At 60.6% G+C, this 57,671-nt stretch carries 45 protein-coding genes and 1 pseudogene (2 of these 46 cut by a window edge); 20 read left to right on the top strand and 26 right to left on the bottom strand.

Annotation, left to right across the window (positions count from 1 at the left end; translation table 11 throughout):
• The 6 genes from LRS56_12380 to LRS56_12355 all read right to left on the bottom strand — a co-directional run.
• A protein-coding gene (locus tag LRS56_12380; GenBank protein ID WDU65173.1) for a nucleoside hydrolase crosses the window boundary here: on the bottom strand, nt 1-1,022 show its 5' portion. The gene continues 55 nt to the left of window position 1, outside the view; only the first 1,022 of its 1,077 coding nucleotides appear in the window; it begins with the start codon at nt 1,020-1,022; its stop codon lies off the left edge, out of view.
• Between the two features lie 28 nt (nt 1,023-1,050).
• On the bottom strand, nt 1,051-2,361 hold the full coding sequence (locus tag LRS56_12375; protein WDU65172.1) for an MFS transporter: 1,311 nt from the start codon (nt 2,359-2,361) through the stop codon (nt 1,051-1,053).
• Nucleotides 2,362-2,654: 293 nt separating this feature from the next.
• Complete coding sequence (locus LRS56_12370; protein ID WDU65171.1) at nt 2,655-3,287, bottom strand: N-carbamoylsarcosine amidohydrolase; 633 nt, start codon at nt 3,285-3,287, stop codon at nt 2,655-2,657.
• A gap of 180 nt (nt 3,288-3,467) precedes the next feature.
• On the bottom strand, nt 3,468-4,220 hold the full coding sequence (locus LRS56_12365; GenBank protein WDU65170.1) for an Asp/Glu racemase: 753 nt from the start codon (nt 4,218-4,220) through the stop codon (nt 3,468-3,470).
• A 10-nt stretch (nt 4,221-4,230) separates the two neighbouring features.
• Entirely contained in the window at nt 4,231-5,031 is an 801-nt protein-coding gene (locus LRS56_12360) for an alpha/beta hydrolase (GenBank protein WDU65169.1), read from the bottom strand.
• Nucleotides 5,028-6,161: an FAD-dependent monooxygenase gene (locus tag LRS56_12355; protein WDU65168.1), complete on the bottom strand. Its 1,134-nt coding sequence runs from the start codon at nt 6,159-6,161 to the stop codon at nt 5,028-5,030. The genes LRS56_12360 and LRS56_12355 overlap by 4 nt, the downstream gene beginning before the upstream one ends.
• A 305-nt stretch (nt 6,162-6,466) precedes the next feature.
• On the opposite strand from LRS56_12355, the gene LRS56_12350 reads away from it, so the two are divergent.
• The 4 genes from LRS56_12350 to LRS56_12335 all read left to right on the top strand — a co-directional run bounded on the left by LRS56_12350 (nt 6,467) and on the right by LRS56_12335 (nt 12,341).
• Complete coding sequence (locus LRS56_12350; GenBank protein WDU65167.1) at nt 6,467-7,519, top strand: 2,5-dihydroxypyridine 5,6-dioxygenase; 1,053 nt, start codon at nt 6,467-6,469, stop codon at nt 7,517-7,519.
• A 155-nt stretch (nt 7,520-7,674) separates the two neighbouring features.
• On the top strand, nt 7,675-8,145 hold the full coding sequence (locus LRS56_12345) for a MarR family winged helix-turn-helix transcriptional regulator (GenBank protein WDU65735.1): 471 nt from the start codon (nt 7,675-7,677) through the stop codon (nt 8,143-8,145).
• A gap of 186 nt (nt 8,146-8,331) precedes the next feature.
• The gene (locus tag LRS56_12340) at nt 8,332-8,823 is read left to right on the top strand and encodes a (2Fe-2S)-binding protein (GenBank protein WDU65166.1); all 492 of its coding nucleotides are present in this window, start codon (nt 8,332-8,334) and stop codon (nt 8,821-8,823) included.
• Nucleotides 8,820-12,341, top strand: coding sequence for a molybdopterin-dependent oxidoreductase (locus LRS56_12335; GenBank protein WDU65165.1), 3,522 nt, complete (start codon nt 8,820-8,822; stop codon nt 12,339-12,341). Before LRS56_12340 ends, LRS56_12335 begins: the two co-directional genes overlap by 4 nt.
• Nucleotides 12,342-12,459: 118 nt before the next feature.
• Here LRS56_12335 and LRS56_12330 read toward each other — a convergent pair whose 3' ends face one another.
• Entirely contained in the window at nt 12,460-13,095 is a 636-nt protein-coding gene (locus tag LRS56_12330) for a TetR/AcrR family transcriptional regulator (GenBank protein ID WDU65164.1), read from the bottom strand.
• A gap of 159 nt (nt 13,096-13,254) precedes the next feature.
• Here LRS56_12330 and ggt point away from each other — a divergent pair, with 159 nt between their 5' ends.
• On the top strand, nt 13,255-14,979 hold the full coding sequence (ggt, locus tag LRS56_12325) for a gamma-glutamyltransferase (GenBank protein ID WDU65163.1): 1,725 nt from the start codon (nt 13,255-13,257) through the stop codon (nt 14,977-14,979).
• A 122-nt stretch (nt 14,980-15,101) separates the two neighbouring features.
• On the opposite strand, the gene LRS56_12320 is transcribed toward ggt, so the two are convergent.
• The 3 genes from LRS56_12320 to LRS56_12310 form a co-directional block, all read right to left on the bottom strand.
• On the bottom strand, nt 15,102-15,626 hold the full coding sequence (locus LRS56_12320) for an AAA family ATPase (GenBank protein ID WDU65734.1): 525 nt from the start codon (nt 15,624-15,626) through the stop codon (nt 15,102-15,104).
• Nucleotides 15,623-16,186: a nicotinamide riboside transporter PnuC gene (gene pnuC, locus LRS56_12315; protein WDU65162.1), complete on the bottom strand. Its 564-nt coding sequence runs from the start codon at nt 16,184-16,186 to the stop codon at nt 15,623-15,625. Before pnuC ends, LRS56_12320 begins: the two co-directional genes overlap by 4 nt.
• Before the next feature lie 127 nt (nt 16,187-16,313).
• On the bottom strand, nt 16,314-17,948 hold the full coding sequence (locus LRS56_12310; protein ID WDU65161.1) for a methyl-accepting chemotaxis protein: 1,635 nt from the start codon (nt 17,946-17,948) through the stop codon (nt 16,314-16,316).
• A 224-nt stretch (nt 17,949-18,172) separates the two neighbouring features.
• Between LRS56_12310 and LRS56_12305 the strand changes: the two genes are divergently transcribed.
• Both LRS56_12305 and LRS56_12300 read left to right on the top strand, forming a co-directional pair.
• The gene (locus tag LRS56_12305; protein ID WDU65160.1) at nt 18,173-19,003 is read left to right on the top strand and encodes an undecaprenyl-diphosphate phosphatase; all 831 of its coding nucleotides are present in this window, start codon (nt 18,173-18,175) and stop codon (nt 19,001-19,003) included.
• Nucleotides 19,000-19,383, top strand: a complete 384-nt coding sequence (locus LRS56_12300; GenBank protein WDU65159.1) for a DUF1294 domain-containing protein — start codon at nt 19,000-19,002, stop codon at nt 19,381-19,383. The genes LRS56_12305 and LRS56_12300 overlap by 4 nt, the downstream gene beginning before the upstream one ends.
• On the opposite strand, the gene LRS56_12295 is transcribed toward LRS56_12300, so the two are convergent.
• Nucleotides 19,372-19,728 (bottom strand): MmcQ/YjbR family DNA-binding protein, encoded by a 357-nt coding sequence (locus LRS56_12295; GenBank protein ID WDU65158.1) that lies wholly within the window; start codon nt 19,726-19,728, stop codon nt 19,372-19,374. The two genes, LRS56_12300 and LRS56_12295, sit on opposite strands and share 12 nt — an antisense overlap.
• Nucleotides 19,725-20,633: a LysR substrate-binding domain-containing protein gene (locus tag LRS56_12290; protein ID WDU65157.1), complete on the bottom strand. Its 909-nt coding sequence runs from the start codon at nt 20,631-20,633 to the stop codon at nt 19,725-19,727. The genes LRS56_12295 and LRS56_12290 overlap by 4 nt, the downstream gene beginning before the upstream one ends.
• A gap of 124 nt (nt 20,634-20,757) precedes the next feature.
• On the opposite strand from LRS56_12290, the gene LRS56_12285 reads away from it, so the two are divergent.
• On the top strand, nt 20,758-21,369 hold the full coding sequence (locus tag LRS56_12285; protein WDU65156.1) for an FMN-dependent NADH-azoreductase: 612 nt from the start codon (nt 20,758-20,760) through the stop codon (nt 21,367-21,369).
• Nucleotides 21,370-21,610: 241 nt separating this feature from the next.
• Nucleotides 21,611-22,648 (top strand): dienelactone hydrolase, encoded by a 1,038-nt coding sequence (locus tag LRS56_12280; GenBank protein ID WDU65155.1) that lies wholly within the window; start codon nt 21,611-21,613, stop codon nt 22,646-22,648.
• Here the strand turns inward: LRS56_12280 and LRS56_12275 are convergent.
• The 3 genes from LRS56_12275 to LRS56_12265 form a co-directional block, all read right to left on the bottom strand.
• Nucleotides 22,642-23,817, bottom strand: a complete 1,176-nt coding sequence (locus LRS56_12275; protein ID WDU65154.1) for an MFS transporter — start codon at nt 23,815-23,817, stop codon at nt 22,642-22,644. The genes LRS56_12280 and LRS56_12275 overlap by 7 nt on opposite strands.
• Nucleotides 23,818-24,096: 279 nt before the next feature.
• Entirely contained in the window at nt 24,097-25,683 is a 1,587-nt protein-coding gene (locus tag LRS56_12270) for an ABC-F family ATPase (protein WDU65153.1), read from the bottom strand.
• Nucleotides 25,684-25,825: 142 nt separating this feature from the next.
• Complete coding sequence (locus tag LRS56_12265; protein WDU65152.1) at nt 25,826-27,064, bottom strand: MFS transporter; 1,239 nt, start codon at nt 27,062-27,064, stop codon at nt 25,826-25,828.
• A 154-nt stretch (nt 27,065-27,218) separates the two neighbouring features.
• Between LRS56_12265 and LRS56_12260 the strand changes: the two genes are divergently transcribed.
• Entirely contained in the window at nt 27,219-28,031 is an 813-nt protein-coding gene (locus LRS56_12260; protein WDU65151.1) for a class I SAM-dependent methyltransferase, read from the top strand.
• Between the two features lie 140 nt (nt 28,032-28,171).
• On the opposite strand, the gene LRS56_12255 is transcribed toward LRS56_12260, so the two are convergent.
• Entirely contained in the window at nt 28,172-28,558 is a 387-nt protein-coding gene (locus tag LRS56_12255; GenBank protein WDU65150.1) for a TIGR03067 domain-containing protein, read from the bottom strand.
• Nucleotides 28,559-28,860: 302 nt separating this feature from the next.
• On the opposite strand from LRS56_12255, the gene lpxO reads away from it, so the two are divergent.
• Nucleotides 28,861-29,760, top strand: a complete 900-nt coding sequence (lpxO, locus tag LRS56_12250; GenBank protein WDU65149.1) for a lipid A hydroxylase LpxO — start codon at nt 28,861-28,863, stop codon at nt 29,758-29,760.
• 19 nt (nt 29,761-29,779) lie between these two features.
• Here the strand turns inward: lpxO and ligD are convergent, their stop codons facing one another.
• Together ligD and LRS56_12240 are read right to left on the bottom strand one after the other, a co-directional pair.
• The gene (ligD, locus tag LRS56_12245) at nt 29,780-32,248 is read right to left on the bottom strand and encodes a DNA ligase D (protein WDU65148.1); all 2,469 of its coding nucleotides are present in this window, start codon (nt 32,246-32,248) and stop codon (nt 29,780-29,782) included.
• A 13-nt stretch (nt 32,249-32,261) separates the two neighbouring features.
• Nucleotides 32,262-33,113: a Ku protein gene (locus LRS56_12240; protein ID WDU65147.1), complete on the bottom strand. Its 852-nt coding sequence runs from the start codon at nt 33,111-33,113 to the stop codon at nt 32,262-32,264.
• A gap of 183 nt (nt 33,114-33,296) precedes the next feature.
• Between LRS56_12240 and LRS56_12235 the strand changes: the two genes are divergently transcribed.
• Entirely contained in the window at nt 33,297-33,611 is a 315-nt protein-coding gene (locus LRS56_12235) for a hypothetical protein (protein ID WDU65146.1), read from the top strand.
• A gap of 12 nt (nt 33,612-33,623) precedes the next feature.
• The gene (locus tag LRS56_12230) at nt 33,624-34,772 is read left to right on the top strand and encodes a PQQ-dependent sugar dehydrogenase (GenBank protein WDU65145.1); all 1,149 of its coding nucleotides are present in this window, start codon (nt 33,624-33,626) and stop codon (nt 34,770-34,772) included.
• A 57-nt stretch (nt 34,773-34,829) separates the two neighbouring features.
• Here LRS56_12230 and LRS56_12225 read toward each other — a convergent pair whose 3' ends face one another.
• Together LRS56_12225 and LRS56_12220 are read right to left on the bottom strand one after the other, a co-directional pair.
• Nucleotides 34,830-35,309: a nuclear transport factor 2 family protein gene (locus LRS56_12225; protein WDU65144.1), complete on the bottom strand. Its 480-nt coding sequence runs from the start codon at nt 35,307-35,309 to the stop codon at nt 34,830-34,832.
• Nucleotides 35,310-35,337: 28 nt separating this feature from the next.
• Nucleotides 35,338-35,901: a TetR/AcrR family transcriptional regulator gene (locus LRS56_12220; protein WDU65733.1), complete on the bottom strand. Its 564-nt coding sequence runs from the start codon at nt 35,899-35,901 to the stop codon at nt 35,338-35,340.
• Between the two features lie 125 nt (nt 35,902-36,026).
• Here LRS56_12220 and pssA point away from each other — a divergent pair, with 125 nt between their 5' ends.
• The 5 genes from pssA to LRS56_12195 all read left to right on the top strand — a co-directional run bounded on the left by pssA (nt 36,027) and on the right by LRS56_12195 (nt 44,677).
• Nucleotides 36,027-37,370 (top strand): CDP-diacylglycerol--serine O-phosphatidyltransferase, encoded by a 1,344-nt coding sequence (pssA, locus tag LRS56_12215; protein ID WDU65143.1) that lies wholly within the window; start codon nt 36,027-36,029, stop codon nt 37,368-37,370.
• A gap of 150 nt (nt 37,371-37,520) precedes the next feature.
• Complete coding sequence (locus LRS56_12210; GenBank protein ID WDU65142.1) at nt 37,521-39,887, top strand: hypothetical protein; 2,367 nt, start codon at nt 37,521-37,523, stop codon at nt 39,885-39,887.
• Between the two features lie 1,253 nt (nt 39,888-41,140).
• On the top strand, nt 41,141-41,734 hold the full coding sequence (locus LRS56_12205) for a hypothetical protein (protein WDU65141.1): 594 nt from the start codon (nt 41,141-41,143) through the stop codon (nt 41,732-41,734).
• Between the two features lie 46 nt (nt 41,735-41,780).
• Complete coding sequence (locus tag LRS56_12200) at nt 41,781-43,154, top strand: hypothetical protein (protein WDU65140.1); 1,374 nt, start codon at nt 41,781-41,783, stop codon at nt 43,152-43,154.
• A gap of 41 nt (nt 43,155-43,195) precedes the next feature.
• Nucleotides 43,196-44,677 (top strand): hypothetical protein, encoded by a 1,482-nt coding sequence (locus LRS56_12195; protein ID WDU65139.1) that lies wholly within the window; start codon nt 43,196-43,198, stop codon nt 44,675-44,677.
• A 296-nt stretch (nt 44,678-44,973) separates the two neighbouring features.
• Here the strand turns inward: LRS56_12195 and efeO (LRS56_12190) are convergent, their stop codons facing one another.
• From efeO (LRS56_12190) to LRS56_12175, 4 genes are read right to left on the bottom strand one after another with little or no spacing between them, the layout of a single operon-like run.
• Nucleotides 44,974-45,792 (bottom strand): iron uptake system protein EfeO, encoded by an 819-nt coding sequence (gene efeO / locus LRS56_12190; protein WDU65138.1) that lies wholly within the window; start codon nt 45,790-45,792, stop codon nt 44,974-44,976.
• Nucleotides 45,793-45,819: 27 nt separating this feature from the next.
• Nucleotides 45,820-47,139 carry an iron uptake transporter deferrochelatase/peroxidase subunit gene (efeB, locus tag LRS56_12185; protein WDU65137.1) on the bottom strand — a complete coding sequence of 440 codons (1,320 nt, stop codon included), beginning with the start codon at nt 47,137-47,139 and terminating at the stop codon, nt 45,820-45,822.
• Nucleotides 47,140-47,153: 14 nt separating this feature from the next.
• Nucleotides 47,154-48,356 carry an iron uptake system protein EfeO gene (gene efeO / locus LRS56_12180; protein WDU65136.1) on the bottom strand — a complete coding sequence of 401 codons (1,203 nt, stop codon included), beginning with the start codon at nt 48,354-48,356 and terminating at the stop codon, nt 47,154-47,156.
• Nucleotides 48,357-48,366: 10 nt separating this feature from the next.
• On the bottom strand, nt 48,367-49,212 hold the full coding sequence (locus tag LRS56_12175) for an FTR1 family protein (GenBank protein WDU65135.1): 846 nt from the start codon (nt 49,210-49,212) through the stop codon (nt 48,367-48,369).
• 168 nt (nt 49,213-49,380) lie between these two features.
• Between LRS56_12175 and LRS56_12170 the strand changes: the two genes are divergently transcribed.
• Together LRS56_12170 and LRS56_12165 are read left to right on the top strand one after the other, a co-directional pair.
• Nucleotides 49,381-50,406, top strand: a complete 1,026-nt coding sequence (locus tag LRS56_12170) for an AraC family transcriptional regulator (protein ID WDU65732.1) — start codon at nt 49,381-49,383, stop codon at nt 50,404-50,406.
• Nucleotides 50,407-50,535: 129 nt separating this feature from the next.
• A complete protein-coding gene (locus LRS56_12165) occupies nt 50,536-53,916 on the top strand; it encodes a hypothetical protein (GenBank protein ID WDU65134.1) in 3,381 nt (1,126 codons plus the stop codon).
• Nucleotides 53,917-54,476: 560 nt separating this feature from the next.
• Here the strand turns inward: LRS56_12165 and LRS56_12160 are convergent.
• Both LRS56_12160 and LRS56_12155 read right to left on the bottom strand, forming a co-directional pair.
• Nucleotides 54,477-55,892 (bottom strand): TolC family protein, encoded by a 1,416-nt coding sequence (locus LRS56_12160; GenBank protein WDU65133.1) that lies wholly within the window; start codon nt 55,890-55,892, stop codon nt 54,477-54,479.
• Nucleotides 55,889-57,671 (bottom strand): annotated as a pseudogene (locus LRS56_12155) (efflux RND transporter permease subunit) (it continues 1,398 nt past the right edge of the window). Before LRS56_12155 ends, LRS56_12160 begins: the two are co-directional and overlap by 4 nt.

Raw genomic sequence — 57,671 nt, 5'->3', positions numbered from 1 at the left:
TTCTGCTGGTCGACGCCGAACACCACCGTGGCCTTTTGCGTACCCACTGGTGCGTCTTGCTTGTAACCCAGTGCGCGGCCGTAGTCGGCGCCGAAGGTCGCGTCCACATCCACCCACAATTCGCGGGATTCGGTGACGATCTCTGGGCGGACCAGGTACAGCGCCGGCAGGCTGTCCCAGGTGAAGCTGTGGTAGCTCGGGTCTTTGTCGAACCGCGGCCCGAACTCATGTTTGTACAAATCGGCAATCGCGCCTTTTTGTGCAATCACCCGCTGGTACACCGCTTTGTCGAAGGTGACTTTCTCGCACACGTCATTCGGGAAAATCACGTGTTCGATCGGCGAGCGCAATACGATCTTCGCGGCCTCCGGGTCGAACCACCAGTTGAATTCCGCCGCCGGCGTGGTGTTGCCCGGGATCTCCAGGGCGCCGCCCATGTACACGATGCGCTTGATCAGCGGCACGATATCCGGTGCGGAGCGGATCGCCAGGGCGACGTTGGTGAGCGGGCCGACGGCAAGAATGGTCACCTGGTGCGGGTTGGCGCGTACGCTGTCGACGATAAATTGCGCGGCGGTCTCCTTGCGCAGTTGGGTGTGAGTGGCCAGGCCATCCGGTGGCGCGACCAACTGCGCCGCCGACGTCGGGCGCGGGTGCTTGAATGCCCCCGGCCAGCCCGAGCCGAACAGGGCTTTTTCTGCCTCATAGGTGGCGTAGTCATGCAGCAGCGGGTAGGCGGCGCCCGAGTAGACGCCGATTTCTTTCTCTACGCCCATGCGTTCCACTGCCTTGAGGGCGTCGACCTGTTCCTGGTCGACCCTGGCGTTACCGCTGACCAGGGTCATGCCCAGCAGGTCGATGCGTTTTTGCGCGTGCAACTGGGCGAGCATGATAAAGGCTTGGCCGTCATCGTTGAGCACGTTGAAATCGGTGTCGAAAATGACCTTGTCCGCCGCCTGCGCGGTGCCGGCACACAGGCCGACCGCGACCAGCAGCGCGCAGCTTTTGAAAAAAACGTGCATGGTGATTCATCCGCAGAAATTGTTGTTGTTAACGGTTCACCAGTTTCGCCGGCAAGGCGATGACCAGGAAGCTGCTGAGGATCAGGCAGCCGGCGAAAAACCACAAGGCACCCGCGCTGCTGCCGGTGACGTCGATCGCAACCCCCATCAACGAGTTACTGACCAGCCCCGCGATATTCGCCAGCGAACAGGCCAGGGCGAACCCGGTGGCTGCTGCAGTGCCCTTGAGAAAGGTCGCCGGCAGGCTGAAAAACACCGGCACCGCGCCGATGATCGCGGCCGAGGCTATCGCAAACAGCGCCACGGTAGCCGCCACGTTATGGGTAAAGAAGGTGCTGGTAGCCATTGCCGCTGCGCCGATAAAAAACGGCACGATGATGTGCCAGCGGCGTTCACGGCGTTTGTCGGAACTGGCGCCGATCAACAGCATGCCGAGCAGCGCGGCGACACTCGGCAGTGCGGTGAGCACGCCGATATGGAAGGTGTCGGTGACCCCGGCGTTGCGGATAAAGGTCGGCATCCAGAAACCCATGGCATAGGCGCTGAGCAGGATCGAGAAATCGATACCGCCGAGCATCCATACTTTGAGGTTGAAGAAACCATCGCGAAAGCTGTGTTTGCTGGCGGTGGCGCCGGCTTCGTCCTTGCGCAGTTCGCTTTCCAGCAGGGCCTTTTCGTCGTCCGACAGCCATTTGGCCTGCTGGAAGGTATTGGGCAGCGCCCAGAAGGTCAGCACGCCGAGCAACACGCTGGGCACCGCTTCGATCAGGAACAGCCACTGCCAGCCGCGCAGGCCGCCCATATGGTCGAAGTGGCCCATGATCCAGCCGGACAACGGGCCGCCGATCACACTGGACAGCGGCAGGCCGATCATGAACAGCGCAATGATGCGCCCGCGCCGATGGGTCGGGAACCAGGTGGTCAGGTAATACAGCACGCCCGGCAAAAAGCCCGCCTCGGCGGCGCCAAGCAAAAAGCGCAGGATGTAGAACTGAGTGGTGGAGGTGACCAGCATGGTGCAGGCCGAGAGCAGGCCCCAGGTGATCATGATGCGGGCGATCCAGATCTTCGCGCCGACCCGTTCCAGCACCAGGTTGCTGGGTACTTCAAAGAGGATATAACCGACAAAGAACAAGCCGGCGCCGAGGCCGAACGCGGTCTCGCTGAAATGCAGCTGGTCGAGCATCTGCAGCTTGGCGAAGCCGATGTTGATGCGGTCGAGGTAGGCGGCCAGGTAGCAGAAACACAGGAACGGAATCAGCTTCCAGGTGATCTTGTGGTAGAGCGTGTTGACGGGGTCGGCGACCGTGGTCGCGGGCGCTGCATTCGCAATGGGCATCGGGGTGTCTCCTGGCGGTGACTTATGGTTTTTATACAGCCGCTTTTGTTCCAGCACTTCGGAGTGCTGTAGAAGCGACTTCCAAAGGCAGTGTCAGAAGAATGAGACTTCCCTGTTGGAGGTGATCTAGTGTGGGAGCGGGCTTGCTCGCGAAAGCGATGTGTCAGTCATATAGATGACACCTGATACACCGCTTTCGCGAGCAAGCCCGCTCCCACATTCGATTGCATTCCAAAGGGGAGGCGCTCAGCTTTTTCCGGACCAGGCTCTTTGGCGTGGTTCCTGGTGAATCCTTATTGCTCCCTGAATTTGCTCATTGCCTCCTGCTTGCTCACCACGTCGCCATATTTGCTGTCGATATCGAACAGGTTGGCTTCATGGGGCGCGGGGTGTCGGTCGCCGACGCACTCACGCACGACGATGGTGCGAAACCCGTGTTGCACCGCATCCACCGCCGTGGCACGAATGCAGCCGCTGGTGGAGCAGCCGGCCAGTACCACGGTGTCGATTCCTTGCGCGTGCAGCATCGGGGCCAGGCTGCTGCCGAAAAATGCGCTGGCGTACTGTTTGGTAATCACCACCTCATCGGCCCGGGGCAGCACGTCGGCGCAGAACGCCGCGAGTGGGTTGCCCTCGACCATGTCCTTCATCACCGGGGCTTTCTTGACCCAGATCCCGCCATCCACGAAATGGCCGGGATGGTAGCGGATATTGGTGTGCACCACCGCAATCCCATGTTCGCGGGCACTGGCCAGCAGCTCGACACTCTCGCTTACGGCGCTGACTACGCCAGGCGCAAACAGCGGCGCGCCTTCGGTGGTGTAGCCCTGCATAAAGTCGATCATCAACAGCGCGGCTTTTTTGCCAAAGCCGATACGATTGCCCCATACACCCTGGTAGTTGGCGTCGGCGGATTGTTCGCTCATTCTTCAAGTCCTCTTTTATGCATTACACCTACCCCGTGGCGAGCGCTTCTGTGGCGAGCGAGCTTGCTCGCGTTGGGCTGCGTAGCGGCCCCAAAAAAAGCGGGAGCGCTACGCACTCCAACGCGAGCAAGCTCGCTCGCCACAGAAGCCTGTTCGCCACAGAGGCCCATTCTGCCGGCCTTAGTAAGCGCCAGAGAGCAGGGCGCCGGCGCCGGGAACGATAGGCTCCAGGTCCAGGGCCTTGAGCATCGCGTAAGTGGTGGCGATGGCGGCGGTGAGTACCGGCTTGCCGGTTTGTGCCTCGACCTTGGCCACCACCGGCAGCGACTGCATCTGCACGCAGGCCGAGAGCACGATCACATCGACACCTTCCAGGTTCATCCCGGCGACGATGGCCGGCAGGTTGGCCGGGTCGTGGCGGGCGACTTCAAGGTTGTCGGGGATCTCCAGGGCGCGCCAGTCCACCACCTCAAAACCTTCTTCGCGGATGTAGTTCACCACCAGTTCGGTCAACGGTTTCATGTACGGCGCGACGATCGCGATGCGCTTGGCGCCCATCACTTTCAGGCCCTCGATCAGCGCACCGGCGCTGGTGATCACCGGGGCGTTGGCATCGTTGTCGGCGGTGGCCTTGCGCAGGCGTTGTTCGGAGTTGCGGTGATAGCCCAGCCCCATGGCCATGATCGCCACCAGGCATGCATAACCCAGCACGTCGACCTTGGCATCGGACAACTCGACGGCGCAGCGGTCGGACTCGCCGTCCATGGCTGCCAGTTCTTCCTTGCGCACTTGCTTCATACGCATGCGGCTGGAGTGGAAAGTGAAGCGCTCGGGGCGAATCGCCTGGCGCGCGGTGAGCATCGCCGGAATCTCGGTTTCCATGGTGGTGTTGGAGCTCGGCACGATCTGGCCGATGCGGTAGAGCTGCTGCATGGGGGTCTCCTTATTGTTGTATGAGGAAGTCGCCGAGGGCGTGGAAGAAACCGTCGAGGTCGTCCCACGGAATCATGTGCCCGGCATTCGGCACGTGAACCACCTGGATGGCCGGTTGCAGGTCCTGGATCTCGGCAATGTCTTCATCGAGGATCACCCCGCCACGCCCGGCCACCATCAGCAGGGCCGGGGCCTTGAGCTGGGGCAGGTGCTGGTGGAAGTCCACCGTGTGGAAGTCGTTGAAGGCGCGCACGATGGCGGGCTCAAAGCAGCTGTGCAGCCATTCGGCGCGCAGCTGCAGTTGCTCTTCGGTCCAGGTGGCGCAGAAGGCGCGCATCGCCTCGGCGTCCATACCCACCAGGGATTGGCGGATCGAGTCGACATACCACGGCAGTTTGCTCGGGTATTCACGGCGACCCGGGCCGGACACCGGCGGGTCGATCAGCACCACGCGATTCACGCCCCGGGGATGCTTGACCGCGCTGTGCACGGCAAAGCGTGCGCCCATCGAGTGACCGACCAGGTGGTAGCTGTGCAGGTCCAGTGCATCGGCAAACGCGCCAATGTCATCGCTGCAGGTGTCTGCGCTGTAATCCAGCTCGGGGCCGGTGGAGGACAAGCCGCGCCCGCGCACATCCAGCACATACGTGTCGAACTGCGCGCCCAGGCGCTCAGCCACAAAACCCCAGGTAATTGCCGGGCTGGTGATGCCCGGGATCAGGATCAGCGCCGGGCCCTTGCCGCCGTAGCGCAGGTAGTGCTGGCGAATCCCGTTGGCCTGCACGTTGGCCCCATACAAGAAGGTGCTCACGCGGCCACCCCCGATTTCAGTTCCTGGGCGTACAGGTCATAGCCATAGACCCAGGCCGGATCTTCCTGGGTGCGCAGCCAGGTATTGGCGTTGGACACTGCCTGTACGCGGGAGGCGCGTTCCTTGCGGTTGGCTTCGTAGAGCTGGAACGCGGTGCGGTAGTCGCTGATCCCGGTTTCCTGCAGGCAGCGGGTGAGCATGGCGGCGTCTTCGATGGCCATGCCGGCGCCCTGGGCCATGTGCGGTTTCATCGGGTGGCAGGCGTCGCCGAGCAACACCAGGCGGCCGCGGCTCCACAGCGGTAGCGGGTTGCGGTTGCGCAGCGGCCATTTGGTCACGCTTTCGGTGGACTCGATCAGCGCCTGTACGGTGGGGTGGTAACCCTTGAAGGCGTCGAACATCTCTTCGCGGCTGCTGTCGACGAACGCGCCCTGGAAGTCCCATTCCGCATGGGGCACACCGGTCACGTAGTAGTACTCGTCGCGCTTGCCGGTGGTGTAGTAGACCATCATGTGGCGGTCCTCGGTCCACCACTTGATGCAGTCTTCGAACTTGAGGTCGTACTTGGCCAGTTGATCGCCACGGATCAGTGCGCGGTGCGCGACCCAGCCGCTGTACAGCGGTTTTTCCACACCCAGCAGTTCTTCGCGGATCTTCGAGTTGATGCCGTCGGCGCCGATCACGATATCGGCGTAGGTCACTTCGCCGTCGGCGAAGGTCAGGCGCACCTGGGTGTCGGTTTCTTCCAGGGTTTCCAGGCGCTTGTTGAAGTGCAGGGTGCCGGGCTTGAGGGTCGACATCTGCAGGGCGTGCAGGTCGCCGCGGTGCACGGTGATGTAGGAGGCGCCGTAGCCGGTGAGCGGGATGCGCGAGAGGTAATCACCGGTTTCGCCGCAACGGCTGAACCAGTGCTCGGGGTGCGAGCCCATCAGGTCCAGCTGCTTTTCGATGCCCATGCGGCGGAAGATTTTCATGATGTTGGGCCCCATGTGAATCCCTGCGCCCAGCCGGGAGAACTCCGGCGCTTGCTCATAGATATCCACGTCAAACCCGGCTTGCTGCAACAGGGCGGCCGCGGCGGCACCGCCAAGGCCGGCACCGACAATGGCGATTTTTTGTGTGCTTCCCATGGGGCGTTATCCTCTGTGTTGATTTTTCGGCGGCATCTGTCCGTAAGGTTTTTAAAGTGTATACGCTCATTTTTTAAAATGGGAAGCCTGCTTTTATAAATTTATTTTTTGGCCGTATTTATCCTGTGTAACGTTAAATTCCCAACAAAAGCTGGCTATGTTTCGATAGGTAACGTTTTGGTGCGATGCTTGCAGTCCGCCTGCAAATAAGGTCTTATCGTTATTAATTGGCGTATACGCTATAAAAATGCACTAGAGTGAAGCGCGTTGCCTGAACTTGGTGCAGCCCCACAGGAGACAGGAAAATGCCGGTAAGCGATTGCGAACTGACCCAGATGTTTGAACACGTGCTGAAGCTCTCGAAGGTCGACCCGACCCAGAGCGTCGCCGTGCTCAAGAGCCATTACTCCGACCCACGCACCGTGCGCGCCGCGATGGATGCGGCGCAGCGCTTGGGGGCCAAGGTGTATGCGGTGGAGTTGCCGTCGTTCAACCATCCACGGGCGATGGGCAATGACATGACCGCTTACTGCGGCGACACCGCGCTCACCGGCAATCTTGCGGCCCAGCGCGCCTTGGAGGCGGCTGACCTGATCGTCGATACCATGATGCTGCTGCATTCGCCGGAGCAGGAGCAGATCCTCAAGACCGGCACGCGCATCCTGCTGGCCGTGGAACCGCCGGAAGTGCTGGCGCGCATGCTGCCCACCGAAGCAGACAAAGTGCGCGTGCTGGCCGCCGAACAGCTGCTGAAGAAGGCGCGTTCGATCCATGTGAAGTCCCGTGCCGGCAGCGATTTTCGCGCTGCATTGGGGCAGTACCCGTCGGTGACCGAGTATGGGTTTGCCGATGAGCCGGGGCGTTGGGACCACTGGCCGAGCGGGTTCCTGTTCTCCTGGCCGAATGAAGAAACCGCCGAGGGCGTGCTGGTACTGGACATCGGCGACATCCTGTTGCCGTTCAAGACCTACACCCGCGAGAAGATCACCCTGGAGATCGAGAAGGGCTTTATCACCAGGATCCACGGGGGGTTCGAGGCCGAATACCTGCGCGACTACATGAAGTATTTCAACGACCCTGAGGTGTACGGCATCTCCCATATCGGCTGGGGCTTGCAGCCCAGAGCGCAGTGGACGGCCATGGGTTTGCACGACAAGAACGACGGGATGTGCATGGATGCGCGGGCGTTCTACGGCAATTTCCTGTTCTCCACCGGGCCCAATACCGAGGTGGGCGGCACGCGCAAGACCCCGTGCCATATGGATATTCCGCTGCGCAATTGTGATGTGTACCTGGATGATGAGGCGGTGGTGATCGCCGGTGATGTGGTTGCGCCAGCAGCCTCCCTGGCTCGCTGAAGATCCAAGTGTGGGAGCGGGCTTGCTCGCGAATGCGGTGTATCAGTCACTGAAGATGTCGACTGAACCGCTGCATTCGCGAGCGAGCCCGCTCCCACATTTTGAGCGGTGTTTCTTCAGCAATATCCTTGAGTCATTCGCCTATCCCCGCCATCATGCCACCCCATCGCACATCACCCACTGAGCCCGCCGTGCCTGATTCCTATGTCTTTTCTGAACAAGTTGGCCACCTGTTGCGCAAGGCCTACCAGCGCCATCTGGCGATCTTTCAGCAGAATGTCGGCGACTCGCAGCTTACTGCCGTGCAGTTCGTCACCCTGTGCGCCCTGCGCGATCACGGTGCAAGTTCGCTCACCGAACTGGTCAAGGCCACGGCGGTGGACCAGGCGACCATTCGCGGTATCGTCGAGCGGCTCAAGGCCAAGGAACTGATCACGCTGGAGCCGGACCCGCAGGACAAGCGCAAGGTGGTGGTGGACTTGTCTGCTTGCGGCGCCGAACTGGTCGCCCAGACGGCGCCCCGTGCAGCGCAGATCAGTGAGCTGACCATGAGCAACCTCAACCCCGCCGAGCGCGTGGCGGTGCTGTTTCTGTTGCGCAAGATGATCGACGATCCGCAAGACTGACCCCTGTGGCGAGGGAGCAAGCTCCCTCGCCACGGAGTTTCTGTGCGGCTTCTGGCATCGTTTTTGCTCTGAGTTGATGTAGTAGTCACTTCATCAGTCAAGTGTGTCGCGAGACCCCAGGTCCGCGATGCTTTTTTTGGCTGTTTCATGTAGTGCCTGCTTCACCAACTGTTACAGGCGAAGCGAATGATCAGCCAGAACATCACGGTAACGCTTGAGGTCAATGGCAACACCTGCGAAGTCAGCGCCATGGCGGATACCCCGCTGTTGCTGGTGTTGCGCAATGACCTGGCGCTCAACGGCCCCAAATACGGCTGCGGCTTGGGGGAGTGTGGCGCCTGCACGGTCATCATCGATGGCGTCGCCGCACGCTCCTGCGTGTTCCCGTTGGCGGGCGCTGCGGGGCGCGCGATCGCCACCCTCGAAGGCTTGGGCACACGCCAGGCGCCGCACCCGGTACAGCAAGCCTTTATCGATGAGCAGGCCGCGCAATGCGGCTATTGCCTCAACGGCATGATCATGACCGCCAAGGCGTTGCTCGACCGCAACCCCAACCCCAGCGAAGCCGAGGTGCGCGCCGAACTGTCAGGCAACCTTTGCCGTTGCGGCACCCATATCGAAATCCTGCGTGCAGTGCTGCGCGCCGCTCAACTCCTGACCGTGGATGGCCGACCATGACCGATATTTCCCGTGACCAGTGGCTGGCCAAGGCCGGCGTGTTGTTGATCGTCGATGATGTGCTGCCGCCTTCCGGCCCGGTGGCCAAGGGCGGTACGCCGACGGTGAAGCCCAAGGAGCTGGGGCTGTTTATCGCGGTGAACGATGATGGGTTGGTCTACGCGTTCAACGGGCATGTGGACCTGGGCACCGGCATTCGCACCTCGCTGGCGCAGATTGTGGCCGAAGAGCTGGACCTGACGATGGACCAGATCAAGATGGTCCTGGGCGACACCGAGCGCGTGCCGAACCAGGGCGCGACCATTGCCAGCGCGACCTTGCAGATTTCGGCGATCCCCCTGCGCAATGCGGCCGCCGAAGCGCGGCGCTTTCTGCTGGCGCGGGCGGCGGGACGCTGGGGCGTGAGTACTGCCGGGCTTAAGGTTGAAGCCGGCGTTGTGCAGGCGCCGGACGGGCGCACCACAACCTACGGCGAGCTGGTCAGCGGGCAGCACGACCAGTTGCGCATCAGCGGCGATGCGCCGTTAAAAGCCATCGAGGATTACCGCCTGGTGGGCAAGGGCGCCGCACGCGTGGATATCCCCGGCAAGGCCACCGGCGAGTTGACCTACGTGCACGATATGCGCGTGCCCGACATGCTTCATGGCCGGGTGGTGCGCCCACCGTATGCGGGGCTGGATTGCGGGGATTTTGTCGGCAATAGCCTGCTGAGTGTGGATGAGGCGTCCATCGCGCATATCCCGGGGGTTGTCGCGGTGGTGGTGATTCGCGATTTTGTCGGCGTGGTGGCGCTGCGCGAAGAGCAGGCGATCAAGGCCGCCCACGCGTTGCAGGTGCACTGGAAACCCTGGAACAACGCCTTGCCGGACCTGAGCGATGTGGCGCAGGCGATCCGCGACAACCCACGGGTACGCCGCACCGTGCTCGACCAGGGCACGGTCGACGAAGCCCTGGCCGGTGCCAGCCAGCGCATGCCGCGCAGTTATTTGTGGCCGTATCAGATGCATGGTTCGATCGGCCCGTCCTGTGGCGTGGCGGATTACCAGGAAGCGGGTAGCCGCGTATGGTCCGGCAGCCAGAACCCGCATCTGCTGCGCGCCGACCTTGCCTGGTTGCTGGAATGTGATGAAGCGCTGATCGATGTGATCCGCATGGAAGCCTCCGGCTGTTACGGGCGCAATTGCGCCGACGATGTGTGTGCCGACGCGTTGCTGCTGTCGCGCGCCGTGGGCAAGCCGGTGCGGGTGCAACTGAGCCGCGAACAGGAGCACCTGTGGGAGCCCAAGGGCACCGCGCAATTGATGGAGGTCGACGGCGGCCTCAACGCCGACGGCAGTATTGCCGCCTACGATTTTGCAACCAGCTACCCGTCCAATGGCGCGCCGACCCTGGCGCTGTTGCTCACCGGCCGTGTCGAGCCGGTGGCGGCGATGTTCGAGATGGGCGACCGCACCTCGATCCCGCCTTATGCCATCGACAACCTGCGCGTGACCATCAACGACATGGCGCCCATCGTGCGCGCCTCATGGATGCGTGGCGTCTCGGCGTTGCCCAACACCTTTGCGCATGAGTCCTATATCGACGAGCTGGCGTTTGCCGCCGGGGTCGATCCGGTGGAATACCGCCTGCGTTATTTGAAGGATGAGCGCGCCATCGACCTGGTGAAATCCACTGCCGAACGTGCCAACTGGGTACCGCGCACCGCGCCGATGCAAACCGCCAACGAAGACCACCTGCTGCGCGGCCGCGGCTTTGCCTATGCGCGTTACATCCACAGCAAGTTCCCCGGTTTCGGCGCGGCGTGGGCGGCCTGGGTGGCGGACGTGGCCATCGACAAACAGACCGGCGATGTGTCGGTGACGCGGGTGGTGATCGGCCATGATTCGGGGATGATGATCAACCCGGCGGGGGTGCAGCATCAGATCCACGGCAACGTGATCCAGTCCACCAGCCGCGTGCTCAAGGAGCGCGTGACCTTTGAAGAGTCGACGGTGGCGAGCAAGGAGTGGGGCGGTTACCCGATCCTGACCTTTCCCGAAGTGCCCAAGATCGACGTAATGATGATGCCGCGCCAGGATCAGCCGCCCATGGGCGCCGGTGAGTCGGCGTCGGTGCCGAGCGCGGCGGCGATTGCCAATGCGATCTATGACGCCACCGGGATTCGCTTTCGCGAGTTGCCGATCACCCCGGAGCGCGTGCTGGCGGCGCTGAACGCCAGCACCTTGCGCGAGCCAGCCAAGTCGCCGCAAAAGCGCCGCACAGGGTGGTTCGGTGCGCTGTTTGCCACCTTGGGCGCGCTGTTGGCCACGGCCTGGCCATTTCACGCTGAAATCGCACCGATCGCGCCGCCCAGCGCGGGCACCTGGTCCAAGGCCACCCTGGAACGCGGGCGCTTGCTGGCGGCCGTGGGTGACTGCGCGGTGTGCCATACCGCGCCCGGTGGCGCAGCCAATGCCGGCGGGTTGGCGATGCAGACGCCGTTCGGCACGCTGTACAGCAGCAATATCACCCCGGATGTGCAGACCGGCATCGGCGCCTGGTCGTACCCCGCGTTTGAACGAGCAATGCGCGACGGGATTGGCCGCGATGGGCGCAACCTGTACCCGGCGTTTCCCTACACGGCGTTTCGCAATATCAACGATGCGGATATGCAGGCGCTGTATGCCTACCTGATGTCCCAGGCGCCGGTCAGCCAGGCGCCGACACCGAATGCCATGCGGTTCCCGTTCAATATCCGGCCATTGATGGCAGGGTGGAATGCCCTGAATTTAAGGCGCGGCGAAATCACGCTGCAGCCTGAGCGCAGTGCGCAGTGGAATCGCGGGAATTATCTGGTGAACGGTTTGGGCCACTGCGCCGCGTGCCATTCGCCACGTAACTGGATGGGCGCTGAGAAGGGCGGTAAATCCTTCCTGGCCGGTGGCAAGGTCGATGGCTGGGAGGCGCCGCCACTGACGGGCTTGTCCAAGGCGCCGACGCCATGGACCGAAGATCAGCTGTTCACCTATTTGAGCACCGGTTATTCGGATGCGCATGGCGTGGCGGCGGGCCCCATGGGGCCGGTGGTGAGTGAATTGTCGAAACTGCCCACGGCGGATATCCGTGCCATGGCGGTGTACCTGGCATCGCTCAATGGCGAGGCTGCGGCTGAGGCTCAGGTGGCAGCGGCGATCACGGTGCCGAACCCCAACGGCCGACGCGTATTCGAAGGCTCGTGCAGGGCCTGCCATGCCGATGGGCAGGGGCCGACACTGTTTGGCGTCAGCCCGTCACTGGCCACCAATACCAATGTGCACAGCGATCAGCCGGACAACTTGATCAAGGTGATTTTGCAGGGTATCAACACCCCGGCGACCAAGGACCTGGGCTATATGCCGGGGTTCAAGGACAGCCTCTCCAACACTCAAGTGGCGGATCTGGTGGCGTACCTGCGCGGGCAATTCGCGCCGAATGCGTCGGCTTGGAAGGGGTTGGAGCAGAAGGTCGCACACTTGCGCGCCAACCCCGGCACCCATTGATGCAACGCGGTCAAAGTGGGAGCGGGCTTGCTCGCGAATGCGGTGTGTCATTCACCCAATATGCCAACTGAACCCGCGCATTCGCGAGCAAGCCCGCTCCCACATTTGGATCGCATTTTTACCGGACGCCGCGCAACACCAGATCGCTGATAAACCCCAGCCAATCCTGCTGCAGCCCTTTATCCGCGAGGTTTTCCCCCAGGAACGAGCTGAGGGTATGGCGGTTGGAGTTATAGAAGTAGCACAGCGAGGCGATCATCAAGTACACGTGCTTGAGGTCCAGATCCTGGCGGAACACGCCCTGGGCTTGACCCGCTTCGATGATCGGCCGCAGCACGCCGACCGCTTCCCCCGACAGCCTGCGCAGTTCGCCGGACTGCTGGGCGTGTTTGCCCTGGTGCAGGTTCTCGATGCTCAGGATCGCCACGAATTCGGGGTGCTTGACGTAGTAGTTCCAGATAAACGCCACCAGCTCGTGCAGGGCCTGCACGGGTGAGTTCAGGTCCAGCTTGAGCTTGCTTTCGGCCTTGTTGAATTGCTCGTAAATGTGTTCCAGCACGCAGACGAACAGGTGTTCCTTGCTGCCGAAATAGTAATAAAGCATGCGGTCGTTGGAGTCGGCTTCCTTGGAGATGGTGTCGACCCGCCCACCGGAATACCCGTCGCGGGTAAACACCTTGACCGCCGCCTGCAAGATGCGCGCACGCGTCTGGTCGGCCTGTTGGGCCCGAATACCGGTCTTCTTGATCACCATCTCAACGCGCCTTGCAGCCAGTCTGGGCGCGAAATATAGCATGGGCTTTTTTGCGGCCGTTCTGTGACCGACAAGTTCTGTAATAAAAACGCCATTGCGCTGGGGATTAAATCCGAGTCGGGCTATTTTGGTGCGTCTCAATAACTAGAGTAGCCATGGATGAAATACCAACCCTTCAGCCGTACCTTGATTGCCACTGCCTTGGTGTTGACAGTCAGCGGTGTACACGCCGCGTCACAGGCCCCGGTGGCCGGTGAAAATGGCATGGTGGTGACGGCCCAGCATTTGGCAACTCATGTGGGCGTGGATGTACTCAAGGCCGGCGGCAACGCGGTGGATGCGGCCGTGGCCGTGGGCTACGCGCTGGCAGTGGTGTACCCGGCGGCGGGCAACCTCGGCGGCGGCGGGTTCATGACCGTGCAACTGGCCGATGGGCGCAAGACCTTCCTCGACTTCCGCGAAAAAGCCCCGTTGGCGGCCACCGCCGACATGTACCTGGACAAGGCCGGCAATGTGGTCGAGGGCCTGAGTGCCAAGGGCCACCTGGCCGTTGGTGTACCCGGCACCGTGTCCGGCATGGAGCTGGCCCTGAGCAAGTACGGCACCCTCAAGCGTGCCCAGGTGATTGCCCCGGCGATCAAGCTGGCGGAAAACGGCTTCGCCCTGGAGCAGGGTGATATCGACCTGCTGCACACCGCCACCGGCGAGTTCGAAAAAGACCAGGACATGCGCGGGATCTTCCTGCACAACGGCCAACCGCTGCAGGTCGGCCAGAAACTGGTACAGAAAGACCTGGCCAAGACCCTCAAGGAAATCTCCGCCAAGGGCCGCGACGGCTTCTATAAAGGGTGGGTGGCCAAGGCCCTGGTGGATTCCAGCCAGGCCGGCAAGGGCATCATCACCCAGGCCGACCTCGACACCTACAAGACCCGCGAACTGGCGCCCATCGAGTGCGACTACCGTGGCTACCACGTAGTCTCGGCACCGCCGCCAAGCTCGGGCGGTGTGGTGATCTGCCAGATCATGAACATCCTCGAAGGCTACCCGATGGCCGACCTGGGCTATCATTCGGCCCAGGGCCTGCACTATCAGATCGAAGCAATGCGCCACGCCTACGTGGACCGTAACAGCTACCTCGGCGACCCGGATTTCGTGAAGAACCCGATCGCCCATCTGCTGGACAAGGACTACGCGGCCAAGCTGCGCGCTGCCATCGACCCGCAAAAAGCCGGGGACTCCCAGGCGATCAAACCGGGTGTGTCGCCCCATGAAGGCAACAACACCACCCACTATTCCATCGTCGACAAGTGGGGTAACGCGGTGTCGGTCACCTACACCCTCAACGACTGGTTCGGTGCCGGCGTGATGGCGAGCAAGACCGGGGTGATCCTCAACGATGAAATGGACGACTTCACCGTCAAGGTCGGCGTGCCGAACATGTACGGGCTGGTCCAGGGCGAAGCCAACGCCATCGCACCGGGCAAGGCGCCGCTGTCGTCGATGAGCCCGACCATCGTGACCAAGGATGGCAAGGCGGTGATGGTGGTCGGTACGCCGGGCGGTAGCCGTATCATTACTGCCACCTTGCTGACGATCCTGAATGTGATCGACTACAAGATGAACATCCAGGAAGCCGTGGACGCGCCGCGCTTCCATCAGCAGTGGATGCCTGAGACCACTAACCTGGAGACCTTCGCGGTCAGCCCGGATACGCAGAAGATCCTCGAAAGCTGGGGCCATAAGTTTGCCGGGCCACAGGACGCCAACCACTTGGCGGCCATCCTGGTCGGGGCGCCGTCTCTGGGTGGGAAGCCGGTGGGTAACAACCGGTTTTATGGCGCGAACGACCCACGCCGCAATACCGGGCTGTCGCTGGGCTACTAACGCCTGACGCGGTGTAAAACGGTGGGAGCGGGCTTGCTCGCGAATACGGTGTGTCAGTCAATCAATGTGTTGCTGACACACCGTATTCGCGAGCAAGCCCGCTCCCACATTTAAGGGCAGTGTTAGGGCTTAAGCAGTTGTTCCACCGCTGAAAACGCCGCCTTGCGGCGCGTCTCCCAATCCCCGCGAATCACCACCATCGGCTGTCGATGCTGGTGCAGCCACGCCAGGCTGTCCTGGAAAAACGCTTGGCGGTCCGCCAGTTGCGGCTGGCAACGCTGACCGTCGGCAGTCCATTCCACGTCATCCGGGGACAGCAGCAGGTGCAGGTCGTAATGCCGTGCCTGCAGTTCCTCGTCGAGCCACGCCGGGCAGTCGCCGAACAGGGTCTGGCTCCACAGCTGGTTGGCCAGCAGGTGGGTGTCGAGGATCAGCAACGCTGGCTGTTCGGCGCGGGCGGCGTCTTCCCAGGCCAGTTGGCCACGGGCAATCGCCGGGATATCCGCCAGGCTGGTTTCAGGCTGGTGATGGTCGATGAAGTAGCGCACGTACTCACCCACCATCAGGCCACCGAAGTGCGCGTGCAGCTCAGACGCCAGCCAGCTTTTGCCGCTGGACTCGGGCCCGGCCAGAACCACCACCTTCATGCGTGCAACGCCGGGTCGGTGCGCCATTCGCGCCAGCCTTGTACGGCGATCACGGTGAACAGCGCGTAAAGCGCAGCGGTCAGGTACAGCCCTTTGTAGAGGAACAGACCGACGAAAATCACATCCACGGCAATCCACAACGGCCAGCACTGCACGCGTTTCTGCGCCATCCACATTTGCGCCACCAGGCTGAAGCCGGTGAGGGCGGCGTCAAGCCAGGGCTGGGCCGCGTCGGTCCAGTGGGCCATGGCGGCGCCGAGCAACAGGCTGCCGGCGGCACCTACGGCCAGGCTGGCCATGATCGCCGGAACGCCCAGGCTGGTGACCTGGCGCCCCTGCTTGACCGCGCCGGCGCGGGTCCACTGCCACCAGCCATAGAGTTGCAGCGCGGCGTAGACCACTTGCAGCAGCATGTCGGAATAGAGCTTCACGTCGAAGAACACCCAGGTGTAGAGCAGCACCATCACCAGGCCGATGGGCCAGCACCAGGGGTTCTGCTTGACCGTCAGCCACACGGCGATCACCCCCAGGGCAGCGGCGAACAGTTCAAGCCCGGACATGGCAGTTCCTTGGGAAAGTGGGAGAGGGCGGGGATTGTAACCAAAGATCATCCTTTGTAGGAGCCGGCTTGCCGGCGATGGCGGCCTCAAGGGCTTCATCGCCGGCAAGCCGGCTCCTGCGGGGGCGTCAGACTTTGAACTGGCGCAACAGCCCATCGAGTTGCTCGCTGAGCCCGCGTAAATGCACGCTGGCCAGGCTGGACTGTTCCGCCGCCAATGCAGTGCTGTGGGACAACCCGGCGGCTTGGGTGACGTTCTGGTTGATGTCTTCCACCACGTGGGCCTGTTGCAGGGTGGCGCTGGCAATCGAGGCATTCAGGCCATTGAGGTTGCGCAGAGCCTGGCCGATGGCGGTCAGGCTGGCGCCGGCCTGACCGGCTTGCTCGATGGTCAGTTGCGAGGCGCTGTGGCTGTCGCTGATCACCTTCACCGCTGCTTCGGAATGGCCTTGCAGGCGTTCGATCATCACTTGGATTTCAGCGGTGGATTTTTGCGTGCGCTGGGCCAGCAGGCGCACCTCGTCGGCCACCACGGCAAAGCCGCGACCCTGTTCGCCGGCGCGTGCGGCTTCAATCGCCGCGTTCAGTGCCAGCAGGTTGGTCTGGTCGGCAATCGAGCGGATCACCTCCAGCACGCCACCGATCTGCGTGCTTTCGCTGGACAGGGTGCGGATCACTTCCACCGCCTGGCTGATGGTGCTGGAAAGCTGATCGATCTGTTGCAGGCTGCCGTCGATATTGACCTGCCCCTGCTGCGCCTGGGCCTGGGCGTCGCGCATTTCACTGGCGGCGTGTTCGGCGTTCTTGGCCACGTCCTGCACGCCGTAGGTGACCTCATTGATCGCGGTGGCCACCAGCTCCATTTGCTGGGACTGCTGCTGGCTGCGGTCATGGGCCTGGGTGGCGTTGCTGCCCAGCTCCGTGGAGGACTGGCCCAGCGCATCGGCGCACACCTGCAATTGGCCGACAACCTGGCGCAGCTTGGCGGTGAAGGTGTTGAAGTGCTGCGACAGCTGGGTGATTTCGTCGCGGCCATGGGTGTCGAGTGTTCGGGTCAGGTCGCTTTCGCCGCTGGCGATATTGCCCATGGCGTTCACGGCCGCCTGCAGCGGGTGCACGATGCTGCGGGCGATCAACGTGACCAGCAGGGCCATCGCCAGTGCAATCCCCAGGCCGATCAGCGAGGCTTTCCACACCTGGCCTTTGAATTCGGCCTGCACGTCATCCACGTACACCCCGGAACCGAGGATCCAGCCCCAGGGCTCGAACAGCTGGATATACGAGGTTTTCGCCACCGGCGCGTCGGCACCCGGCTTCGGCCAGCGGTAGTTGACGATGCCGGCGCCCTTGGCCTTGGCCAGGGCCACGAACTCATTGAAGACGGCAAACCCGTCAGGGTCGCGGATGGCCGAGAGGTTCTGGCCGTCCAGCTTGGGGTTGGCCGGATGCATGATCATCACGGGCGTGAGGTCGTTGATCCAGAAATAGTCGTCATGGTCGTAGCGCAAACCACGCACTGCGCTGAGGGCCTGTTTCTGGGCCGCTTCACGGGTCATCACGCCGGTGGTTTCGAGGCTGTGATAAAACGTCAGAATCCCGCTGGCGGTCTGTACTACGTGTTGGGTCTGCTGGCGCTTGGCCTGGTAAAGGTCGTCGTTAATCTGCTTGAGCATCAGTAAACCCAAGGCCAGCAGCATTAACACGGCGACTATCAGGATCAGCCAGAGACGTCGGCTGATCGACATATTGCGCAAACTGTTCATCGTCCTGTCACTCCTGGCTTTTTATAATTGTGGGCGTCGCATCGACTTTTACGCCTTGTCTGATAGGCTTTCGGCCTGTAATCGCAAAACCTGAGTACTGTCTGATTTTTCACGGAATTTTTGCAGGCCGGCGTTGAAAATCAACATCGGGCCTTGAGTGTGCTCGTCAGTGAACATCAAAAGATAAACAAGGCATGCCGTTGAGCATGACCTTTGGGGGAAGTATGGATTTGTGGACCGCCATTCAGGCAGTGATTCTGGGCGTCGTGGAAGGGCTGACGGAGTTTTTGCCGATCTCCAGCACCGGCCACCAGATCATTGTCGCCGACTTGCTGGACTTCAGCGGCGACCGCTTCAACGCGTTCAATATCATCATCCAGCTGGGCGCCATCCTGGCGGTGGTCTGGGAGTTTCGCGGCAAGATCCTCGAGGTGGTCACCGGCCTGCCGACGCAGCGCAAGGCCCAGCGCTTTACCGTCAACCTGTTGATTGCCTTCCTGCCGGCCGTGGTGCTGGGCGTGATTTTCGCCGACCTGATTCACCATTACCTGTTCAACCCGATCACCGTGGCCACGGCCTTGGTGGTGGGCGGCGTCATTATGTTGTGGGCCGAGCGCCGCGAACACGAAGTGCATGCCGAAACCGTGGATGACATCACCTGGAAGGACGCGCTCAAGGTCGGCTTCGCCCAGTGCCTGGCGATGATTCCGGGCACTTCGCGCTCGGGTTCGACCATCATCGGTGGCCTGCTGTTCGGCCTGTCGCGCAAGACCGCTACCGAGTTCTCGTTCTTCCTGGCGATGCCGACCATGGTCGGTGCCGCGGTGTACTCGGGCTACAAGTACCGCGACCTGTTCCAGCCGGCGGACCTGCCGGTGTTTGCCATCGGGTTTGTCACCTCGTTCATCTTTGCGATGATTGCGGTCAAGGGCCTGTTGAAGTTTATTGCCAGCCACAGTTATGCGGCGTTTGCCTGGTACCGCATTGCGTTCGGCTTGCTGATCCTGGCGACCTGGCAGTTCGGCTGGATCGACTGGGCAGCGGCCAAGGCATGATGATCCAGCACCCGCGCCTCAAGGCGGCGCTCTTTGTACTGCTGTGCGCGGCGCCGCTGTTGGGCGCGGGGTTGCTGTGGTATCGCGGCGAAACGGTGATCCCGCTGGTGGCGTATGGCGTGGTCAGCGTGATCGCGTTTTTCCTGTACTGGAGCGACAAGCGCAAGGCCCGCACCGACAGCTGGCGCACCCCGGAAAATATCCTGCACGCCGTGGAACTGGCGGGCGGCTGGCCGGGGGCGCTGATCGCCCAGCAGGTGTTTCGCCACAAGACGCGCAAGGTGTCTTATCAGGTGTTGTTCTGGGTGATTGTGCTGCTGCACCAGGTGTTCTGGCTGGACCAGCTGTTCCTCGGCGGCACGCTGCTTTCAATCCTCTAGCAACAGCCCGATCTGCGTGCGCTTGGGCAGTTTGCTCACCACCAACTGGTGGGAGCGCCGCAACAAGCCACGCAGTTCCTCGGCGCCCAGCGGGTAGGGCGTATTCATGATCACCCACTGGGCCCGCGCCAGGTACGGCGCCGGGTGGATGCCCGGGCGGTCGACGTGGCCGAGGAACAGTTCCTTGTCGACCTTGAACGCCAGCGAATCACCGCGCAGGTTTTGCAGGGCGAACATCTTGTTGCCGGCAATCGAAAATACCCGCACGCCACCCCACTTGTAGTCCTCCCGTGCGCCGGGCAGGCTCAGGCAGAAGCTCGCGACTTGTGCTTCGGTCATGTTCATAGCAAGCGATCTCCGCAGCTTTTGAAGCCTTCTTCCAGGTAATCGATCCAGGCGCGAATCGCCGGCAGCACGCCACGCCGATGCGGGTACACGGCCTGCAGCCAGCCGCCCGGCAAGGACCACTGCGGCAACAGCTGCACCAAGTGGCCGCTGGCCAGCTCCTCTTCGCAGTACATCATCGGCAGCACCGTAAAGCCCAGCCCCATGATCGCGCTGGCCTTGCGCACGATGAAATCATCGATGCCCAGCCGGGCTTCCATCACCAAGTCATGGGGGTTGCCCTGTGGGTCGAGAATCCGCTGATGCACCATGCGATCGGCCTCGAGCGCGCCCAATATGGGTAATTGTTTAAGGTCGTCGAGGGAATTGACCTGATGCTCGCGCATCAATGCCGGGCTGGCGACCAGCACGGTCTGCGCCTGGCGCAGGCGCTTGGTCACCAGCAACGGGTCTTCATCACCCGATTCGCGTACGCGCAGGGCCACGTCGATGCCTTCGGCCACCAGGTCGACACGGCGGTTGACCAGGGTCATTTCCAGCTGCACCTGGGGATGGGCGGCGAGAAAGCCTGCGACTACCTCGGGCAGAATGTGCTGGGCCATGCCGATCGGGCAGCTGACGCGCAGCCGCCCACGCGGCTCGCTGGACATACTGGCCACGGCCTCGTCGGCCATTTCCGCTTCCAGCAGCATGGCCTGGCAATGGCGCAGGTAGCGTTCGCCGACGGCGGTGAGGGTCAATTGGCGTGTGGTGCGTTGCAGCAGGCGTGCGCCCAGGCGTTCTTCCAATTCGGCAATGCGCCGCGACAGCCGCGATTTGGGAATCCCCAGCAGCCGTCCGGCCGCCGCAAAGCCGCCGGCTTCGACGACTTTGGCGAAGTAGTAGAGGTCGTTGAGGTCTTGCATGGTCGGCCCATTGTCCCGTTGATGGGACAAACTATCGCATTTCAGGTGTCTTATCGCCTATTGGTTTCATGCGTAGCCTTACCAGCATCTTATCGACACCGCTGATTCTAATTGGAGCTTCCCCATGAAACTGTTGCATATCGATTCCAGCATCCTCGGCGACAACTCGGCTTCGCGTCAGCTCAGCGCTGGTGTGGTCAAGGCTTGGCAAGCGGCTGAGCCAGGTGTGGAAGTGACCTACCGTGATCTCGCCAGCGAAGGCATCAACCACTTCTCCGGTGCCACCCTGGGGGCCTTGGGCACCGCCGCTGAACTGCGCGATGCTGCGCAAAAGCATGAGGCCGACCTCAGCGCATCCTCGCTGGCTGAATTCCTCGCCGCCGATGCCGTAGTGATCGGCGCGCCAATGTACAACTTCACCATCCCAACCCAGCTCAAAGCCTGGATCGACCGCATCGCTGTTGCTGGCCAGACTTTCCGTTACACCGAAGCCGGCCCTGAGGGCCTGTGCGGTAACAAGAAAGTTATCATCGTGTCGACGGCCGGTGGCCTGCACGCTGGGCAAGCATCCGGCGCCGCGCATGAAGGCTACCTGAAACTGCTGTTCGGCTTCCTTGGTATCACCGACATTGAAATCGTGCGTGCCGAAGGCCTGGCCTACGGTGATGAAGTGCGCAGCAAGTCCCTGAGCGACGCCAACGTGCTGATCAGCGAACAATTGTTCGCCGCCGCGTAAGGCTTGTGTAAAGTTCGCCTTCTCTCGGTTTCAATCTGAAACCGAGCGCCTAAACTCTGTATTCTGGCCGCCTGAAAACGACTGGAGTACGGAGTTTTTTCGTTTTCCCGCTGTCACTACTTTGGCCCAGGTTATGCACACATGGGTTTACCACCCGGTGCGAGTACCTTGAACCATGGACTTTTCAAATAGACATGCCGCGGATGTTGTACGTGGTCACGCAGCAAAGGTGGACATCCTCATGATGCGTCTTTGTGCTGTTATGGTTCTTTCCCTGCTCGGCGGCCTGATTTCAGTGCACGCCGCGCCTGCGCCGCACCCGCATTGGAGTGTGGGCTTCCACCGCATGACCTTTCTTGACCCGCTGGACCTGCAGCCGATGAAAGCCGTGGCCTTTTACCCCTCCACCGGCGACGAGCACACCACGCAATTGGGCGCCTATCACGTCGCCGCCACCGAAGATTCCAGGATTGCCATCGGCCGCTTCCCGATGCTGATGCTGTCCCATGGCAACACCGGCACGCCGCTGGGCCTGCATGACCTGGCCACGTCCCTGGCGCGCAAAGGGTTTGTGGTGGTCGCGGTGCTGCACCCCGGCGACAACTATAAGGACCACAGCCGCCTGGGCACGGTCAGTAACCTGTATGGCCGGCCGATCCAGATCTCCGAAGCGATCACCGCCACGTTGGGCGATCCGATGCTGTCGCCGTTCGTCAACGTGGATCAGGTAGGGGTTATCGGCTATTCGGCCGGTGGCGAAACCGCGTTGATCCTGGCGGGCGCCAAGCCGGATTTCGACCGCCTGCGCCGCTATTGCCAGGAACGCCCGGAAGACCGCGACGCCTGCACCACCAAAGGCGAGCTGGTGGTGGACCGTGACGACCTGCAGCCGCAAGCCGATCCGCGCATTCATGCCTTGATGCTGATGGCGCCGCTGAGCCTGATGTTCGGCCGCCACACCTTGGCCGATGTGCATGTGCCGGTGCTGCTTTACAGCGGTGACGGCGACAAACTGGTGGCCGTGGACAAAAACGCCGCGGCCCTGGCGCGCAAACTGCCGGAGCCGCCGGACTTCAAGCTGCTGGCCGGGGCAGGGCACTTCGTGTTCATGGCGCCATGCGACAGCGACCAGCTGGCGGCGATGCCGGCGATGTGCACCGATGCCGACGGTGTCGACCGCGAAGGCATTCACCGTGACCTGATCTCGGAGGCCGGGCGCTTTTTCAGCCACACCCTCGGTCAACCCACCCGTGCCGGCTTGCAGACCGCCGATCAGTAAGCGCGCCGCTTGAGCAACAACGTCAGGCCCAGCGCTGTGACCGACAACAGCGCGGCGCAGAAGAAAATCCAGCCGTAGCCGAGGTTCAGCGCGACGGCCCCCATCAATGGCCCGGCAATCGCCAGGGCCAAATCAAAAAACACCGCATATGCACTCAGCCCCGCACCCCGGCTGCTATTGGGCACCTGCTTGATGGCCTCTACGCCCAGCGCCGGGTACACCAGCGACAAGCCGAAGCCGGTCAACCCGGCACCGATCAAGGCGATGCCGGTGGATGGCGCCAGCCACAGCAGGGTCAGGCCCAGGGTCTCGATGGTCATGCAGGCAATCGCCGCCCGAAAGCCGCCAAAGCGACTGATGGCCGAGATAAACACCAGCCGCGACAGGATAAAGCACACGCCAAACACCGTGAGGCAGTACGCCGCGCCGGCCCAGCCGCGATTCAGGTAGTACAGCGTGATAAACGTGGTGAGCGTGCCGTAGCCGATTGAGGCCAGGCACAAGCTGGCGCCAAACGGCGCGATGCGCCCGAACACCGCCCAGAACGGTAGCCGCTCGCCGCGCACCACCGGTACCGAAGGTTTATTGCGGATCAGCACCAGGCCCAGCGCCGACAATACCGTCAGGGCGATGCCGAGGCTGGTGTAGCCATATTGCGCGACCATCACCACGCCCAGCGGCGCACCGATGGCGATGGCGCCGTAGGAGGCAATGCCGTTCCAGGAAATCGAGCGCGCCGTGTGTTCGGCGCCGACTGCGCCCATGCACCAACTGATGGTGCCTACGCCGATCAGGCCCTGAGCCACGCCGAGCAGCAGTCGGCCGACGATCAGGATGCCCAGGCTCAAGGCCGGCAGGCTCTCAACCAATGTCGCGAAAAACGTCAGCACGCCGCTCACCAGAATACCCGCCAGGCCCAGCACAATCGCACGCTTGGTGCCGACGTTGTCGGACATGCGCCCAGCCATAGGCCGACTGAGCAGGGTGGCCAGGTATTGCGAACCGATGGTGATCCCCGCCACCACCGCGCTGAAACCCAGTTGCTCATGCACATAGCCTGGGATGACCGCAATCGGCAGGCCGATGCAGATAAACGCGATGAAGGTGTAGAAGACGATAGAGACGATCTGCAAAGTGATCGACATTGAGCTGGGGGCGGCGGCAGGCATGGTCACTCGTTCGCGGGCGGGCGGTAACGGCATGATGGCAAGGGCGTGGGGGAAAGGAAAGCAGGCTAAGTACTTTGTCTGATGACAGGTTTGCCTGGGGTGGACTGGCTTGGTGGGGTAAGCGGGCTTGGTGTGGCGAGCGGGCTTGCCCGCGTTGGACTGCGAAGCAGGCCCAATAAAAAAACACCGCGCTCTGTCAGACAGAAACGCGGTGTTTGATTCTAGGGCTGCTTCGCACCCCAACGCGGGCAAGCCCGCTCGCCACAACTCAATGGGTGCTTAGAACACCACGCCCTGGCTGCGCAGGTAGTCGTCGTAGGTGCCGCTGAAGTCGATCACGCCGCTTGGGCTCAATTCGATGATGCGGGTGGCCAGGGACGATACGAACTCACGGTCGTGGCTGACGAAGATCAGCGTGCCCGGGTAGTTTTCCAGCGCCAGGTTGAGTGCCTCGATGGATTCCATGTCCAAGTGGTTGGTCGGTTCGTCCATGATCAGCACGTTCGGCTTTTGCAGGATCAACTTGCCGAACAGCATGCGACCTTGCTCACCACCGGAGATGACTTTGACCGACTTGAGGATCTCGTCGTTGGAGAACAGCATCCGGCCCAAGGTGCCACGGATCACTTGTTCGCCCTGGGTCCACTGGCCCATCCAGTCGAACAGGCTCATGTCGTCTTCGAAGTCGTGGGCATGGTCCTGGGCGTAGTAGCCCAGTTCTGCGGCGTCGGTCCACTTGATGCTACCGGCGTCCGGGGTCAGCTCGTTGACCAGGGTGCGCAGCAGGGTGGTCTTGCCGATACCGTTCGGGCCGATGATCGCCACGCGCTCGCCAGCTTCAACCTGGAAGCTGAAATCCTTGAACAACGGCTTGCCGTCGAAGCCTTTGGCCATCTTTTCGACCATGACCGCCTGGCGGTGCAGCTTCTTGGTTTGTTCGAAGCGGATGAACGGGCTCACGCGGCTCGAAGGCTTGACCTCGGCCAGCTGGATCTTGTCGATCGCCTTGGCACGGGACGTCGCCTGCTTGGCTTTCGAGGCGTTGGCCGAGAAGCGGCTGACGAACGATTGCAGCTCGGAGATCTGCGCCTTCTTCTTGGCGTTGTCCGACAGCAATTGCTCGCGGGACTGGGTCGCCACGGTCATGTACTCGTCGTAGTTGCCTGGGAATAGGCGCAGCTCGCCGTAGTCCAGGTCAGCCATGTGGGTGCACACGCTGTTCAGGAAGTGACGGTCGTGAGAGATGATGATCATCAGGCTGGAGCGCTGGGTCAGGATGTTTTCCAGCCAGCGGATGGTGTTGATGTCCAAGTGGTTGGTCGGTTCGTCGAGCAACAGCACTTCAGGGTCAGAGAACAACGCCTGGGCCAGCAATACACGCAGTTTCCAGCCTGGGGAGACTTCGCTCATCGGGCCAAAATGCTGTTCCAGGGGGATGCCCAGGCCCAGCAGCAGCTCACCGGCGCGGGATTCGGCGGTGTAGCCGTCCATCTCGGCGAATTCGGTTTCCAGCTCGGCCACGGCCATACCGTCGTCTTCGCTCATTTCCGGCAGCGAGTAGATACGGTCGCGCTCGGCCTTGACCTTCCACAGCTCCTCGTGGCCCATGATCACGGTGTCGAGCACGGTGAATTCTTCGTAGGCGAACTGGTCCTGGCGCAGTTTACCCAGGCGCACGTTAGGCTCCAGCATGACCTGGCCGCCGGACGGATCGAGGTCGCCGCCGAGGATTTTCATGAAGGTCGACTTGCCGCAACCGTTGGCACCGATCAAACCATAACGGTTGCCGGCGCCGAACTTGACCGAGACGTTCTCGAAGAGCGGCTTGGCGCCGAACTGCATGGTGATGTTAGCTGTGGAGATCAATTACTTTACCTATCAATGGGTTGCGAGCGTGGCGGCAGGAGCCTTCAGGCATGCATCAACAGCGACATCAAGGCGCGAAACCCGGTCGCTGAGCAAAAAATGGGGGATGTGTGTTGGAATTTGGCGCGCATTGTCGCATATGTCAGGCGACAGTTGTATGGCAGGCGAAAGATGGTTTTATCAACGTCTCCGGCATCGCCAGCCACAACAGCGCCAGGGCCACGGCCGCCACGCCGGCCAGGGTCAGGAAGGCCGCGTTGTAACCCGCCTGCTGCACCACAAAGCCCGCCAGGCTGCTGCTCAGTGCCGCGCCCAGGCCGAATGCCGTGGACAACGCGCCCAGGCTCACATTGAACCGCCCGGTGCCCTGGGTCAGGTCCTTGACGATCACCGGGAACAGCGCGCCGAAGATCCCTGCGCCGATGCCGTCGAGCATTTGCACGGCCACCAGCCAGTACGGGTCACTGGACAAGGTGTACAGCACGCCGCGCACCGGCAGAATCATGAACCCGGCCAGCAACAGCGGCTTGCGCCCCCACACATCGGCCTTGGCCCCCACCAGCCAGGCCATCGGCACCATCACCAGTTGGGCGGCGACGATACAGGCCGAGGTCAGCGGCGTGGCCATCTGCAGGTTGATCTGCGACAGCGTCTGGCTGACCAGCGGCAGCATGGCGGCGTTGGCCAGATGGAACAGCGCGCAGCAGACGGCGAACACTAACAATGGCCGGTTGGCGAGCAACACCTTCACCCCGGACGGCTGTTCGTGATCGCAGGCGTGAGCCGGGTCGAAGCCTCGCGCCACCTCATGGTCGATGGCCTTGGCCGACACGCAACTGACCGCGACGATACTGGCCGCCGCCATAAAGGCCATCAGGTAGAACACCACCACCGGTCCGAACAGGTACGCCAGGCCACCGGCCAGCAGGGCGGCGACCGCGTTGCCGGCATGGTTGAAGGTTTCGTTACGCCCGGTGCGCCGCGTAAAGGCGCGGGGGCCGGTGATGCCCAGGGAGATCGCGGAAATTGCCGGTGCAAACACCGAGGCGGCGATGGCGCTGGCCGCCTGGGTCAAGGCCACCAGGCTGAATGAGCTGACAAACGGCAGCAGCAGGCAACTCACGGTCACCAGAATCGCCGCCGCTGCCACCACGGCGCGCTTGCTGCGCGTGCGGTCGATCAATGCGCCCGCCGGGCCCTGGGTGATCAGCGCGGCGATACCGGCCAGGGTCATGACCACGCCAATACTCGCCGGGTCCCACTTGTGCACCGCCAGCAGATAGATGGCCAGGTACGGCCCAAGGCCGTCGCGAACATCCGCCAGGAAGAAGTTCAGGCTGTCCAGGGACAGGGTATTACGCAGGTCGGAGTGTCTGGCCATGGCGCAGTCTTCGAGAGGGGCGTTCAACGGCTGAACACGCATTGCGTTAGTGACCCGCCGCCTTTGCGTTAAGTTTCGTACGCTTGGCGGGTTTTAATCTGTGGGCGCTTGGCTTATTTTCTGAGCCCCGCTGTAACGATTATCTGGAGATGCAATGGACATGCCCTCAGCTCAACACGCGATTGCCTGCAACAAGGACGCCTGGGACCAATCCGCTGACCTGCACAAAACCACTGACACTTGGAGCGCTCTCCTTAACCGGGTTGGCGATGCTGATTTTTCCTGCCTGGACCCCACCCTCTCTGGCTTGCTGCGCGACATCGGCGTGGCCGGCAAAGACGTGGTGCAACTGTGCTGCAACAACGGCCGCGAAAGCCTGTCGCTGTACGGCCTGGGCGCACGTTCGGTGGTGGGTGTGGACCAATCTCGGGCGTTTCTTCAACAAGCGCGTGAACTGGCCAGTGTTTCGCCGCACAGCCCTGAATTTATCGAAAGCGATATCCACCAACTGCCGCAAGGCTTGCACGAGCGCTTTGATATCGCCTTGGTGACCATCGGCGTGCTGGGCTGGATGCCGGACGTGGTGCAGTTCATGCGCCATGTTGCCAGCACGCTGAAGCCTGGCGGCACATTGGTGATGTATGAAACCCATCCGTTTCTGGAAGTGTTCGACCCTCGGGCCGACAACCCGCTGCTGCCTGCCAGCTCGTATTTCCGCCGCGAGCCTTTTGTGTTGCACGAATCGATTGTGTACGAAGGCCAGGGCGAAGTGGCCGGGCCGACTTCCTATTGGTATGTGCACACGCTGGGGGATGTGGTGACCGCAGCGGTCGACGCGCAATTGCAGATCAGCCATCTGCAGGAGTACGCCCACTCCAACCGCGAAGAACTCTACGACCAGTATGAGCATCAGGCGGCCCAGGTGCCCCTGTGCTTTACCCTGACCGCCACTAAGCGTGAGGCCTGAGCAGGCTTTTCTCCAGGCAAAAAAAAGCCCGCGAGAAGAGAGGCGGGCCAAGGGATTCACTGGAGTAGGTAGGCTTCACCCTATAGGCCGGAAAGTGAAGGCTTTGTGAAAATGCCGTCGCAAATTCGGATGGCGCTGTATCAAGCGCGCCGAATAAAGGTGCGCATGGTTTGGCCTGGGCCGGTACGAAATGCGACCGGCCTGGGCATACCTTCATCGGCTGCAATGAACACAAACTCATCGCCTTCAAGGCGATAGCTGGCGGGCAGTTGTTTGCCGGCGTCATCCCCCATGGCGTCCACCCAGGTAATGCTTTTGGGAACGGTGCTGCTGTCCAGGGAAAACCGCCCGGCCAATAACACCTCGCCCTCGACTGTCTTGACGTCGAAGCGGTCACCGTCAATGGTGGTGATAGCGCCAGGGGCAGTGTGGGCATCCACAGGGTTGAGCACGCCGCTGTCCTCGAGCGAGGTTTGCTCCCAGGCACCTTGAAGGGCTTGGAAATCCGGGTCTGAAAGGGTGGGCATACACATTCCTTGGGTTGGCGTTTATTGCGCCCATCATGCAGCACAGACGCCTCGCGGGCCAGCCATCCAGCACACCAGGCGAAGCGCACGCCCAGCACATTCAGAAGACAGCTTTTCACAATTCTTAGTTAACTTTTGGTTACAAACTGTGGCTAAATAACTGCCAATGGTCATGAATCGGGTCGCCACCGAACCGCTCGTGCCACTTGTGTGAATTGTGATTTCAGGTGCTGCTATTCATCCTCGGCCGTTGTGGGCACGGAGGGAGCAGCCTGTTCTCTTCTGACGTGTGACGAAATCCCTTGAAACTCATTATTGTTGTTCTCTACGTTGCCTCCATCGCGTATGTACACCTGCGTGGCCGGGTGCGGCACAAGCTGGGCCGCCAACTCAGTGATCACTCGACGTTTCTGGCACCGATCAACTGCTTCCTTTATCTGTTCTCCAAACTGCCCAGCCGACCTTACCTGTCGCCGAGCGATTTCCCCGACCTGAGCCCGCTACAGGCTCACTGGGAAGAAATTCGCCAGGAAGGTCAGAACCTGATGCGTGCCGGTGAAATCAAGCGCTCCGACCAATACAACGACGTGGGCTTCAACTCGTTTTTCAAATCGGGCTGGAAGCGTTTTTACCTGAAGTGGTACGGCGACAGTCACCCGTCGGCGATGAAGCTGTGCCCGCGCACCACCGAGTTGGTGCAGAGCATCGGTTCGATCAAGGCGGCGATGTTTGCCGAGCTGCCACCGGGCTCGAAGCTGGTGCGCCACCGCGACCCGTATGCGGGCTCCTATCGTTACCACTTGGGCCTGGACACTCCGAATGATCCTGGCTGCTACATCAATGTGGACGGCGAAAACTATTACTGGCGCGATGGCGAGCCGGTGATGTTTGACGAAACCTATATTCACTACGCCGAGAACACCACGCAGCAGAACCGCATCATTTTGTTCTGCGATATCGAGCGGCCGATGAAATACCGTTGGGCTGCGGCGTTCAACCGCTGGTTCAGCCGCAACGTGATGGCGGCCGCTGGCTCGCCCAACGATGCCAGTGACAAGACCGGCGGGTTGAACCGCGCCTTTACCCGCCTGTACAAGATCCGTTTGCGTGGCAAAGAGCTGAAAAAGCGCAACCGTACGCGGTACTACCTGGAAAAATGGGCGATCTTCGCGGCGTTGGCGGCGATTTTCCTGATTATCTAGGGCTCAGCCAGGGCGCGAATCACTTCTGCGGTGTGGCGCCCAGCTTGTCCCACATCTTGCGGCTGATCTTTTGCCGGTTGGCATAACCGGCCCACGGATCCGCCTTCAAGCCCCGCAGGCGCTCCTGCAGATTGGCCACTGTCCATTGTTGTGCGCCACGCAATCCTTGCAGCTCCTCGCGACTGATCGGCACCGACACCGGCAGCCCCGGCCGTGCCCGCACCGAGTAGGCGGCCACCGTGCTGGCGCCGCGGGCATTGCGCAGGTAGTCGATAAAGATCTTGCCGATGCGGTTTTTCGGCCCCGAGGTGGCGGTAAAACGCTCGGGTAGTTGCGCGGTCATGAACTGGGCGATGGCTTTGGCAAAGGCTTTGACCGTGTCCCAGCTATCGCGCCGTGCCAGCGGTACGACCAGGTGCAAGCCCTTGCCGCCACTGGTCTTGATAAAGGCTTCAAGCCCCAGTTCATCGAGCACCGACAGGGTCAGTTGCGCCGCTTCCAGCATGGCCTTCCAGGGCAATGCCGGGTCGGGGTCGAGGTCCAGCACAAACAGGTCTGGGGTTTCGATTTTGTCCGACGTGGCGCCCCAGGTGTGCAATTCAATGCTGCCCATTTGCACGGCGCCGATCAGCGCGCTCGCCGTGTCGATCTCCATCAGGCGCGCATGGCCCGGGTCCAGTGCCGGGTCCAGTTGCTTGATGTTGGGAATGGCCAGGCGCTCTGAATGCTTCTGGAAGAACTGCTCGCCCTCGATGCCTTCCGGCGCCCTCAATAAAGCGACGGGGCGTTTACGCAGAAAGGGCAGGAGCCACTCGTTGATGCTGTGGTAGAACTGCGCCAGCTGCTGTTTTGTCGTGCCGCTTTGCGGGTCGATGACGCGTTCGGGGTGGCTGATGCTTACGCCGGCATCGGCTTTTTTCGCGGGTTTGGAGGCTTTCAGGGATTTGGCCGTACGCGGCTGCTCGTGGATGATCTGCGCGGCGGGCTTGTCGGTACGCATCCCGACAAAGGCGGCTTGGCGCACCACGCCTTCACGGGTCCATTCGGCAAATTGCACCTCGCCGACCAGGCTCGGCTCCACCCAATGCACGCCACGCGCCTGGGTGCTGGTGAGCGGTTTTGCCAGCGGCGACGCCTTACGCTCCAGGGGCGTGAGTTGGGCGTAGATATTTTTCAGCGCGGCCTGGTCAAACCCGGTGCCCACGCGCCCGGCATACACCAGCCCCGAGTCATCATTGACCGCCAGCAGCAGCGCGCCGAAGCCGCTGCGCGAACCCTGGGGGCGGGTGTAGCCGACAATCACGAACTCCTGGCGCAACCGGCATTTGAGCTTGATCCAGTCGGTACTGCGGCTGGAGACATAAGGGCTGCCGAGACGCTTGCCGATCACGCCTTCCAGCGCCAGGTCGCAGGCGCTTTCGAAGATATCGCGCTGGTTGGCGTTAAACGCTTCGGAGTAGCGCAGCAGTTTGCTGCGGCTGCCAGACAGGGCCGCCTTGAGTGCCGCCCGACGTTCCTCTACGGGCGCCTGGCGCTGATCACTGCCGTCCAGGAACGGTGCGTCGAACAGGTAGTAGACAATGTCCAGGCTGCGGCCGATATCAAAGGCGTTTTGCAACGCCTGGAAGTCCGGCAAACCGTCGCCGTTGAGACTGACCACTTCGCCATCGAGCCAGCTGTCCTTGAGCTTGAGGGCGCGCAGCGCCTTGGCCTGGCGCGGCAGGCGCTCGGTCCAGTCGTGACCGTTGCGGGTGAACAGGCGCACTTCGCCGTCGCGGACGCGCGCAAGCATGCGGTAGCCGTCAAACTTGATTTCGTATTGCCAATTGCCCTCCGGCGCACGGTCCACCAGGGTCGCCAGTTGCGGTGTGAAGCGCTCGGGAAGGGCGGCGCTGGCTTTCTTCGGTTTGGCGCGTGGTTTACCGACCGATGCATCGCTGAGTACGCTTTTGGGTTGGGCCTGAACAATGTCGTAGTCAGCGGCGGGGCGCGCTTGTGGGTCCTTCTCCTTGATCAGCAGCCACTGTTCCTTGTCACCGCTGCCCTTGAGGCGCGTACGCACCAGCGCCCAATCACCCGATAGCTTCTCGCCGACCAGGGTGAATTTGAGTTTGCCGGCGGCGTAGGCCTTGCGCGGGTCGTCGTGGGGTTGCCAGATGCCGCGGTCCCACACAATCACTTCCCCGGCGCCGTATTGGCCGGCCGGGATGCTGCCCTCGAAGCTGCCGTAGCTCAGGGGGTGATCCTCAACGTGCACGGCCAGGCGTTTCTGGCTTGGGTCCAGGCTTGGGCCCTTGGGCACGGCCCAGCTCAGCAGTACGCCGCCCAGCTCCAGGCGAAAATCATAGTGCAGGTTGCGTGCGTCGTGTTTCTGGATCACAAAGCTCAGCGCCGAGGCCCTGCGTTTGCCAGCGGGGGCGCTGCCGGCCGGTTCGGCGGTGATCTCGAAGTCGCGTTTACGGTTGTATTCGCTCAGGGGCTTTGCCATGTCGTTCTCCCGCCTATGGCAGGCTCAAGAGGCTTTTTTTGTGGATTTTTTTTGCCGCCGGTTTTTTTGCCGCCGGTTTGCCGGCCAGGCTGCGCTTGAGCAATTCGGTCAGGTCGAGCACATCGGCCGACTTGCGCTCCTCGCTGCCCTCCTTGGATTCCACGTCCTCGATCTTGCCGGCCTTGGCCTTCTTCGCCACCAGCGCCATGATTTTCTCCTGGAAGCTGTCGCGGTATTTCTCAGGCTGCCAATCGGCGCTCATGTCTTCCACCAGGCGCTTGGCCATGTCCAGCTCGCCCTTGGCCAGGCTGGGTTTGGTCACCTCACTGCCGAGCTCCAGTTCATCCAGGCTGCGCACTTCAGCGGGCCAGCGCAGCATCACCAGCACCAACGCCGAGTCCAGGGGCATCAGCGCCGCCAGGTGCTGTTTGGTGTGCAGCACCACATTGGCCAGCGCGACCTTACGGGTTTTTTTCAAGGTTTCGCGTAAAAGCGCGTAGACCTTGCCGCCGCGTTTATCCGGCGCCAGGAAATAGGGGGTGTCGATGTTCTGCAGGGGGATCTGGTCACTCTCGACAAACGCAATGATTTCGATGGTCTGGGTCGATTTGGGATGGGCCGAGCGGATTTCGTCTTCGCTGAGCACTACATAGCGGCCTTTTTCGAAGGCCACACCCTTGACGATGTTCTCCTTGGTGACCTCCTTGCCGGTGGTCTTGTTGATGCGCTTGTAGCCCACCGGGTCCATGCTGCGTTTGTCCAGCCAGTCGAAATCCACGCCCTGGGCGGAGGTGGCCGAGACCAGCGACACCGGGATATGAACCAAGCCAAAGCTGATGGCGCCTTTCCAGATTGCCCGTGGCATAAGTGCGACTCCTTGAGATGAGGCTGTCTTCTGGTGACTGGGAGGCTGTGCGAAAGTTTCCCTCGACAGATGTGCGGACAGATCGTGTTACACCTGATGAGAAACTATTTAATGCCAAAAGCCGAACCCAAGGCGTAGCGTGTTATCGAAAGCACGTACTCCTCACCCCACAGAGGCTTTGTCATGAACAGCTGTGTGCGTCACGTTGCAGCGTTGGTATTGGGCCTGGCCCTTGTGCCCTTTGTGCAGGCGCAGAACTTGCCGGGCAGCAACAATTCCGATAGTGGCCCGATTCACCGGGCCAACCCCAACAGCATGCAGGGCACCCAGCCCACTGCGCCTGCGACCCGTGGTATTCAGACCGGGCCGACCCAGCGCACACCGACCTTGGAAAACGGTGGCATCGGCAATCGCTATCCCCAGCGCAATGCCGCCCCCAGCCGTCCGGCCACCGAAACCAAAGCCCCCACTTATGATGCCAACGGCAATCGCCGGTAAGGATTTCGCCCTATGTTTCTACGCACAACGTTGTTAGCCGCCCTTTGTGCAACGGCCATGAGCACCGTTTACGCAGCCGATGCCCAGCAGTTCCCCAGCGAGCAAGGCAGCATCACTGCCACGCCGATCGCCAAGGGCCTTGACCATCCATGGGCCGTAGCGTTTTTGCCGGACAAGCAAGGCTTTCTGGTCACGGAGCGCCCCGGCCACCTGCGCTTTGTCAGCCCCGACGGCAAGCTCTCTGCGCCGCTGACCGGTGTGCCCGAAGTGTGGGCCAAAGGGCAGGGCGGTTTGCTGGATGTGGTGCTGTCGCCGGACTTCAAGCAGGACCGCATGGTGTACCTGTCGTACGCCGAAGGCGGTGGCAAGGACGGCAAGGCCGGGACCGCTGTCGGCCGTGGCCGTTTGGCGGCGGACCTGAGTGGCTTGAGCGATTTCAAAGTGATCCTGCGCCAGGAGCCCAAACTCTCCACCGGCAACCACTTCGGCTCGCGCCTCGCGTTTGACCGCGATGGCTACCTGTTCGTGACCCTGGGTGAAAACAATGACCGCCCGACTGCCCAGGACCTGGACAAGTTGCAGGGCAAAGTCGTGCGCATCTACCCGGACGGCCGCGTGCCTGATGACAACCCCTTTGTCGGCCAGGAAGGCGTGCGCCCCGAGATCTGGTCTTACGGCCAACGCAACCCGCAGGGGCTGGCACTGAACCCCTGGAGCGGCACGATCTGGGAGAACGAGCATGGGCCGCGTGGCGGGGATGAAATCAACATCATTGAGCGCGGCAAGAACTACGGTTGGCCGCTGGCGACCCACGGCATCAACTATTCGCTGACACCCATTCCAGAGGCTAAAGGCAAGACCGTGGAAGGCACGGTAGCGCCGCATCATGTCTGGGAAAAGTCTCCAGGCATCAGCGGCATGGCGTTTTACGATGCCGACCGCTTCAAGCCTTGGCAGCACAACGTGTTTATCGGCGCCTTGGTCAGCCAGGAATTGATTCGCCTGCAATTCGATGGCGATAAGGTGATTCACGAAGAACGTTTGCTCGGCGGTTTGAAGGCGCGGATTCGGGATGTGCGGCAGGGGCCGGATGGCTATTTGTATGTGTTGACCGATGAGGATGATGGCGTGTTGTATCGCGTGGGCCTGAATCAGGATTAAGCCGCAAGCCGCGAGCTTGAAGCTTGAAGCTTGAAGCTTCAAGCTCGCGGCTCCAAGCTACAGCCCCAGCTCGGACAACCCCGGATGATCATCCGGGCGGCGGCCCAGCGGCCAGTGGAACTTGCGATCGCTCGCCTGTATCGGCAGGTCGTTGATGCAGGCAAAACGGTTGGCCATCAGGCCATTTTCGTCGAATTCCCAATTCTCATTGCCATAAGAGCGGAACCAGTTGCCGGAATCGTCGTGCCATTCATAGGCATAGCGCACGGCGATGCGGTTATCGGTAAAGGCCCACAGCTCCTTGATCAGCCGGTAATCCAGTTCCTTGGCCCACTTGCGGGTGAGAAACCCCTTGGCTTCTTCGCGGTTATGGGCGAACTCGGCGCGGTTGCGCCATTTTGTGTCCAGCGTATAGGCCAACGACACGCGTTCTGGGTCGCGGGAGTTCCAGCCGTCTTCGGCCAGGCGTACTTTTTGAATAGCCGACTCACGGGTAAAAGGCGGTAGCGGCGGGCGTGTTTCAGCGGTAGATGACATTTCTTCACTCCTGCTAAATCGAAATGGCTCAAAGCCCCAATAACGTTTGCGCCATGCATCGGGCGTTATCGGCAGCGGTTACATCACCCATTACCAGGGCAACGGTAATGGCGCCGTCGATCAGAATCAGCAGGTGCGCGGCCTGCCGTTCAGGGTCGGGGGTGCCATGGGCTTCACACAGCTCAAGTGCGTACTCGAACAGTTTCTGTTTATGCGCCTTGGCCAACAGGCGAACCGGGTCTTGCGGGTCGCCGGTTTCGCCGCTGGTGTTGATAAACGCGCAGCCGCGAAAATCCGCCGAGCCGAACCATGTCTTGAGTGCGCTGAACAACGCCAACAGGCGTTCACCGCTGCCGTCGTTGCGTTCCACTTCCGTGCGCAGCCACTGCATCCAGCGCGCGTCGCGGCGTTGCAACGCGGCGATGACCAACTCATCTTTATTGGCGAAGTAACGGTAAATACTTTTGCGCGAGACACCGGCGGTTTTCACCAGGAAGTCCATGCCGGTGGCGGCAATGCCATGGCGATAGATCAACTTTTCGGTGACGTCGAGGATGATGTCGCGGGTTTCATTGCTGATGGTTTCGTTCATGCTGCGAACAGTAGAACGATCGTTCTTCTTGGTCAATTAAATTTTTTCCACCTGTGACAGCAAGACCTGAGCACCCCCATGGTGTAAGCTCGGGGCCTCTTCGGATTCGACCCATTGCGAGCCTTATGCCGTCGTTCTTCAAACGCTCCCTGTTGCCCAAGCTGCGCGGTTTCCCCCTCACTCCCGACGCGATTGACGTGCTGGCCGGCGCCGATGCGTTTCGTCGCTGCCTGCTGGAGCAAATCCCCCAGGCTACCCGGCGTATCTACATCGTTGCGCTGTACTTGCAGCAGGACGAGGCGGGGCAAGAGATCTACGACGCCCTGCACGCCGCCAAGCTGGCACGGCCGGAGCTGGACATCGTGGTGGTGGTTGACTGGCTGCGCGCCCAGCGCGGGCTGATCGGCGCCGGCAAGCAGCCGGGCAACAGCGCGTGGTACCAGGCCATGACCCAAAGCCACCGCAGCGAAGTGCCGGTGTATGGCGTGCCGGTGCAAACCCGCGAACTGTTCGGTGTGCTGCACCTCAAGGGCTTTGTGATTGATGACAGCGTGCTGTACAGCGGCGCCAGCCTGAACAATGTGTACTTGCACAAGTTCGACAAGTACCGCTTTGACCGCTATCACCTGATCCACAGTAAACCGCTGGCGGACTCGATGCAGCACCTGGTGGAACACGGCCTGGTGACCTCCAAGGCGGTGCATCGCCTGGATCTGCCGAACCCGCCGACCACCCGCAGCCTGCGCAACGATATCGGCGACCTGCGCAGCCGCTTGAAGCATGCGGCCTACGACACCACGGCGGGGCAGTTGCCCAACGGCCACCTCTCAGTGAGCCCGTTACTGGGTGTGGGCAAGAACAACCCGCTGAACCGGGTGATCCTTGAACTGATTGCCAGCGCTCAGCACCAACTGACGATCTGCACGCCGTACTTCAACCTGCCATTGCCGGTGACTCGGGAAATCAACCGCGCCCTGGCGCGTGGGGTGAAGGTCGACATCGTCGTCGGCGACAAGACCGCCAATGATTTTTACATCCCGCCCAGCGAGCCGTTCAAGGTGATCTCGGCCCTGCCTTACTTGTATGAAATCAGCCTGCGCCGCTTCGCCAAGCGCCATCAGCCGATGATCGACAGCGGCCAATTGAACCTGCACCTGTGGCGCGACGGTGACAACACTTATCACCTCAAAGGCATGTGGGTCGACCAGCGCTACACCTTGCTCACCGGCAACAACCTCAACCCCAGGGCATTTCGCCTGGACCTGGAAAACGCCTTGCTGATCGATGACCCTCAAGGCCAGTGGCTGGGCCCGCGACGTACGGAGCTGACGCAAATCTTCCAGCACACCACGCGCATCGAACGCTATCAGGGCTTGCAGACCCTGATGGATTACCCGGAGGCGGTCGGCAAGTTCCTGCGGCGAGTGAGCCGGGTACGGATTGAGCGGTTGCTTTACCGCATCTTGTAAGTCGTTGTGTGCTGCAGGGTGAATGCTCTGGCAGCCTACGGCGTCTTGGGAGTTTGCTTATGCTGATGCCTGGTCCACGATCGTACATTTCCTCTCGACAGTTCTTACGGACGAGAACTCTTGCCACTTACTGGTACAGAGGAAATAGAAATGTCGAATATCTCGTCAGGCCATTGGGCCAACACGTTCACTCCACCGGTGCTGTCGTCTGTACAAGCACTTGCCCCCACCCCCGCACCCGATGCTGCCGTTCGCGCCAAGCGCAGCGCTGAACCGCCGGCAGCAACCACGCAAACAACCTCATGGACCCTCCCACCCCTGACCACGCCTTCGGCTGAGACGACTTCAGCTGCTGACCGTGCACTTCAAACCACGCTGGGCGCAGTGGCCTTGGGGAGCGCGGCAGACAAGAAAGTCCAGGTCCCGGCCAATACGACGATTTTCCCGCTCTACGATGCCTACCGACGTGCGATCAATGCGCCTGAAGTGAAGGCGTTCTTCTTGACGCAGGGCGTTGCATTATCGACGGTGGTCGTCAAGCCGGATTCGGTCACTGGTACATTCAGTTACTACAGTACATCGAGTAATAAAACATTCACCCCCAACGATGCATCGGGTTGGTGGCAAGCCAGTACAAAGTTACGCGCGGCTGCGCGAGCCCTCGATTCCGAAGGCAAGGGCTTGCCGTATGCGGGCCCTGGCGACGACAGCTTTTCGCGCAATGCGATCCTGCGCTGGTATGGCGTGACACCGCCCACCGGCGACGGCGACGTAACACGAGCCCGGCAGGAGCTGTCGGCGACCGACTGGTCTGCGCCGACACCCGAGAAAAAAACCGAACTTCAGAGCCGGGTGCAAACCGCCAGAACCGCCATTGACGCGTTGGATGAACGTGCCCATCTGGCAAGCGTTCTTACGCCACTTATCGCCCAGAAACCCGATGAGGAAGCAGTGTCGCTGTCCGATCTGCAAGTGCAGGTAAGCAGCACCTCGGCGCTGGTTGGCAGCGAAGGGGGCACGGTGTCGATTGAGGATGCTCTGCAATCCCACGGGTTGGCGCTACCCAAGACGGTGGGCGAGTTGCGCAATGCCGTCCGCTGGCTCACTGCATCCTTGCCGCCTCCACCACCCCACGGCAATTATTCCGGCCTGTTAGCCGACAATTGGTCACCGGGGGTCTTGTCTGCTGCCGACAGAGCCGATTTGGTCACGTTGAACGATAACGCCGTTCCAAGCGAATCGAGCGCATTCCACCTGTTGGGGCGGCTGGACGCCGGGGGCATCCTGGGCCTGAACAACCCCGCAGTATTGCGGCATCTTGCCGATCATTTTCTTGATCGGTTGCTGCATGACGATACGGCCCTGCTGTTAGGCGATACCTTCGCCAACAATCGGCGCTTCGTGGGTGCATCGGGTACCCCACAACTGTCGGATCAGGAGCGCAGGCAATGGTTTATCGCCGCCATCAAGTTGCAGATTGATCCTGATGCCCCTGGCCGCCCCGGGACCGTCGCCGGGTATGACCTGTATCAGGCCAACAACAGCGGACGGCCCCTTGCGCAGGTGCGTGAGGACCTTGAAGCTCATCTCAAGCTTAACCCGCTGCTCGATCCCAGGGCCGCCCCACTGGCGGCCCACCTGTTCCTCGCAAGTGCAGCGCCTGAGTTCCTGGTACGGGGGATTCCCTCGACATTGCGCATGGGCTCTTCGGAGTGGGCAGACTTGCGGCTGGGGGTTGCACTCGCCGAGCGTCTGGGTGGCGCCGGGTGTTCGCGCAGCATGAGTTACCAGGAAATCATTGCCCTCAGCCGTCTGGAACCCCGCACGACTGAGGAGGCTGCTGTGATGGACAACTATGGGATCAACATTCTGTTGGATTGGGGCCTGATGCAGGGGCTTTACACCAAGCCGGTAGACGGTCTCTATACACCGCAGCATTATCAGCAAGCTACGCAAGCCTTCGCCACCCAGCACGAACAGCTTGTTCACGCGCTAAAGGTGTTCAAAGCGCCGCTGCCCACTCGACAGGACCTGGCGATCGCGAACCTGCAAAAGGAGTTTCCGGGCCGCAGCGTTGAACAATTGAAAGCCATGAAGGTGCACATTGCCGACGCGGATGAACGTCGCAACATGAAACCGTCAGAGCCGAAGACGCGCGCTCTGCTCGAAACTTACATGACGGGAGACCTGACGCAGAACCGCTGGATGCTGCTGGCTCCCGGGGAGCAGCCGCCCACGCCGCCAAAGCATTCAACCCCCTATGATTCAAACCAGGACCTGAGCAAGGCTCAACAGGCTGCAGTTGATCAAAATGTGCAAGCGTTGAACGCCAGGATCGCCAACTTGCCGGATGTTCAGGCCCAACTGCCCGGTGCCATTGATGCCTACTCTGGACAACCTCAAGCAGGGCTTGAGCACCACCACTCAACGGATGATTGCGAATCTGCCTTTGGCCGATCGCCAGGCGTTGGAGTTGGGCAGCGTCGAGCCGGTTGCGTTGCGCGAGCAAGTCGATGACATACCCACCGTCGAGCAGACATCGGGGCTGGTAGAAGAGCGGCGAGGGCGCAAAGGCACATTGCTGCGTTGCGAATACAAAGGGGAGATCAGTTATTTCGAGGTGTTCCCGGACAAAATGCTGATCGTCAAGCGCGAGGAGCTGCCGGCTAAACTGCAGCTGGGCGGTACCCTGCAAGACCGACCAAAAACGTATGTGCCGGGTGCGCCTACCATCACCCAGGTGCAGGTTGGGGACCTACAGCCTTTCGATTTCGCGGCTTATAGCACCAGCGCAACACCTGTGCCGGGCGTGTCGTCACCGGGCATCATCCTCGAGAAACTGGGGGATACGCTGGCCGCAGCGCCGCCGTCTGCCGAGAGCGCCAAGGCGGACTTTGTTCCCAACAGTTTTTCTTCAGCGCGAACCCGTGAAATCGTTAACCGGATAATGCAGGGCAATTTTGTCCATCACCGCGATAGCGTGTTGAAGGCTGCCGAGGGCAAGTTGCCTCTGGAGCAACAGCGGGAAGCATTAGCTGAGAATGATCGGATTCTGCTCGGCTTGATCCCCTTTGTGGGGGCAATCACGGATCTGGCCAATGGCAACCTGGTTGATGGTACGCGAGGCTTGCTGCTCGACACTGCCGGTGCCTTTTTGGGGGGCGCAGGGTCAGCCTTGAAGTCTTTCAGCAAAGCCACAAAGGTCGTCGCGCCCTTTGGCGCCAAGGCTTTTCGCGTACTGGAAAAGGGCGTTCAGGTCGTCAGTGGCTTTTTGAACCCGCTGGATGGCGCAGCGGATCTCGTGGTGGCCGCCGGTAAAGGTGTCATCGCTGTGCCAAAGCTATTGGGCAAGACGCCATCGATATCTTTGCTGAGTACGCTTGGTGCTGTGGAAGAAAAGATGCGCACGTTTCTGGCCGTGGGTGGCGGGGTGAGGCGTTTGGCGGACAATGCGTCCCCGACCACTCGCAACGGTCAAAATCATTCCGTGCCGGTTCAAGCGGTGCAATTGGGTGGAAATTGGTACGCGATCCATCCGCACACCGGCTTGCCGATGGGTACACCGCTGGACGGGTTTGAGTTGACGACTTGAAGCTGTGCCCCGGGCCTGTTCAGGTCCGGGGTGCGCTGGTTGTCGTAGGATGCTTCAGTCTTTGCGACTCAGGTTCAGAATTGACCTACTCTGCCAATAGGTTCTGACTCGTAATCTCGCCGTCGACCGTTCTTAAGGACAAGAACTCTTGCGAGCTTAACCGTGAAGAGCACTTAGAATGTCGACCATTGTTGGAAATCTTATCGATACGTCCTCCTATACGTCGGCAGGTAGCAGTAGCTACGCCGAGCTTACACCCCAGCCCGCAGACAAACCGGTCGAGATTGAGACCCTGGCGTTTACCGCCACCTCACGCCGCTTGAGCGGGCAACTGACGCAAGCCAGGCTTGACCAACCCTCTGCACGCAACAGGCGAGAAACCTTGCCGGCAAGCGTCGCGGGCCCAGCACCTGCGGATGTGGAAAAAGCGGATAAGCATCTGCAGTCAGCGCTCGATACCTGGCTCATTTCCGGTTTGCTGCACCGCCACCTCATCCCTGAACACTCGTCGGTCAAACCCTTCGTTGACCTCTTCGTCGAGGCGGCACAGAAGCAGCCGGTGCAGTCTTGGTTCAAATCCAAGGGCTTGGACCTATCGACAGTGCGTGTTTACAGCGACTGGGTAGAGGGCACCGTGGTTATCGATGGGAAACATGTCACGCGCAAATTCACGGCCACCGACGGGTCCGGCTGGGGCGAGGTTGGCGCTAAAGTGACGGCTGCCGCAAACCAGCTTAACCCGTACAATTACGGGGGTTTTACTGCCGAATGAGAAGGGGGAATTTCGCCATATAGATGTGCTGCTGAGTTTTTATGGTGTGAAGCCCCCCAGCAATCCGAAAAACGGGCATGTGCTTGGCAAGCATCTTAAAAAACATGGCTGGCCGGCCGTATCGCAGGCGCAGCGTGAACAGTGGGCGATGCAATTCAGGCAGCACAGACGAAACCAGAACGACGGCGCTGTGCGCGAGCGTCTGTCTGAACAAATGCAACCCTTGCTTCAGATAAAGCGCCAAGACGACAAGCTGGAGCTGGATGAGCTGACCGTGGTTTGCGAGCCGGGTTCTTCCCTGGACCAGCGCAGTCGAAAGCCACGTGAACGATTTCTGCAATTCCTGGCGTCACCGACATTCCAGGCATTTCTGGAAAAAACCGGCTTTAAAGCGTTAGGCAGTGAGTTCAGGCTATCGGAAGGCGACCTGCAGATACGCGATCACATCGGTTATTGGATTCCGTTGAAGCGAACGTTTGAAGATGAGGTATGGAAGGTCTACAGCGGTGGCACTGAAAAGGAGAAAATCGCTGCCCATAAGATGGAAAAGGATCTGACGGACTTAATGTATTTGGGCAAAAAGACCGGGGATGCCCTGTACTCCTCGCGTACTTATGACGTGCGTCAGGCCTTGGCGTTTTACGCGCTCGACGTTCCGCAAACGGTCGATCAGTTAAGCGCAATGTTGGGTTGGTTCAACCTGAAGTTACCGCAGGCTCCATTGGCAGGTAACTACGCAAGCCTGACACCCTACGGGCCAACTCCGGGAGCATTGTCTGCCAGCGCTATGGACGTGCTCAAAGACGCATCTGGCAAGGTCATGAATTTACTCAAGGCGTTTTTCGAGCTCACGTCGGGCTTCCGTGACTTCCCCGATGCGGACAGCACACTCGCTGCCTTTTTTGATGCGCCGGCCCTCATCGACGTAGCCGAAAAAATCGCCCGCTCTATCAATCTTTATGCCGTGTCTGATGGTCAATCGCTTCCAAGGGCCGACCGCGTTCAGCTCTTGGCGACCGTCCTCAAATTCAGTATCGACGCCCCTGTGCCCGGATTGCCTGGGACGGTGGCCGGGTACGACTTGTATCAGCCCGCCAATTTGGGCCGTACGCTGAAGGAGGTGCGTAGCGATGTCGAGAAACAGCTGGAAAGTAAAGGTGCAGGCGTTAAGGTGTCGGCACTCATGGCCCACCTGTTTCTGGCCCAGTCGGCACCTGAGATGCTGATCAAGCAAGACCCCGCTGTGCCTGACGATACCGCCAAGGTACTCAACCAGGACCCGGAAAATATCAAAGTCGGCTCCGCAGGCTGGATTAATATGCGCCTGGCCAGTGCAGTCGCGGGTGATCGGCGGTTGAACTTCACGCAAGCCATGGCGGTTGCACGCCAGGCTCCCGCAGGGCCAACCAGGAAAAACTGATCGAGGACATGGGGGCCCCGGCACTGTTGGACTGGGGCGTTATGGCGGGTATTTATCCTGCGCCACTCGATCGGCATTACTCCACGGAAAATTACGCGGCCGCCGCTAACGCATTTACCGAGCAGCAAAAGCAGGCAAACCAAGCGTTGGAGACGTTGACGCGCGAGTCACCCACCCAAACCAGCTTGCTGATCAAGGCGCTGGCGCGGCTCTTCCCGGAAATGTCCGAGGATGAAATTCGCAACCTCAAGCTGCTTAACTATCCCGATCAGCACCAGTCACGTAACGTTGGGGTCAGGCAGGGTCCCAGCAAGGACAGCCCGAAGCGGTTGACCGATGTGATCCTGATGAACCAGTTCGCCGGGGAGCCGCCACTTGGTAAGAATAGCGCTTGGACCGACGGCACGGTCATCCACCCCAGGATTTCTCTGGAGACATTCAGGGAGAGGCTCCAAAAACTGCCTGTCATCGAGCCATTGGTGATACCGGCCATCGATAATCATATCGCTGATGCTGAGGCCGCACAGGCAACGGCATTAAAGCTGGTAATGGATGATTTACCCTTGGAAGACCGCCAGGCATTGGATTGCGGGCGGGTCGAATTCTTTACCCTGCGTGAAGAAACCGGAGCCTCGGTGGAGGACGATAATGGAGCTAACTCGAAAGTCCCCGCCAAGCGGGGCACGCATGGCCTCTTGCTGCGCTATCAGACAGTGATCGGCACAGACCGATACGGTTACTACGAGATCTTTCCAAACTCCTTGAAAGTGGTCAAACGAACTGATCTGCCGTTCAGATTGCCAATCGATGGTGTTGTCGAAAAGACCAATGCTTCCGGCCGATGGTTTACCGATCCCCATGCAGAATACCGCCTGGGCACAGAACTGCCGGTTGATTTTGAGGCGTATAAAACCGGGTCCACGCCACGAAGCGGGGTGACATCCAAGGTAGTTGTCGAGCGCTACGGAACGGCTCTGGACCATGTCCCGGTCACGAAAGACTCCCTACCCTCCATACCGGATACCTTCGGTTCCGCAAGAACCAAACATATAGTGGAAAGGGTGATGGGCTATGCCTTTCAGGGCAACCGTGAGGTGCGGATTGCCCACGCCAACGAACAGTCTGCACTGCTCAAGCGTACCTACCCCAGCGCATCGGGCGCCAAGTTATTCACGCCTGAAAATGCCCGTGCGGTACTCAGCCTGATCCCTTTTGTAGGTGCATTGGCTGATGTGGCAGAGGGCAAAATAGGTGACGGGTTGAAGGGGCTTCTGATTGACGTTGCATCGTTTGTCGCCACCGGTGGGTTGGTGGGGGCGAAGAGTTTTGCTCAGGGAGCAAGATTGCTGCTTAAGTTTAATGGCAAACCCTTTACCACGGCTGCACTGAAAGGGGCGGGTACGTTTTTGCGGGGTGTATTCAATCCTGTGGAAAACGTCCCTCAAATTATCCGCGCCCCCCGGCCGGTTCGCCAAGACTGTGAAAGCGTTCGTGAATGGGAAGGACATTCATATAAACCCTGACATCTACCTGCCGGCGAAGATATTCGAGCAGTGGCGGTGGACCGCGGGCGCAACAGATACCCTGTTCTCAGGGGCTGACGGCGCAGCGAACCAGGTGCCGGGAGCCCGTAAAGGCTTCAGTGCTAACGAGGCGATTGAGGCGGTTCTGAAGGGGGGCTTGTGGTACAGGATCAACCCCTTGAGCCGCAGGCCCGAAGGGGCGCCACTTGAGCAGTTTTCCCCAGATCAGGCTTGATGTTTGACACCCTGCGGCATGCGGCAGTCCCTTCAGGACTGTCGCATGCCGCAGGGGTCAATCAGTTCAAACCCAACTTGCCACGCAGGGTCGAAAGGTCTTCAGCCAGGGTATTGACCGGGCCCACCAGGGCTTTACGGTCGTTTTCCTTGACCTTGTCATAGGTCTCGAAACCGCCATCCTTGGTCTTGTACTTGGCCAGGATCTTGTCCACGGTGGCAAAGTTTTTGTCGACCTTGGCCAGGAATGCCTTGTCTTGTTTTTCGATCTGGCCACGGAACAGGTCGACGATTTTCTTCGCACCGTCGATATTGCCCTGGAAGTCATACAGGTCGGTGTGGCTATAACGGTCTTCTTCGCCAGAGATCTTGGTAGCGGCGACTTCTTCGAGCAGGGCTGCGGCGCCGCCGACCACTTTCTCCGGCGGGAAGGTCAGGCCGTCGACGCGGGTTTTCAGGTCGTTGACGTCGGTGTTGAGCTTGGCGGTCAGCGCTTCCAGGCCCTTGGTGGTGTTCTCGGAGAACAGGCTGTACTCAATGCGATGGAAACCGGTGAAGTCATCGGCCTTTACGCCTTTTTCATGGTCATCAACGCGCGAGTCAATGGACGCATCCAGGTCGCTGAACAGCTCGGCGATCGGCTCGATGGACTCATAGTGCACGCGGGTCGGCGCGTACAGTTTCTTGGCGGTGGCCAGGTCGCCTTTGTTGATGGCATCGGTAAATGCCTGGGTCTGAGTGACCAGCTCACCGATTTCTTCGGTGACGTAGATCTTGTAGTCCGACACCGGGCCTACCAGGTCCAGCGGCGCGGTAGCGGCGAACGCTGCCAGCGGCGAAAGGGTCATTAACAACGACAACGCAATAGTCGACTTCTTCATGGGACGGTATCCGCTCTGGGTGTGTTTTTAGGTATGGGCAGTGGTTTGAGGGTGCGTTGCAGCGAGCAGCGTGCGCCCGATGAAATCCTTAGGCCCCGTGACCCCCGGCAAGGTGAAGAAGTACCCGCCGCCGACCGGCTTGAGGTATTCCTCCAGGGGCTCGCCGTTGAGCCGGGTTTGCACGCTGATGAAACCTTTCTCCAGGTCAGCCTGGTAGCAGATAAACAACAGCCCCATGTCCAGCTGACCGTTTTTGTTGACGCCGTTGGAGTAGTTGAACGGCCGACGCAGGATCAGGTTGGCCTGAGTCTGCGGGGTGCGCGGGTTGGCCAGGCGGATATGGGCATCGAGCTTGGTCAACTTGCCTTCCGGGTCCTTGCTGTAGTCGGGCACCTGGGTTTCTTTCTGGCCATCCATGGGCGCGCCCGTGGTCTTGACGCGGCCGATGATGCTTTCCTGCTCTTGCAGCGGCGTGCGGTCCCAGCGTTCGACGAAGTTACGGATGATCCGCACTGCCTGGTAGCTGCCGTTGGCCGCCCAGGCGGGCTCGTCGCTGGCGGGCTCGTCGCTGGCGGGTTGCACCCAGACGATCTGGTTCATCGCGGTGTCATCGTTGGAGTTCGGGTTGGCCGAACCGTCACGGAACCCCAGGAAGTTACGCGCGCTCTGCGCCGGCTCGCCGGGTTTGCTGGGCGCCTGGGGCGGCACGCTGCCTTCCTGCTTCCAGCGCACCAGCAGCAGGTCGGGCAGGTTTTTCACGATGTCGCGCAGGGCGTGGATATTGGTGTCGGGCGTGTTGGAGCAAAATTGCAGGCTCAGGTCGCCATGGCACTGCGCCGGTTCCAGCGCGTCGTTGGGGAACCCCACCATGCGGCTCAGGCGTTTGGGCTTGGCGGCGGCGAGGCCGAAGCGCTCATCGAACAGCGATTCGCCGACGGACACGGTGATGGTCAGGTTGTCGGGCGTGACCACCGGGCCAAGAATGCCGGAGTCGGTGGGCGGCAGTTTCGGGTCGACTTGCGCCACGGTGCCGCCGGTCATCAGGAACGCGATGCGTTCGTTCAAGGTGCGGAACAGGCGCTCCAGGTCTTCGCGGTCGTCGGCCAATACGTCGAACGCCACCAGCATGCCGCAGGCCGGGCGTGGGGTGACGATGCCGCTTTGGTGCTTGCCGTAGAAATCGTGGTGGTCCTGGGTTTTGTCACTGCGCGGTGCAGTGGTGACTTGCTCGGCGGCGGCGGCCATGGCCGGGCAGGTAAGGGTGCTGCCGGCGATGGCCGCACCAGTGGCGGCCATGCCCAGCAGGACACGGCGACGTTGTGCAGAAAACTGTTCTGAATCACTCATGTAGTTGGTCGTCTTCACTGCAGGCCGGAGAGGCCAAGGGCTGGGTCGATTCCATCGAGTGCAACGGCCAGAGCCTTGGCCTTGTCCGCGATCTGCTGGCGCTGATCAGCGGTGACGCTGTCATATGTGGCGTAGCCTGTGTCCACCTTGAAGCCTTGCAGCTCGGTATCGAAGGCGGCCAGGGCGCTGTCGATGTTGGGCAGCAGGTCGGCAGCGGATTTGGTCAGCAACGGACGCATCAGCTCGACCACCTTGTGCGCCGCCTTGAGGTTGGCGGCAAAGCCATTCAGGTCGACGTGGCTGTAGCGTTCCTCCTCGCCACTGATCGCACGCACATCCGCCAGGCTGTTGAGGTTGCGCACCACAATGCCCACCAGTTGTCCCGGCGGCAGGGACTGGGCCAGCAACTGCTGCTTGAGGGTGCTGACATCGGTGACCAGACGCTGCGCAACCGGGGCCAGGCCGTCGAGGCTGCGTTGCTGGAACAGGCTGTATTCAAGGCGATGGAAGCCGCTGAAGGCCGGGTCCTGTTCACGCTTTTCAAAGTAATCGGCACGGGCATTGATCGCGTTGTCCAGCTCCGCCAGGCGCTGCGAGGCTGGGGCCAGTCGTTGGTAGGCTTCGCGGGCAGGTACATACAGCGCCTGGGCTTGGGCTAGGTCACCGGCGGCGATGGCTTGTTGCAGGGCCGTCACAGCCTTGATCAGGGCGCTGCCCTGGCTGCTCAGGTACACGCGAAACTCCGACAGCGGCCCGATAAACGCCACCATCGACGGCTTGGCCTTGGCCTGGGCGTCGGATTCCGCCGTCGGCGTGACATGCAGCGTGCCACGCGGGTTGCTCAGCAGGCCGCAGGTGATCGCATAGTCGCCGGGCAGCAGGTTGGCGTTGATCACCTGGCTCAGGCCGGGGGCGATGTTCTCGCGCTCTTCGACCACCAGCACACCGTCGAGGATTTCCCATTCCACCGCGCGATCGGAGCGATTGATGATGCGAAAACTGGCGCGCCCGGCGGGTACTGTCAGTGCATTTGGCTCACAGGCGTGGCCATGGATGGTCACGGCGATTTCATTGTGGTTGGTCTGGCGCTTGCTCGCCGCCAGTTGCGAGGCGTAGTAGAACAGAGCACCGGCGGCGATCATCACGACCACCGAGCCTGCCACGGCCCAGCGCAAGGCGCGGGGTGGCGAAGCCGGTTGAGGGGTTGGGTTGGACAAGGGACGGTCCTTACTGGCTGGAAACGGAAGAGGTTTTTACGACGGGCTTGGGCGGGGTCGCAGGCAGGAAGAACATCACCAGGGCCACCACCAGGTAGATCAGATAGGCGCCGAGGGTGCTGATGGTCGGCGCTTCCTGATAGCCGAACATCCCGGCCAGCACCGAACCCAGCGGGCTGTCCATCGGCAGCGCGGCGCTGAAGTCAAACAGCACGGTCTGCAAGTGGTTCCACACGCCGGCTTCGTGCAGGGCCTGCACCGAGTTGGCGAGGATGCCGGCGGCCACCACCAGGATAAACAGGCCAGTCCAGCGGAAGAACGCGCCGAGGTTCAGGCGCATGCTGCCGCTGTAGATCAGCAAGCCCACGACAATCGCCAGGATCAGGCCGAGCAGGGCGCCAATCGGCGCGCCCGGACCTTCGCTCTGCTGGAATACCGCGAGCAGGAAAAATACGGTTTCGAGACCTTCGCGGGCCACGGCGAAAAACACCATAAGGATCAGCGCCGTCACCTGGTGTTTGGAGCCGGCCAATGCGTGATCAAGGGATTCGTGCAGAGAATGCTTGATGGAGCGCGCCACCTTGCGCATCCAGAACACCATGGAACTGAGGATGCCCACGGCTACCAGGCCGACGATGCCTTCGAACAGTTCCTGCTGTTTTTGCGGGAATTCCGCACTGACCAGTTCCAGGCCGCCGCCGACCAGCAGCGCCAACGCTGCCGCCAGGAAGACCCCGACCCACACGGCCGGCATCCATTGGCCGCGCCCGGTCTGTTGCAGGTAACTGGCGATAATGCCAACGATCAGAGCGGCTTCAATGCCTTCGCGCAGCATGATTAGAAAAGGAACGAGCATTCGCCACCACAGCATAACTAGATAGGGTGCTAATTTGTAACATAATGATACTCATTACTAAACAAGGAATATTGACGTTTACTGAACACTGGCTGAACGGTGGTGGCGAAGCGCAGCCGCCCTTATGATGCATGCCATCTTGTGCGCGATCGGATTGCCCAACTGCCCATGTCGGAAAAAGACACCATTTCCATCCACCTCGTGCGCGAAGCCCTGTTGCAGAGCTGTGCGCCAGGCGCGGCCAGCGTTGATGTGCTGACTAAAGCGGGTATCGACCCCACGCTGCTGACCGAGCCCACCGCACGGGTTTCGGCCACCACCTACGCACGCCTGTGGCGCCTGCTGGCACGGCGCATGGATGACGAGTTCTTCGGCATGGACCCGCGCAAGCTCAGGTCCGGCAGCCTGGCGTTCCTGTGTCGTGCGGCCATGGCGCAATCGACGCTGGGCGCCAGCCTGGAAACGGGTTTGGGGTTTTTATCCTTGATGCTTGAGCAACTGCCCGCCCAGTTGGTTCGCCAGCAAAGTCTGGCGGAAATCGTGCTGTTGGAGCCTGAGGTGCAGCCTAAGCGGGCGTTCACCTATTTCACTTACTGGATGATTGCGCACGGCGTGGCCTGCTGGCTGGCGGGCCGGCGGATTCCGATCCTGGCCATCGAGCTGCGCTGCCCGCAGCCGGACTTCTGTGATGACTACCAAGTGATGTTTTCCGACAACCTACGGTTCGATCGGCCACGTACACGCATGATCTTTTCCGCCGATTGCCTGGACTTGCCGATCAAGCGCAGCGTGGAAGAACTCAAGCGCTTCCTTGCTCATGCACCGGCGAACATCCTGGTTAAATACCGCGACCCTGACAGCCTGGCCACCCGCATTAAACACGACTTGCGCCAGATGCCGCCCGACACCTGGCCCGAAACCGACAGCCTGGCTGCCACCCTGTGCATCTCTGCCTCCACGCTGCGCCGCCGTCTGGCCGAAGAGGGTCAGACCTATCAGGGCCTTAAAGACAGTGTGCGCAAGGAGCTGGCGATTGTCTGGCTGGCCGAAGCCGATATCAGCTTTTTCGAGATCGCTTTCCGTTTGGGGTTCGCCGATGTCAGCTCATTTTATAAAGCGTTCCGTAAGTGGTCCGGCTCCAATCCGGGGCATTACCGCAGCTTGATTCTAAGTGAAGCGTTGCCGCTTACTTGACTGTGGGATGGGTGCGTTCAGCGTGTGGTAATTTCTACTCATCAATGCAGCGACGGCTTCAGAACAATCCCCTTCTGATGAGGGAAAGAGGTTTTCACAATTCACGCTCCTTTAATCTGGAGTGTGTTCATGAGTGTGTTCAACGCCGATGTTGGTAAAGTTTCGTACAGCGGATCGTTTGTGGGGCCCAGGGTTGATGCCTATACGAAAGCGCCGCCCGCTCCGGAAGTGCTCGCTGAGTTGGATATGGCGGTTTCCGTGCAGAAAAGAGCTGACAACGAACTGGCCAGGCTTTTAGCCGCAGCTCACGAAAACATCAGTACGTGGCGTGCACCGTCCGACCAGACCTCGGTTGGCAAGTGGCTGAATCTTTTCAACCAGTCGTGGAAATCGCCTGCACTAAAGGCTTGGACGAGCGCGCAAAACCTCAATCCAAACACGTTGCGTCTACACGGTTCTACGCTGACAGCAGAAAAAACGGTTGACGGAAAGCGCACCACCCTGACGTTTTCCCCCAATGACGGCTCTGGGTGGTGGCCGATAGGGCGCCAAGCCATTGCCAGCGCAGCCATACTTGATCCGAAACAGTCAGGTTTGGCCGGTAACTCTCAGGCTGATCTTGGGCCGCAGAGCGTTGCGGCGTTCTACGGATTAAGCTGGCCGGTCAATAATGCCCAGGCCGAGCATCTCAAGCTCCGCGGGTTCCCAACCGGGCACGTGGCGGATGACCTCATTCGCGCCGCTGAGGTTCGGGAACTGGCCTTGCAGGAGTTCATGGATACAGAGCAGGAAGCTGAGTTGATGAAGACATTGCTCGGTGTAATAAAGGACAAGCCTGACGATGAAAAAATTGATCTGGGGGCAATTTTACAAGCCATTTCGCCGGGGTCCTCATTCGCGATTGCCAATAAGTCCCGACCTCAGGTGCTGAAGAGCCTGAGGGACAACTCCCAGATGCTTCCTATCTTGCAAGCCAGTCAGGCGGACGCGGCGGCTCGACTTCGATTGGTAGATGGGCAGTTGTATGTCAAGAGCAGTGGTCAAAGCGGGCAGTGGAACAACGTGACTGCGGCAGTGAGAGCCAACGGAGCGCTGGCGCCTTTGCTGGAGAACGCCATCGAACAGGCCAAAAGTACGGGGAACATCATTAACTCAGGCGCGAGGGCTGACGCCAGTCAGTTGCTGCGCTTTGCCGGGATGGATAAATTACCCGCCAATATCACCGTCAGCGAACTGCGCAATCTACTGAGTTGGAAACTCAACCCCCTCCCACCAGGACCGCACTTGGGCAACGGCGCCCGGGACTTTTTGGCGGACGCTCGGTCACCTGAGTTCTTAAGTACCGAGCAGCGCGCAAGAGTGCGCGCGTCCGCTACGGGCACAAACGCAGATGCACAACCAACGCTCACGTTGTTTGATTGCTCACCGCAACCATGGGCAGGCCTAACCCCAGAACTTGTACGTAGGAGTGCCGACAAACTCATTGCCAAGGCGTTGAGTCAGGGGGATGTATTGGCGCGTAGCGGCCCCATTCTCCAAGCGTTGAAAGACGACCCGTCAGCCCCCGCCAGGGAGGTTTCACCAAGCGCTCGCCAACAGATGATCCTGGCCCGTGACCTGCTCAGGGTTGATCCGGAACTGGGTCTTAAACGCAATCAAATTGCGGGATACGACCTGTATTCGGCGTCTAACTCAGGTAAAACATTGCTTCAAGTGCACGCTGAATTGCAGATACACATTGCCAACACTCAAAATATATCCCCGAACGAAGCTGTATTAATCACACATATTTTGTTAGCGACAGTTGCCCCTGAGTTCCTAGTCAAGGGCGCTGACGAAGAGCGGGTGGGAAGTTTATCGCTGGTGAACTTGCGCCTTCAGACTGCACTGGTGGAGTTAGCCTCGCCAGGCAGTTCGCGCGCCATGAATACAGAGCAGATCAGTTCACGCGCATTGTTGACGCCTGTTTCGACTGAGCACGAGCAATTCCTGGCAGCGGAGAGCGCGGGGCCGATTTATGATTGGGCGATTGCACAAGGTGTAGTCACTCCCGAGGAAAATTATTCGCCGTCAGCCGTCCATCGGGCGTTCACGCACTACAACCGACGTCTTGCCGAATTGGGCGCCATGAGCAGTGAAATTGATAACGCCAATACAGTCCTTATCACTCGCAGTGAAGCCGCTAAGCAGGAGCTCGAAAGGGTATCCCCAGGCAATGATGAGTTTTTCAAAAAGCGCACGATATACACTGAACCAGACTCGGTGTTATACGGGTTATTAAAACCTTTTTTGGAGTATTCCGCCGCCGCCTCGGGTGGCTCCCCCTCGTCTATTGATGGCAAGCGGATATCGATAGCAGAGCATGCTATTGAAGCCAGTTTTCTCTACGACCTGTACATGTCGGGGGTGTTGACAGCAGAGAATGCAAATTCCAGCGAATGGAAATTTACCAGCAGCGAAGATCGACTGAAATTTGAGTCGTTAAAGCCGCTGCTATCAACGTTAAAACCTATAAGCGAAGTATTCGATCGCAAGTTCAACGCTGCGACGGCGCACCTTGAAAACGCAAAAGCCCTGTCCACCAAAATAATGATGAGTGAAATGCCCGTCGAAGACAGAGTGCGCCTGAATTCTGGCACGGTCTTCGTATTAGGCCCCTTGACACCCCAGCTATCCCAGCAGGAAATCGGGCCGATAATCTATGTCACTCATGCGTCGGGGCCCCAGTGTTATCAATTTCTGCCATCAACGAACAGCTATATCGTGCGCCTGGATTTGATGGATGCCATGTCTTCAATGGCCCACCGTTATGATCAGCAAAACAGTGAAACGATGCGTTTGTACAAACGTAAGTATCCGACGTTGCCGGCTGATATGGGTGTTCAGTTGTATTTACCCGCAGACACGCAGGATCAGAACGCAGCCTTTAAAGTACCGAACACCTATTCATCCATGAGGACAGACAGCATCGTCAATTTTCTCAAGAGTGCTGGCATGTTAGTTGATCGCCCCTTGATGCTGGCAGACGCCAAAGGCACAACGAGTAATGAGAAGATTCAGCAGAAATTTGACAATGCGGAGTCGTTTATCGTTAACACGCTAATTCCTTTCAAAGGCAATATTGAAGACATCGCCTCTGGCGATCCCAAGCGCATTGCAATGGGCAGTCTCGGGCTCGGGCTGGAGCTGATAGGCGCCGTGTTCGTGGTGGTCGGTGCTGCCAGTGCCGCAGCAAAAGGTGCCTCCATTCTGTTCAAGCTGGGGCAGTTCGGTAAGGCGGCCCTGTCGATGTTCAACCTTCCTGGCGCCGTAGTGGATACCAGTAAGGCTTTGTTTCGCCTCTCACAAAACGGGATAAAAGGGTTAGGCAATGTCGCTCCTAAGGCGTTGAGCAAAGGCCTTTCTGACCTGCGAAGTTTGGTGTCTGCTGGTTATAAAAAGCCCCCAGTGCACAGTGGGGGGATCAATCAAACTCTTGACGGGCGAAGAGACTATCGGGTTGTTGAGTAATACCGGTTTGGTAAACACCGGGATCGGAACCAATGGTTTTATCCAACAACCTGCTCCTGTTCAGTCACCGGGTGACACCGTAAATTCTCTGCCTTAACCTTCATCCACTAGCACTTCGAGCAGGGATGCTCACTCCCCCCATCCGGTTTCACCCTACGCGTCGCCTTCTTCTGACTTCCCCCAAACGCGACTCGAAAGAGTTTACGCATTAACACATCGAAAAAAGCCTCTCGATTAGCCAAGCTTTACGGCTGAGTCACCGCGCCTGACGGATACAGCGTTAACTGTGTAGCCCGTTTCCCAACGTTAAAGCGGCCGTTACGATGCTCCTGGTGGAACATACGGCGCGTTGTTCTGGACCGCCAGCCAGTGCAGGACTTCCCCCAAGGTCTTAAATATTTGCGTCGGAGCATGATGTTTAGCGGCATGCTTCTTCGAACGGTTGGCACTGCCGACACGCTGTATGAATGGCTACGCCACTGACCAAAAAAGCCCCGTGACCGAATGGACCACGGGGCTAAAAATTGGCTGGATGCGACCAACCAAAGGAGCTCTTTACCTCACTTGCTGCTGGCGATCACCGTATCCGGCTGCCAGCCACCACCCAGCGCCTTGTAGATCGCGACGATGCCGCGATACAGGTCCACTTCGGCCTGGGCCTGAGAGTCTTCGGCGGCCAGGCGTTCGCGCTGTGCGTCGAGCAATACCAGGAAGTCCACGGTCCCTTCGCGATAGCGGATCGCGGCCAGGTCGGCGGCGGCGCGGCTGGATTCACTCTGACGGATCAGCGATACCAGGCGCTGTTGGCGTTTGCCGTAATCACTGAAGGCATTTTCCGATTCTTCCAGCGCCAGCAGCACTTGCTGCTCGTAAGTCGCCAGGGCGCCATCCGCTTCGGCATTCGCGCCGCGCAAGCGTGCACGCACGCTGCCCAGGTCAAAGGCGGCCCAGGTAATGCTTGGGCCCAGGGACCAGGCATTGGCTGCAGCCGAGCCGATCTGCGAGCCACGCCCGGCGGTAAAGCCGAGGAAGCCGCTGAGGCTGACCCGTGGGAACAGGTCGGCTTTGGCCACACCGATACGCGCAGTGGCGGCGGCCAGTTTGCGTTCGGCGCTGAGGATATCCGGGCGACGTTGCAGCAATTGCCCCGGGTCGCCGATCGGCAACGCCTTGGCAATCGCCGGCAGGTCTTTGGGGCTCAGGTCTACGCTGAGCTTGTCGGGGCGCTGGCCGAGGAGGGTGGCGATGCGGTTACGCTCGCGCACCTGCTCGGCTTGCAGTTGCGGCACGCTGGCTTCAACGGCTGCCAGGCGTGCGTCGGCGCGCTCCACATCCAGTTGGTCGCCGACGCCGGCATCACGCAAGCTCACGGTGATGGTGCGCGATTCCTGCTGATTCTTCAGGTTGTCCAGGGCAATGCGTTCGCGCAGCTGGGCGCCGCGCAGCTGGCCGTAGGCATCCACCAACTCGGCAATCATGGTGACTTGCAGTTGGTAGAGATCCGCTTCGGCAACCTGCTGGTCAGCGTCGCTGGCTTCCAGGTTGCGACGGATACGCCCGAACAAGTCGACTTCCCAGGCCATGTCCAGGCCCAGGTCGTAGCGCTCGCTGTTGACGCGTTGGGTGGTCTGGCCCGGGATCTGGCCTTTGCCCACGTCACTGCTGGCACGGCTGGTGACCACCGGCATGATGTCGTTCGCTGCGTCATCACGGATGGCGCGGGCCGCCCGCAGGCGGGCAAACGCCACACGCAGGTCACGGTTGCCGCTCAGCGACTGGGTGACCAGTTGGTCCAGGGTCGGGTCGTCGAACTGCTGCCACCAGATGCCTTCATAGTTGGCGTGGTCATAGCTCTTGGTGTCGGCGGCGGCCGTGATGTTGGCCGCCTCCAGGTTCTGGGTTTTGTAGTCCGGGCCCACGGCACAGGCGCTCAGCGCCAGTACCAGCAAGCTCGGCAGAAAGACTTTCACACTCATTGCTGTGTCTCCAGCTTCAAGGCCTTGGCCGCTTTGCGCGCTTCACTGCGCTCCACATAGCGACGGATCAGTACGTAGAACACTGGCGTCAGCAACAGACCGAAGAAGGTCACCCCGATCATCCCGGAGAACACCGCCACACCCATGGCATGACGCATCTCGGCACCGGCACCGCTGGACAACACCAGAGGCACCACACCCATGATGAACGCGAACGAGGTCATCAGGATCGGCCGCAGACGCAGGCGGCAGGCTTCCAGCACCGCGGCGAGCGGATCGAGACCTTCCTGCTGTTTATCCTTGGCGAACTCGACAATCAGAATCGCGTTCTTACACGCCAGGCCCACCAGTACGATCAAGCCGATCTGCGTGAAGATGTTGTTGTCGCCGCCCGAGATAATCACCCCGGTGATGGCCGACAGCAGCGTCATCGGTACGATCAGGATCACCGCCAGCGGCAGGCTCCAGCTTTCGTATTGGGCCGCCAGTACCAGGAACGCCAGCAGGACGCAGAGCGGGAACACGAACAGCGCAGTGTTGCCCGAGAGGATTTGCTGATAAGTCAGGTCGGTCCACTCGTAGGTCATGCCGTTGGGCAGTTCATCCTTCAACAGTTTTTCAATCGCGGCCTGGGCCTGGCCGGAGCTGTAGCCCGGTGCGGCGTTGCCGTTGATTTCGGCGGTGATAAAGCCGTTGTAGTGCATCACGCGGTCCGGGCCCGAGGTGTCGCTGACCTTGATAAAGGTCGCCAACGGGATCATCTCGCCTTTGTTGTTACGCACTTTCAGCTGGCCGATCTGATCGGAGTCCTGGCGGAACTGTTGCTCGGCCTGCACGTTGACCTGGTAGGTGCGACCAAAGCGGTTGAAGTCGTTGGCATACAACGAACCCAGGTAGACCTGCAGGGTGTCGAAGATGTCGCTGATCGCCACGCCGTGGGTCTTGGCCTTTTCGCGGTCGATGGCGGCATCGACTTGCGGCACGTTGACCGTGTAGCTGGTGAACAGGCCGAACAGCTCCGGCACGCCGTGGCTCTTGGTGATGACGTTCTGCACTTCTTTGTAGAGCTCGTCATAGCCGAGGTTGCCACGGTCTTCGATCTGCAGGCGGAACCCGCCGATCGTACCCAGGCCCTGTACCGGCGGCGGTGGGAAGATTGCCATGTAGGCTTCTTCAATGTTGGCGTATTGGCCATTCAACGCACCGGCAATCGCACCGGCGGACATGCTCGCATCTTTGCGTTCATCGAACGGCTTCAAGGTCACGAACACAATGCCGCTGTTCGGGCTGTTGGTGAAACCGTTGATCGACAGGCCTGGGAATGCAATCGCGCTTTCCACGCCGGGCTGTTTCAGGGCGATGTCCGACATGCGCTTCATCACGCTTTCGGTGCGGTCCAGGCTCGCGGCGTCCGGCAGTTGGGCGAAGGCCACCAGGTATTGCTTGTCCTGGGCCGGGACGAAACCGGTCGGGGTGTGGGCAAATCCGAAGAAGGTCAGCACCATCAGGCCGGCGTACACGAACAGGGCTATGCCGCTGCCGCGAATGACCCGGCGTACGGTGCCCACGTAGCCATGGCTGGCCTTGTCGAAAAAGCGGTTGAAGGGACGGAACAGCCAGCCGCCGAAAAGCTTGTCGAGGAACTTCGAGAAGCGATCCTTGGGTGCATCGTGACCGCGCAGCAACACGGCGGCCAGGGCAGGGGACAGGGTCAGCGAGTTGAACGCCGAGATCACCGTCGAGATCGCAATGGTCAAGGCAAACTGTTTGTAGAACTGC

Origin of the sequence: Pseudomonas poae (assembly GCA_028869255.1) — a bacterium.
GTDB classification, from domain to species: domain Bacteria; phylum Pseudomonadota; class Gammaproteobacteria; order Pseudomonadales; family Pseudomonadaceae; genus Aquipseudomonas; species Aquipseudomonas poae_C.
This window is presented reverse-complemented; position numbering and strand designations above follow the sequence as displayed.

Coding starts and splice junctions, on each gene's coding strand:
- ligD (WDU65148.1), bottom strand. CDS start 32,248: ATGGCAAAGCCCCTGAGCGAATACAACCGTAAACGCGACTTCGAGATC.
- LRS56_12240 (WDU65147.1), bottom strand. CDS start 33,113: ATGCCACGGGCAATCTGGAAAGGCGCCATCAGCTTTGGCTTGGTTCAT.
- LRS56_12175 (WDU65135.1), bottom strand. CDS start 49,212: ATGCTCGTTCCTTTTCTAATCATGCTGCGCGAAGGCATTGAAGCCGCT.
- efeB (WDU65137.1), bottom strand. CDS start 47,139: ATGAGTGATTCAGAACAGTTTTCTGCACAACGTCGCCGTGTCCTGCTG.
- LRS56_12335 (WDU65165.1), top strand. CDS start 8,820: ATGACCGATATTTCCCGTGACCAGTGGCTGGCCAAGGCCGGCGTGTTG.
- LRS56_12350 (WDU65167.1), top strand. CDS start 6,467: ATGCCGGTAAGCGATTGCGAACTGACCCAGATGTTTGAACACGTGCTG.
- LRS56_12310 (WDU65161.1), bottom strand. CDS start 17,948: ATGAACAGTTTGCGCAATATGTCGATCAGCCGACGTCTCTGGCTGATC.
- LRS56_12355 (WDU65168.1), bottom strand. CDS start 6,161: ATGGGAAGCACACAAAAAATCGCCATTGTCGGTGCCGGCCTTGGCGGT.
- efeO (WDU65138.1), bottom strand. CDS start 45,792: ATGAAGAAGTCGACTATTGCGTTGTCGTTGTTAATGACCCTTTCGCCG.
- pnuC (WDU65162.1), bottom strand. CDS start 16,186: ATGTCCGGGCTTGAACTGTTCGCCGCTGCCCTGGGGGTGATCGCCGTG.
- LRS56_12285 (WDU65156.1), top strand. CDS start 20,758: ATGAAACTGTTGCATATCGATTCCAGCATCCTCGGCGACAACTCGGCT.
- LRS56_12255 (WDU65150.1), bottom strand. CDS start 28,558: ATGCCCACCCTTTCAGACCCGGATTTCCAAGCCCTTCAAGGTGCCTGG.
- LRS56_12220 (WDU65733.1), bottom strand. CDS start 35,901: ATGAACGAAACCATCAGCAATGAAACCCGCGACATCATCCTCGACGTC.
- LRS56_12210 (WDU65142.1), top strand. CDS start 37,521: ATGTCGAATATCTCGTCAGGCCATTGGGCCAACACGTTCACTCCACCG.
- LRS56_12165 (WDU65134.1), top strand. CDS start 50,536: ATGAGTGTGTTCAACGCCGATGTTGGTAAAGTTTCGTACAGCGGATCG.
- LRS56_12280 (WDU65155.1), top strand. CDS start 21,611: ATGATGCGTCTTTGTGCTGTTATGGTTCTTTCCCTGCTCGGCGGCCTG.
- ggt (WDU65163.1), top strand. CDS start 13,255: ATGAAATACCAACCCTTCAGCCGTACCTTGATTGCCACTGCCTTGGTG.
- LRS56_12235 (WDU65146.1), top strand. CDS start 33,297: ATGAACAGCTGTGTGCGTCACGTTGCAGCGTTGGTATTGGGCCTGGCC.
- LRS56_12195 (WDU65139.1), top strand. CDS start 43,196: ATGGCGGGTATTTATCCTGCGCCACTCGATCGGCATTACTCCACGGAA.
- LRS56_12260 (WDU65151.1), top strand. CDS start 27,219: ATGGACATGCCCTCAGCTCAACACGCGATTGCCTGCAACAAGGACGCC.
- LRS56_12340 (WDU65166.1), top strand. CDS start 8,332: ATGATCAGCCAGAACATCACGGTAACGCTTGAGGTCAATGGCAACACC.
- LRS56_12225 (WDU65144.1), bottom strand. CDS start 35,309: ATGTCATCTACCGCTGAAACACGCCCGCCGCTACCGCCTTTTACCCGT.
- LRS56_12170 (WDU65732.1), top strand. CDS start 49,381: ATGTCGGAAAAAGACACCATTTCCATCCACCTCGTGCGCGAAGCCCTG.
- LRS56_12160 (WDU65133.1), bottom strand. CDS start 55,892: ATGAGTGTGAAAGTCTTTCTGCCGAGCTTGCTGGTACTGGCGCTGAGC.
- LRS56_12295 (WDU65158.1), bottom strand. CDS start 19,728: ATGAACATGACCGAAGCACAAGTCGCGAGCTTCTGCCTGAGCCTGCCC.
- LRS56_12345 (WDU65735.1), top strand. CDS start 7,675: ATGCCACCCCATCGCACATCACCCACTGAGCCCGCCGTGCCTGATTCC.
- LRS56_12275 (WDU65154.1), bottom strand. CDS start 23,817: ATGCCTGCCGCCGCCCCCAGCTCAATGTCGATCACTTTGCAGATCGTC.
- LRS56_12305 (WDU65160.1), top strand. CDS start 18,173: ATGGATTTGTGGACCGCCATTCAGGCAGTGATTCTGGGCGTCGTGGAA.
- LRS56_12365 (WDU65170.1), bottom strand. CDS start 4,220: ATGCAGCAGCTCTACCGCATCGGCCAGATCGTGCCGAGCTCCAACACC.
- LRS56_12205 (WDU65141.1), top strand. CDS start 41,141: ATGTCGACCATTGTTGGAAATCTTATCGATACGTCCTCCTATACGTCG.
- LRS56_12375 (WDU65172.1), bottom strand. CDS start 2,361: ATGCCCATTGCGAATGCAGCGCCCGCGACCACGGTCGCCGACCCCGTC.
- LRS56_12300 (WDU65159.1), top strand. CDS start 19,000: ATGATGATCCAGCACCCGCGCCTCAAGGCGGCGCTCTTTGTACTGCTG.
- LRS56_12370 (WDU65171.1), bottom strand. CDS start 3,287: ATGAGCGAACAATCCGCCGACGCCAACTACCAGGGTGTATGGGGCAAT.
- LRS56_12230 (WDU65145.1), top strand. CDS start 33,624: ATGTTTCTACGCACAACGTTGTTAGCCGCCCTTTGTGCAACGGCCATG.
- pssA (WDU65143.1), top strand. CDS start 36,027: ATGCCGTCGTTCTTCAAACGCTCCCTGTTGCCCAAGCTGCGCGGTTTC.
- LRS56_12320 (WDU65734.1), bottom strand. CDS start 15,626: ATGAAGGTGGTGGTTCTGGCCGGGCCCGAGTCCAGCGGCAAAAGCTGG.
- LRS56_12265 (WDU65152.1), bottom strand. CDS start 27,064: ATGGCCAGACACTCCGACCTGCGTAATACCCTGTCCCTGGACAGCCTG.
- LRS56_12290 (WDU65157.1), bottom strand. CDS start 20,633: ATGCAAGACCTCAACGACCTCTACTACTTCGCCAAAGTCGTCGAAGCC.
- LRS56_12330 (WDU65164.1), bottom strand. CDS start 13,095: ATGGTGATCAAGAAGACCGGTATTCGGGCCCAACAGGCCGACCAGACG.